General features: G+C 55.0%; 51 protein-coding genes and 5 pseudogenes (2 of these 56 running past the window's edge). 21 read left to right on the top strand and 35 right to left on the bottom strand.

Annotated features, from left to right (window positions below; translation table 11 throughout):
- On the bottom strand, positions 1-306 hold the start of the coding sequence (locus tag ECL_RS10470) for a response regulator (protein WP_013096743.1). It extends 372 nt beyond the left edge of the window; the window shows 306 of its 678 coding nt (coding positions 1-306); it begins with the start codon at positions 304-306; its stop codon lies beyond the left edge, outside the window.
- Between the two features lie 205 nt (positions 307-511).
- Here ECL_RS10470 and ECL_RS10475 point away from each other — a divergent pair, with 205 nt between their 5' ends.
- Positions 512-1,345 carry a MipA/OmpV family protein gene (locus ECL_RS10475; RefSeq protein WP_013096744.1) on the top strand — a complete coding sequence of 278 codons (834 nt, stop codon included), beginning with the start codon at positions 512-514 and terminating at the stop codon, positions 1,343-1,345.
- A gap of 270 nt (positions 1,346-1,615) precedes the next feature.
- Positions 1,616-1,894, top strand: a complete 279-nt coding sequence (locus tag ECL_RS10480; RefSeq protein ID WP_054442341.1) for an SDR family NAD(P)-dependent oxidoreductase — start codon at positions 1,616-1,618, stop codon at positions 1,892-1,894.
- Positions 1,895-1,903: 9 nt separating this feature from the next.
- Here ECL_RS10480 and ECL_RS10485 read toward each other — a convergent pair.
- Positions 1,904-3,024 (bottom strand): IS3-like element ISSen4 family transposase gene (locus ECL_RS10485; RefSeq protein WP_087451024.1). Its coding sequence is split into 2 segments (ribosomal slippage): positions 1,904-2,766 and positions 2,766-3,024, totalling 1,122 coding nucleotides; the frame shifts between segments, so codons are not numbered across the junction.
- A gap of 83 nt (positions 3,025-3,107) precedes the next feature.
- Between ECL_RS10485 and ECL_RS10490 the strand changes: the two genes are divergently transcribed.
- From ECL_RS10490 to ECL_RS10505, 4 genes and pseudogenes are all read left to right on the top strand, one after another.
- A complete protein-coding gene (locus ECL_RS10490; RefSeq protein ID WP_256125062.1) occupies positions 3,108-3,557 on the top strand; it encodes an SDR family oxidoreductase in 450 nt (149 codons plus the stop codon).
- A gap of 245 nt (positions 3,558-3,802) precedes the next feature.
- Positions 3,803-4,972, top strand: a pseudogene (locus ECL_RS10495) (IS3-like element ISEc52 family transposase).
- Positions 4,973-5,094: 122 nt separating this feature from the next.
- Positions 5,095-6,244 (top strand): annotated as a pseudogene (locus tag ECL_RS10500) (IS3 family transposase).
- A gap of 72 nt (positions 6,245-6,316) precedes the next feature.
- Positions 6,317-6,868: an alpha/beta fold hydrolase gene (locus tag ECL_RS10505; RefSeq protein WP_237707068.1), complete on the top strand. Its 552-nt coding sequence runs from the start codon at positions 6,317-6,319 to the stop codon at positions 6,866-6,868.
- Positions 6,869-6,938: 70 nt separating this feature from the next.
- Here ECL_RS10505 and ECL_RS10510 read toward each other — a convergent pair whose 3' ends face one another.
- From ECL_RS10510 to paaA, 15 genes are all read right to left on the bottom strand, one after another.
- Positions 6,939-7,421 (bottom strand): hypothetical protein, encoded by a 483-nt coding sequence (locus ECL_RS10510; RefSeq protein WP_013096748.1) that lies wholly within the window; start codon positions 7,419-7,421, stop codon positions 6,939-6,941.
- Positions 7,422-7,503: 82 nt separating this feature from the next.
- Positions 7,504-8,016: a GNAT family N-acetyltransferase gene (locus ECL_RS10515; RefSeq protein ID WP_013096749.1), complete on the bottom strand. Its 513-nt coding sequence runs from the start codon at positions 8,014-8,016 to the stop codon at positions 7,504-7,506.
- A gap of 38 nt (positions 8,017-8,054) precedes the next feature.
- Positions 8,055-8,651: a phenylacetic acid degradation protein PaaY gene (gene paaY, locus ECL_RS10520; protein WP_013096750.1), complete on the bottom strand. Its 597-nt coding sequence runs from the start codon at positions 8,649-8,651 to the stop codon at positions 8,055-8,057.
- Positions 8,652-8,660: 9 nt separating this feature from the next.
- Positions 8,661-9,593 (bottom strand): phenylacetic acid degradation operon negative regulatory protein PaaX, encoded by a 933-nt coding sequence (paaX, locus tag ECL_RS10525; RefSeq protein ID WP_029883661.1) that lies wholly within the window; start codon positions 9,591-9,593, stop codon positions 8,661-8,663.
- 135 nt (positions 9,594-9,728) lie between these two features.
- Positions 9,729-11,045, bottom strand: a complete 1,317-nt coding sequence (gene paaK / locus ECL_RS10530; RefSeq protein WP_013096752.1) for a phenylacetate--CoA ligase PaaK — start codon at positions 11,043-11,045, stop codon at positions 9,729-9,731.
- A 26-nt stretch (positions 11,046-11,071) separates the two neighbouring features.
- On the bottom strand, positions 11,072-12,277 hold the full coding sequence (gene pcaF / locus ECL_RS10535) for a 3-oxoadipyl-CoA thiolase (RefSeq protein ID WP_013096753.1): 1,206 nt from the start codon (positions 12,275-12,277) through the stop codon (positions 11,072-11,074).
- Positions 12,277-12,699: a hydroxyphenylacetyl-CoA thioesterase PaaI gene (gene paaI / locus ECL_RS10540; RefSeq protein ID WP_013096754.1), complete on the bottom strand. Its 423-nt coding sequence runs from the start codon at positions 12,697-12,699 to the stop codon at positions 12,277-12,279. The genes pcaF and paaI overlap by 1 nt, the downstream gene beginning before the upstream one ends.
- Complete coding sequence (paaH, locus tag ECL_RS10545; protein ID WP_013096755.1) at positions 12,689-14,113, bottom strand: 3-hydroxyacyl-CoA dehydrogenase PaaH; 1,425 nt, start codon at positions 14,111-14,113, stop codon at positions 12,689-12,691. The genes paaI and paaH overlap by 11 nt, the downstream gene beginning before the upstream one ends.
- 1 nt (position 14,114) lies before the next feature.
- Positions 14,115-14,903, bottom strand: coding sequence for a 2-(1,2-epoxy-1,2-dihydrophenyl)acetyl-CoA isomerase PaaG (gene paaG, locus ECL_RS10550; protein ID WP_095439401.1), 789 nt, complete (start codon positions 14,901-14,903; stop codon positions 14,115-14,117).
- Positions 14,903-15,670 carry a 2,3-dehydroadipyl-CoA hydratase PaaF gene (gene paaF, locus ECL_RS10555; RefSeq protein ID WP_013096757.1) on the bottom strand — a complete coding sequence of 256 codons (768 nt, stop codon included), beginning with the start codon at positions 15,668-15,670 and terminating at the stop codon, positions 14,903-14,905. Before paaF ends, paaG begins: the two co-directional genes overlap by 1 nt.
- Entirely contained in the window at positions 15,667-16,737 is a 1,071-nt protein-coding gene (paaE, locus tag ECL_RS10560) for a 1,2-phenylacetyl-CoA epoxidase subunit PaaE (RefSeq protein ID WP_013096758.1), read from the bottom strand. The genes paaF and paaE overlap by 4 nt, the downstream gene beginning before the upstream one ends.
- A 7-nt stretch (positions 16,738-16,744) precedes the next feature.
- Positions 16,745-17,242 (bottom strand): 1,2-phenylacetyl-CoA epoxidase subunit PaaD, encoded by a 498-nt coding sequence (gene paaD / locus ECL_RS10565; RefSeq protein ID WP_013096759.1) that lies wholly within the window; start codon positions 17,240-17,242, stop codon positions 16,745-16,747.
- Positions 17,243-17,253: 11 nt separating this feature from the next.
- Positions 17,254-18,000 carry a 1,2-phenylacetyl-CoA epoxidase subunit PaaC gene (gene paaC / locus ECL_RS10570; protein WP_013096760.1) on the bottom strand — a complete coding sequence of 249 codons (747 nt, stop codon included), beginning with the start codon at positions 17,998-18,000 and terminating at the stop codon, positions 17,254-17,256.
- An 8-nt stretch (positions 18,001-18,008) separates the two neighbouring features.
- Positions 18,009-18,296: a 1,2-phenylacetyl-CoA epoxidase subunit PaaB gene (paaB, locus tag ECL_RS10575; protein ID WP_003857353.1), complete on the bottom strand. Its 288-nt coding sequence runs from the start codon at positions 18,294-18,296 to the stop codon at positions 18,009-18,011.
- 12 nt (positions 18,297-18,308) lie between these two features.
- Positions 18,309-19,238, bottom strand: a complete 930-nt coding sequence (gene paaA, locus ECL_RS10580; RefSeq protein ID WP_013096761.1) for a 1,2-phenylacetyl-CoA epoxidase subunit PaaA — start codon at positions 19,236-19,238, stop codon at positions 18,309-18,311.
- Positions 19,239-19,522: 284 nt separating this feature from the next.
- Here paaA and paaZ point away from each other — a divergent pair, with 284 nt between their 5' ends.
- The 7 genes from paaZ to ECL_RS10615 all read left to right on the top strand — a co-directional run bounded on the left by paaZ (position 19,523) and on the right by ECL_RS10615 (position 28,778).
- Positions 19,523-21,562 (top strand): phenylacetic acid degradation bifunctional protein PaaZ, encoded by a 2,040-nt coding sequence (gene paaZ / locus ECL_RS10585; RefSeq protein WP_013096762.1) that lies wholly within the window; start codon positions 19,523-19,525, stop codon positions 21,560-21,562.
- A gap of 212 nt (positions 21,563-21,774) precedes the next feature.
- Positions 21,775-22,257 carry an Hcp family type VI secretion system effector gene (locus ECL_RS10590; RefSeq protein WP_013096763.1) on the top strand — a complete coding sequence of 161 codons (483 nt, stop codon included), beginning with the start codon at positions 21,775-21,777 and terminating at the stop codon, positions 22,255-22,257.
- Between the two features lie 2 nt (positions 22,258-22,259).
- Positions 22,260-22,664: a polymorphic toxin type 44 domain-containing protein gene (locus tag ECL_RS10595; RefSeq protein WP_072036484.1), complete on the top strand. Its 405-nt coding sequence runs from the start codon at positions 22,260-22,262 to the stop codon at positions 22,662-22,664.
- The gene (locus ECL_RS10600) at positions 22,642-23,037 is read left to right on the top strand and encodes a hypothetical protein (protein ID WP_013096764.1); all 396 of its coding nucleotides are present in this window, start codon (positions 22,642-22,644) and stop codon (positions 23,035-23,037) included. Before ECL_RS10595 ends, ECL_RS10600 begins: the two co-directional genes overlap by 23 nt.
- Positions 23,038-23,193: 156 nt before the next feature.
- The gene (tynA, locus tag ECL_RS10605) at positions 23,194-25,470 is read left to right on the top strand and encodes a primary-amine oxidase (protein WP_044158511.1); all 2,277 of its coding nucleotides are present in this window, start codon (positions 23,194-23,196) and stop codon (positions 25,468-25,470) included.
- Between the two features lie 166 nt (positions 25,471-25,636).
- Complete coding sequence (locus tag ECL_RS10610) at positions 25,637-27,610, top strand: alkyl/aryl-sulfatase (protein ID WP_013096766.1); 1,974 nt, start codon at positions 25,637-25,639, stop codon at positions 27,608-27,610.
- A gap of 73 nt (positions 27,611-27,683) precedes the next feature.
- On the top strand, positions 27,684-28,778 hold the full coding sequence (locus tag ECL_RS10615; RefSeq protein ID WP_013096767.1) for a GGDEF domain-containing protein: 1,095 nt from the start codon (positions 27,684-27,686) through the stop codon (positions 28,776-28,778).
- Between the two features lie 99 nt (positions 28,779-28,877).
- Here ECL_RS10615 and ECL_RS10620 read toward each other — a convergent pair whose 3' ends face one another.
- Positions 28,878-30,377, bottom strand: a complete 1,500-nt coding sequence (locus ECL_RS10620; RefSeq protein WP_013096768.1) for an aldehyde dehydrogenase family protein — start codon at positions 30,375-30,377, stop codon at positions 28,878-28,880.
- A gap of 241 nt (positions 30,378-30,618) precedes the next feature.
- Between ECL_RS10620 and feaR the strand changes: the two genes are divergently transcribed.
- Positions 30,619-31,527: a transcriptional regulator FeaR gene (gene feaR / locus ECL_RS10625; RefSeq protein ID WP_013096769.1), complete on the top strand. Its 909-nt coding sequence runs from the start codon at positions 30,619-30,621 to the stop codon at positions 31,525-31,527.
- Here feaR and ECL_RS10630 read toward each other — a convergent pair whose 3' ends face one another.
- From ECL_RS10630 to ECL_RS10640, 3 genes are read right to left on the bottom strand one after another with little or no spacing between them, the layout of a single operon-like run.
- Positions 31,528-31,845 carry a YdbL family probable chaperone protein gene (locus ECL_RS10630; RefSeq protein WP_028028066.1) on the bottom strand — a complete coding sequence of 106 codons (318 nt, stop codon included), beginning with the start codon at positions 31,843-31,845 and terminating at the stop codon, positions 31,528-31,530. It lies immediately after the preceding gene.
- A gap of 7 nt (positions 31,846-31,852) precedes the next feature.
- Positions 31,853-32,044, bottom strand: coding sequence for a YnbE family lipoprotein (locus ECL_RS10635; protein ID WP_020688201.1), 192 nt, complete (start codon positions 32,042-32,044; stop codon positions 31,853-31,855).
- Positions 32,041-34,680, bottom strand: a complete 2,640-nt coding sequence (locus ECL_RS10640) for a YdbH family protein (protein ID WP_013096772.1) — start codon at positions 34,678-34,680, stop codon at positions 32,041-32,043. The genes ECL_RS10635 and ECL_RS10640 overlap by 4 nt, the downstream gene beginning before the upstream one ends.
- Before the next feature lie 210 nt (positions 34,681-34,890).
- Here ECL_RS10640 and ECL_RS10645 point away from each other — a divergent pair, with 210 nt between their 5' ends.
- A complete protein-coding gene (locus tag ECL_RS10645; protein ID WP_013096773.1) occupies positions 34,891-35,880 on the top strand; it encodes a 2-hydroxyacid dehydrogenase in 990 nt (329 codons plus the stop codon).
- Between the two features lie 39 nt (positions 35,881-35,919).
- Here the strand turns inward: ECL_RS10645 and ECL_RS10650 are convergent, their stop codons facing one another.
- The 4 genes from ECL_RS10650 to dcp all read right to left on the bottom strand — a co-directional run bounded on the left by ECL_RS10650 (position 35,920) and on the right by dcp (position 43,540).
- The gene (locus ECL_RS10650; RefSeq protein ID WP_013096774.1) at positions 35,920-37,128 is read right to left on the bottom strand and encodes an MFS transporter; all 1,209 of its coding nucleotides are present in this window, start codon (positions 37,126-37,128) and stop codon (positions 35,920-35,922) included.
- 200 nt (positions 37,129-37,328) lie between these two features.
- Positions 37,329-39,911, bottom strand: a complete 2,583-nt coding sequence (locus ECL_RS10655) for a bifunctional diguanylate cyclase/phosphodiesterase (protein WP_013096775.1) — start codon at positions 39,909-39,911, stop codon at positions 37,329-37,331.
- 210 nt (positions 39,912-40,121) lie between these two features.
- Positions 40,122-41,240, bottom strand: a complete 1,119-nt coding sequence (gene asd / locus ECL_RS10660; RefSeq protein WP_013096776.1) for an aspartate-semialdehyde dehydrogenase — start codon at positions 41,238-41,240, stop codon at positions 40,122-40,124.
- 266 nt (positions 41,241-41,506) lie between these two features.
- A complete protein-coding gene (gene dcp / locus ECL_RS10665) occupies positions 41,507-43,540 on the bottom strand; it encodes a peptidyl-dipeptidase Dcp (RefSeq protein WP_013096778.1) in 2,034 nt (677 codons plus the stop codon).
- A gap of 143 nt (positions 43,541-43,683) precedes the next feature.
- Between dcp and ydfG the strand changes: the two genes are divergently transcribed.
- Both ydfG and ECL_RS10675 read left to right on the top strand, forming a co-directional pair.
- Positions 43,684-44,430, top strand: a complete 747-nt coding sequence (gene ydfG / locus ECL_RS10670) for a bifunctional NADP-dependent 3-hydroxy acid dehydrogenase/3-hydroxypropionate dehydrogenase YdfG (protein ID WP_013096779.1) — start codon at positions 43,684-43,686, stop codon at positions 44,428-44,430.
- A 91-nt stretch (positions 44,431-44,521) separates the two neighbouring features.
- On the top strand, positions 44,522-45,208 hold the full coding sequence (locus ECL_RS10675; RefSeq protein WP_013096780.1) for a GntR family transcriptional regulator: 687 nt from the start codon (positions 44,522-44,524) through the stop codon (positions 45,206-45,208).
- A gap of 32 nt (positions 45,209-45,240) precedes the next feature.
- Here ECL_RS10675 and ECL_RS10680 read toward each other — a convergent pair.
- Positions 45,241-45,564, bottom strand: a pseudogene (locus ECL_RS10680) (universal stress protein); the annotation flags it as partial.
- A 34-nt stretch (positions 45,565-45,598) separates the two neighbouring features.
- On the opposite strand from ECL_RS10680, the pseudogene ECL_RS10685 reads away from it, so the two are divergent.
- Positions 45,599-46,568 (top strand): annotated as a pseudogene (locus ECL_RS10685) (IS5-like element IS903B family transposase).
- Between the two features lie 51 nt (positions 46,569-46,619).
- Here the strand turns inward: ECL_RS10685 and ECL_RS10690 are convergent.
- Positions 46,620-46,739, bottom strand: a pseudogene (locus ECL_RS10690) (universal stress protein); the annotation flags it as partial.
- A 289-nt stretch (positions 46,740-47,028) separates the two neighbouring features.
- Between ECL_RS10690 and ydfZ the strand changes: the two are divergent.
- Positions 47,029-47,232 (top strand): putative selenium delivery protein YdfZ, encoded by a 204-nt coding sequence (gene ydfZ / locus ECL_RS10695; protein ID WP_013096785.1) that lies wholly within the window; start codon positions 47,029-47,031, stop codon positions 47,230-47,232.
- A gap of 42 nt (positions 47,233-47,274) precedes the next feature.
- Here ydfZ and ECL_RS10700 read toward each other — a convergent pair whose 3' ends face one another.
- The 7 genes from ECL_RS10700 to ECL_RS10730 form a co-directional block, all read right to left on the bottom strand.
- On the bottom strand, positions 47,275-48,738 hold the full coding sequence (locus ECL_RS10700) for a mannitol dehydrogenase family protein (RefSeq protein WP_013096786.1): 1,464 nt from the start codon (positions 48,736-48,738) through the stop codon (positions 47,275-47,277).
- Positions 48,739-48,963: 225 nt separating this feature from the next.
- A complete protein-coding gene (locus ECL_RS10705) occupies positions 48,964-50,502 on the bottom strand; it encodes an MFS transporter (protein ID WP_013096787.1) in 1,539 nt (512 codons plus the stop codon).
- Between the two features lie 27 nt (positions 50,503-50,529).
- Positions 50,530-51,936: a glucuronate isomerase gene (uxaC, locus tag ECL_RS10710; RefSeq protein ID WP_013096788.1), complete on the bottom strand. Its 1,407-nt coding sequence runs from the start codon at positions 51,934-51,936 to the stop codon at positions 50,530-50,532.
- Positions 51,933-53,318 (bottom strand): MFS transporter, encoded by a 1,386-nt coding sequence (locus tag ECL_RS10715; RefSeq protein WP_044158505.1) that lies wholly within the window; start codon positions 53,316-53,318, stop codon positions 51,933-51,935. Before ECL_RS10715 ends, uxaC begins: the two co-directional genes overlap by 4 nt.
- A 73-nt stretch (positions 53,319-53,391) precedes the next feature.
- A complete protein-coding gene (locus tag ECL_RS10720; protein WP_013096790.1) occupies positions 53,392-54,411 on the bottom strand; it encodes a Zn-dependent oxidoreductase in 1,020 nt (339 codons plus the stop codon).
- 14 nt (positions 54,412-54,425) lie between these two features.
- Entirely contained in the window at positions 54,426-55,640 is a 1,215-nt protein-coding gene (rspA, locus tag ECL_RS10725) for a starvation-sensing protein RspA (RefSeq protein ID WP_013096791.1), read from the bottom strand.
- 111 nt (positions 55,641-55,751) lie between these two features.
- The gene (locus tag ECL_RS10730; protein ID WP_013096792.1) at positions 55,752-56,078 is read right to left on the bottom strand and encodes a YnfA family protein; all 327 of its coding nucleotides are present in this window, start codon (positions 56,076-56,078) and stop codon (positions 55,752-55,754) included.
- A gap of 153 nt (positions 56,079-56,231) precedes the next feature.
- On the opposite strand from ECL_RS10730, the gene ECL_RS10735 reads away from it, so the two are divergent.
- Together ECL_RS10735 and speG are read left to right on the top strand one after the other, a co-directional pair.
- Positions 56,232-56,570 (top strand): DUF1283 family protein, encoded by a 339-nt coding sequence (locus tag ECL_RS10735; RefSeq protein WP_013096793.1) that lies wholly within the window; start codon positions 56,232-56,234, stop codon positions 56,568-56,570.
- Positions 56,570-57,127, top strand: coding sequence for a spermidine N1-acetyltransferase (speG, locus tag ECL_RS10740; RefSeq protein ID WP_013096794.1), 558 nt, complete (start codon positions 56,570-56,572; stop codon positions 57,125-57,127). The genes ECL_RS10735 and speG overlap by 1 nt, the downstream gene beginning before the upstream one ends.
- A 17-nt stretch (positions 57,128-57,144) precedes the next feature.
- Here the strand turns inward: speG and ECL_RS10745 are convergent, their stop codons facing one another.
- On the bottom strand, positions 57,145-57,394 hold the 3' end of the coding sequence (locus ECL_RS10745) for a YnfC family lipoprotein (RefSeq protein ID WP_077681884.1). The gene runs 461 nt beyond the window's last position; the window shows 250 of its 711 coding nt (coding positions 462-711); its start codon lies beyond the right edge, outside the window; the stop codon is at positions 57,145-57,147.

A 57,394-nucleotide genomic window follows, 5' to 3' on the forward strand; every position in this document is an offset into this window, starting at 1 on the left:
CGGTTTAACCAGATAGTCATCGGCACCGGCATCCAGCCCGCTCAGGCGATCCTGCAGCGTTTCTCGCGCCGTCAGGATAATAACGGGGATGCCTTTTAGCTGCTGACGCACGTACGCCATCAGGCTCATGCCATCGCCATCCGGCAGCCCCAGGTCGAGCAGAATAAGTTCAGGCGCGCAGACAGCAAGTTGATGCAGCGCATCCTCTTTGCGGCGGACCCATATGACATCTAATCCTTGATCTGCAAGGGCAATACGCACGCCATTGCCGAGATCAAGGTCGTCTTCAATAAGTAATATTTTCACAAGGGCAACTTTATCAACCGTGAATGAAGAACGTCTTAAGAAAGAGACGGTAACAGGTAATTTAACAGTTTTGCATCATCGGCATCTGCTTCAGTCTTTCTTCATTTTGAGCTCATAAGAACCTTAGGGTGGACATTCAAACTGGGCGCTCTGGCGATTAACACCGCTTGTAACGTAATCATTTGAATCCAAAAGGACTTCTTTAATGAGACATATCGAACTGCGTCACTCGGTCCCCCTTTCGCTCCCGGGGCTCAGTCTGAAGAACATCGTGCCAGGCGCGCTGCTGGCATTACTGGCCACCCCGGTACTGGCCTCAGAACAACAGGGCAACGTGCTGACTTTAGGCGGAGGCGTGGATGTTGCGCCCCGCTATTCGGGTTCGGATAAAAACCGTGCCACCACGGCGGTGGTGGTGGATTACGCGATGTATAACGGATTCTTCGTCAGCACCACGCGAGGGATCGGTTACGGCAACAACATCGGCAACCTGGATTACAGCGCGGCGCTGAGCTATCGCGCGGGCCGTAAGGATCGGGACGTGGACAGCGATTCGATCAGCGGCGGCAGCGATTATTTGCGCGGTATGGGCGACATCAAAGGTTCGGCTCTGGTGGTGCCAGGGCTGGGGTACAAAGTGACCGACTGGCTGAATCTGCAATTACAGGCAGAGGTGCCGGTTTCGGAGCGAGACAACGGCGAAGCGCTGCATTTCGGCATTTCCAGCCCGCTCTTTACCTCACCGAACAACGCGGTGACGCTGTCGCTGACCGGTAGCTGGGGCAGCAGCAAGTACATGCAGACTTACTATGGGGTGAATGCATCCCAGTCCGCCGCATCCGGATTTGCCCGATATGACGCTGGCGCGGGAATTTATGCCTGGTCAACGAATCTCGACTGGACGCACAAGCTCACCCAACGCTGGAGCGTGGTTGCTGGCGCAGGCGTTACGCAGCTGATGGGAGATGCAGCCGACAGCCCGATTGTTCAGCGAAAAACCTCGCCGACGGGAAGTTTGAAGGTTACGTACAGTTTCTGATTTATTTGGATGGAACGCCAATTCCCGCCCCGTGTTAGATGACGGGGCGGCACTTGATAGGGATAAGGAACGTATCGCGTCAGGTTGACAGGTCATGATTGCAGGCTGGCATGTGTACCAATACGCCATTCTGTTCCTGCGTGAGCGTCGGTTTTGAGCGAGGAGCAAACGTTGGCAATTATTCTGCTAGCCTAATAAAGGGTTAGTAAAAAATGGGATTTCAGTAAGCATTGGATTCTCATTCTGCCAAACGAAACTGAGGATTTTAATATGGGGCCTTATCGCACTTATCTAATCACTGGTGCAACAAAAGGGATAGGAAGAGCACTCAGTGACAAATTATCAGAACAGGGTCACCAGGTTGTGGGTATTGCCCGTAATGTTGATGCCAGCTTTCCGGGGGTTTTATATACGGCTGACCTGAGTAGCGCTGATGAGACTAACTTAATTTTATTAAAAATAGTCGAAAATCACGAAATTCACGGCATTGTAAATAATGTGGGTGTAGCCTTACCCCAACAACTTGGAGTGACCTGCCCCCACGATTAGATACAACACTCAGTTAGTAACGTCGGAATCTTCATTCTCAGAATGACCCTTTCTCCAGCCCGCTGCAAATTCAGACGGTGTCTGATAATTCAGCGTGGAGTGCGGGCGGCATTCGTTATAATCCTGCCGCCAGTCATTAATAATTTTCCTGGCATGAACGATATCGCTGAACCAGTGCTCATTCAAACATTCATCGCGAAATCGTCCGTTAAAGCTCTCAATAAATCCGTTCTGCGTTGGCTTGCCCGGCTGGATTAAGCGCAACTCAACACCATGCTCAAAGGCCCATTGATCCAGTGCACGGCAAGTGAACTCCGGCCCCTGGTCAGTTCTTATCGTCGCCGGATAGCCTCGAAACAGTGCAATGCTGTCCAGAATACGCGTGACCTGAACGCCTGAAATCCCAAAGGCAACAGTGACCGTCAGGCATTCCTTTGTGAAATCATCGACGCAGGTAAGACACTTGATCCTGCGACCGGTGGAAAGTGCGTCCATGACGAAATCCATCGACCAGGTCAGATTGGGCGCCGCCGGACGGAGCAGCGGCAGACGTTCTGTTGCCAGCCCTTTACGACGTCTTCTGCGTTTTACGCCCAGGCCACTGAGGTGATAAAGCCGGTACACGCGCTTATGATTAACATGAAGCCCTTCACGGCGCAGCAACTGCCAAATACGACGGTAGCCAAAACGCCTGCGCTCCAGTGCCAGCTCAGTGATGCGCCCTGATAAATGCGCATCAGCAGCCGGACGGTGAGCCTCATAGCGGCAGGTCGACAGGGATAAACCTGTAAGCCTGCAGGCACGACGTTGCGACAGACCGGTCGCATCACACATCAACATCACGGCTTCCCGCTTCTGGTCTGTCGTCAGTACTTTCGCCCAAGAGCCACCTGAAGCGCCTCTTTATCCAGCATGGCTTCGGCAAGCAGCTTCTTGAGTCTGGCGTTCTCTTCCTCAAGCGACTTCAGGCGCTTAACTTCAGGCACCTCCATACCGCCATACTTCTTACGCCAGGTGTAAAACGTGGCATCGGAAATGGCATGCTTGCGGCAGAGTTCACGGGCGGGTACCCCAGCTTCGGCTTCGCGGAGAATACTGATGATCTGTTCGTCGGAAAAACGCTTCTTCATGGGGATGTCCTCATGTGGCTTATGAAGACATTACTAACATCGGGGTGTACTAATCAACGGGGAGCAGGTCAGGAGGCATTGATATTCAAACGTTCCTGAAGGTCATGGATATAAACGTACGGGTGGCAGTTCAAATAACACAAGCACTCATCGGCAACATGAAGAGCAGAGGCTGGGGAAGAATAGTTAATGTATGTAGCCGTGCCATCTACGGTGCGATTGACAGAACAGCTTACTCAGCAGCAAAAAGTGCTCTGGTAGGTTGTACACGGACCTGGGCATTAGAGCTTGCTCAATTCGGGATCACCTCAAATGCGATTGCTCCTGGGCCAATAGAGACAGAGCTTTTTCATAAAACACGACCTGTTGGAAGTGAAGCAGAACAACGTATTTTATCGACAATCCCAATGGGCAGACTGGGTTCTCCTGCTGAAGTGGCTTCAGCAATAGCCTTTCTTTTATCACCAGAAGCGAGTTTTATTACTGGCGTAGTACTGCCTGTTGATGGTGGAGGAAGCCTGGGAGGACGTTAGAAACGTTCAGAAACTCTGTGGAAATAGACAACGCCTACCCATGGCTGAAATTTGATATTGTCGCAGTTAGTAAGATATTTTTAACCTGTCTAATCCAATAAATACACTGATGCATTTAAGCGAGACCTATGAGTTTAAAGCCGCGTAAAATCGTTTTAATTCCAGGGTTTATGTGAAGTGGTTTACTGAATTTGGCCACCTGAACAGAGGTGATATGCTCACCTCAGAACAACACAGGTGTCATAATGAAAAAAAGAAATTTCAGCGCAGAGTTTAAACGCGAATCCGCTCAACTGGTCGTTGACCAGAACTACACCGTGGCAGATGCAGCCAGCGCTATGGATGTCGGCCTTTCCACAATGACGCGATGGGTGAAACAATTACGTGATGAACGGCAGGGCAAAACACCAAAAGCCTCCCCCATTACCCCGGAACAAATTGAAATCCGTGAGCTCAGGAAAAAGCTACAACGTATTGAAATGGAAAATGAAATATTAAAAAAGGCTACCGCGCTCTTGATGTCAGACTCCCTGAACAGTTCTCGATAATCGGGAAACTCAGGGCGCGTTATCCTGTGGCCACTCTCTGCCATGTGTTCGGGGTTCATCGCAGCAGCTACAAATACTGGAAAAACCGTCCTGAAAAGCCAGACGGCAGACGGGCTGTATTACGCAGTCAGGTACTTGAACTGCATGGCATCAGCCACGGCTCTGCCGGAGCAAGAAGCATCGCCACAATGGCAACCCAGAGAGGTTACCAGATGGGGCGCTGGCTTGCTGGCAGACTCATGAAAGAGCTGGGGCTGGTCAGTTGCCAGCAGCCGACTCACCGGTATAAGCGTGGCGGTCATGAGCACGTTGCTATCCCGAATCATCTTGAGCGACAGTTCGCCGTAACGGAACCAAATCAGGTGTGGGGCGGTGATGTGACCTATATCTGGACGGGTAAGCGCTGGGCGTACCTTCGCCGTTGTTCTCGACCTGTTCGCAAGAAAACCAGTGGGCTGGGCCATGTCGTTCTCGCCGGACAGCAGGCTCACCATGAAAGCACTGGAAATGGCATGGGAAACCCGTGGTAAGCCCGTCGGGGTGATGTTCCACAGCGATCAAGGCAGCCATTATACGAGCAGGCAGTTCCGGCAGTTACTGTGGCGATACCGGATCAGGCAGAGTATGAGTCGGCGTGGAAACTGCTGGGATAACAGCCCAATGGAGCGCTTCTTCAGGAGTCTGAAGAACGAATGGGTGCCGGCGACGGGCTATGTAAGCTTCAGCGATGCAGCTCACGCAATAACGGACTATATCGTTGGATATTACAGCGCACTAAGACCGCACGAATATAATGGTGGGTTACCGCCAAACGAATCAGAAAACCGATACTGGAAAAACTCTAACGCGGTGGCCAGTTTTTGTTGACCACTTCAATGCTGAATGAAATGCTTTGGCATGAATTTGAAACATACCTCCCGTCAAACTGAATCGCCACGGGTTTAACAGACACCTCAGAGTCATTTAAGATGGCTTAAAGAGAGGTGCCCATGAGCGGTAAGCGTTATCCCGAAGAGTTTAAAACTGAAGCAGTCAAACAGGTTGTTGATCGCGGTTATTCTGTTGCCAGCGTTGCAACACGTCTCGATATCACCACCCACAGCCTTTACGCCTGGATAAAGAAGTACGGTCCGGATTCTTCCGCTAATAAAGAACAGTCAGATGCTCAGGCCGAGATCCGCCGTCTCCAGAAAGAGCTGAAGCGGGTTACCGACGAACGGGACATATTAAAAAAAGCCGCGGCGTACTTCGCAAAGCTGTCCGACTGAGGTACGCCTTTATCCGTGACAACACCTGTTGCTGGCCTGTTCGCCTGCTCTGTCGGGTGCTGGATGTTCATCCCAGTGGTTTTTACGCCTGGCTTCAGCAGCCGCATTCACAACGCCATCAGGCAGACCTGAGACTGACAGGACAGATTAAACAGTTCTGGCTGGAATCGGGATGCGTCTATGGTTATCGCAAAATCCATCTGGATCTGCGGGACAGCGGGCAACAGTGCGGAGTGAACAGAGTCTGGCGACTGATGAAACGTGTCGGGATAAAGGCTCAGGTCGGATACCGGAGCCCGCGGGCACGTAAAGGCGAGGCCAGTATCGTGTCGCCCAACAGGCTCCAGCGACAGTTCAATCCGGATGCTCCGGATAAGCGTTGGGTAACGGACATAACCTACATCAGGACCCACGAAGGCTGGCTGTATCTTGCCGTGGTTGTTGATCTGTTCTCACGCAAAATTATCGGCTGGTCCATGCAATCCCGGATGACAAAGGACATTGGTCCTGAACGCACTGCTGATGGCTGTATGGCGCCGTAATCCCCAAAAACAGGTGCTGGTTCATTCGGATCAGGGCAGTCAGTACACAAGCCATGAGTGGCAGTCGTTCCTGAAATCACACGGCCTGGAGGGCAGCATGAGCCGTCGCGGTAACTGCCATGATAATGCGGTTGCAGAAAGCTTTTTCCAGTTGTTGAAACGCGAACGGATAAAGAAAAGAGCTACGGAACGCGGGGAAGAAGCCCCGCAGCGATATTTTTGATTACATCGAAATGTTTTATAACAGTAAGCGTCGGCATGGTTCCAGCGATCAGATGTCACCGACAGAATATGAAAACCAGTATTATCAACGGCTAGGAAGTGTCTAGATTATCCGTGGCGATTCAAACTGTATTGTTCATCATGCAGCGGTAACTGAAGGACGAACCATTCATGATGTAGTGCAGCATTTGATTACTCTTCTGCCTGAGAAGTTTTCTTTGATAGGTTTTTCGATGGGAGGGTATATTGCCCGGCAACTGGCAGCAGAATTCCCTGAACGTGTAGAGTCCTTAGTGCTTATTGCCAGTTCCTTACGGGAAGATACGCCGTTAGAGGCTGAAGCAAAGCGGAAAAGCGTGCAGTCATTGTCCCCCACAACGTTTAAGGGGCTGAGCAGACATGCTATTGCCCGGTCACTCCACCCTCTAAACACATCAAATCAGGATATGATTTCAGCTATCCAGAAAATGGGATGCTCTCTGGGATTTGAAGCCTTCATCACGCAATCATCCTTGTCCAGGCAAGGTATACCTTCTGCAACGATACGTTGTCCAACACTGGTTATCGCCAGTGAAGATGATGCCATCCGTTCGATGAAGGAGGCAGAAGAATTGGTCGAAGCCATACCTTATGCGTCGTTAAGAATCATTCTGGATTGCGGCCATATGATTCCGCTCGAACAGCCCAGGGAGTTGGCAAGAACTATTGTTGAATGGATCCCGGCTACGTAAATTATTGGGGGTTTATCCGGCAAATATCCTGACTTACTTCATCAGGGTATGTAGCGCAACAGCCCATATTTCACTCCTCCCTCCAGGGAACAGGCTCACCAATAAAGGTGTGCGTACAGCAGCGGCAAGTCACCTTTACATCCTTTGCACTAATCGATGGGTTAACCTGTTGTAAAATGCCATTCTCGTCAACAAACAGGCCCGGATAAAAGCTGCTATCGCCAATACAAACTAAATCCCTTTGCTGAGGCTCATGCAACGCGACTAACCAGAACACAGGCTCGGTAGTATCAAGACGTCCACAAACTTCACTGAAAACGTCATCCCACCGCTTGCCAATCTGTTTGAGCAAAAAGTAAAACAATGGCGTGTAGTCACGTCCTCGCTTTTGTCCACTGTGCATGGTTTCACGTGTTACCAGCAGCTCATCCCCGGATTTTTTACGATTACGTTCCCAGCGATACTCAGCGCCAGGGTTGTTAGAATAGTGTCGTGTCGTCGTGTTGACGCTACGATACAATTTACGTGACTTGTGCTGTTGATGAGCCCGCATAGCCAGATCTCCCCCATCCCTCTTTCTGAACCAATAATCCCTGTCTGACGAAGACAAAACGCCCCCTATAAGCAAAGGAAAGCTATAACTCCATCCCCATGATCTTCAATACACTCCGCTGCGACGCTGTTTCGAAAACCGTATCCTTGATAAACCGCATCCCCTGCTTTTCATAAAATCGCCGGGCACGTTCATTCTGTTCAAGCACCTCGAGCCACAGAAACTTTTTGCCATGACTGCGGGTAAGTTCGATGACGCTGCTAAACATGCTCTGACCGTAGTGATTACTCGTCTTAGTCGGATCAAGATAGAGTTTGTTAAGAAGCACACCGCTGATGTCGGTATCAGAGATTGTGGCTTCCCATGTCAGTTTCATAAAACCAATCGGCTGATCAAGGTCCGCCACATACCAGCTTGTGCCGCTGTCTCTCAGACTCTGTTCTATCGCCGCAACAGAATATTCGGACTTCAGAAAATCGTTTAGCTCTAATTCCGACTTCCACAGATGCTTAAAGTGCGCGGGATAGATGCGATAGCCCAGTTCACTGAGTAATACTGAATCTGCTGATGTTGCTTGTCGTATGAGTAATGTCACAGGATGCTCCCTTGCCCGGTAATATACATTCCCCCCGCTCACACCGCCGATTTCGGCCGTAAATTCTCATCAAACGTCAGTCGTTTGCGTCCTGGCTCTTCTTCGCGCAGCGGCTCCACCTGATGCATCGTCAGCTTACAGCGCTCCACCAGCACCTGATACTCGCGCGTGCCCTGCTGCTTCCAGGCCAGTTCCTGTTCACTCAGCTCACGAATCGCTTTCGCCGGACTGCCGATAATCAAATGGTTAGCGGGCATCTCGGCTTTCGCCTTCACAAACGCCGCCGCGCCGACGATGCTGTTTTCGCCAATCACCGCACCATCCATCACCACCGCGTTCATCCCTACCAGGGCGTTGCGGCGGACAATACAGCCGTGCAGAATGGCGCTGTGGCCGATATGGCCGTCCTCTTCCACCACCGTATCCTGCTCCGGGAAGCCGTGCATCACGCAGTTATCCTGAATGTTCGCGCCATCTTTCACCACAATACGGCCAAAGTCGCCGCGCAGGCTGGCATTGGGGCCGACATACACGCCTTTGCCCAGGATCACATCGCCAATGAGCACCGCTGTCGGGTGGACATAGCTCTCGTCTGGCACCACCGGCGTCAGACCGTCAATTTGATAAACAGGCATCCTCACTCCTTATGCGGTCGCAAGACCACCAAAGCGTTGATAATAAAGCGTGCCGGGCACGGGCAATTCACCCACCGAGGTTTCGCCTTTCTCGCTGACAAACGCCAGCGCTCCCGGTGCCACACGCTGATAGATGTTGATGCAAAGCTGTCGCGCGCTTTGACCCGCCCAGTGTGCAGGCAGTAGCTCCTCTGGCAGCAGCGGATCTTTCAGCACCACGCGACGATAAAAGTGGATCAGTAACAGCTGGATGTGGAAGCAACGCTCCGGCGTAAGCTCTTCCGGCGTAGCCTCTTTCAGCAGCGGCAGCAGCGGACGGAACGACTGAATAAACGTCTCGTACATCGCGTTCTGTTCGGTCAGCTGCCAGCACTCCTCAACGCGGGAACGCAGCGCCGCGCGCGAAAGTGCCAGTGGTGAATGGGCTTCGAAGAAGATGACATTTTCCGCCACGCCCGCGTCATGAAGCAGCGACTGCACATCCGCCAGATGCTGCGAGGGCGAAGCCATCAGGCTGGGCGCCAGCGTGCCAAACCCTTGCCAGATAAGTTGTTTTTTCACATCGGCAAGCGTGGTTTTATCGAGACCTTCGGAGAGCAGCAGCAGCCATTTGCCATCCCAGGCGGGCAGCTCCGCGCGGTAGATCTTATTCTCCGCCCTGCGGGTTAAACGCAGCCCTTTGTCGCTCAGGCGGTAATAACTGCGACGCCCGATGCGGGAGACATCCAGCCAGCCCTCTTTGTTGAGGCGAAACAGCGCGGTTCGCACGAAGCGCTCGCCAAAGCCCATCCCTTCGAGCAACGCGGCCAGGCTGCCAAGCCAAATCTCGCCGCCGCGATGGGAAAGCGCGTCACCGTATAACGAGGAGATTAGCGACGTCCCGCTGATGGGAACCGAACTGACCGCATGCTGAATAAAGGCGTCGAGTTTCATGTGATTCATTCTGTTGGTGTTTTTGTCCTGGATGAATCATAGCATACGAATCCTGGATAGACCCTCACCCTAACCCCTCCCACAGGGAGAGGGAACTCAATACACCCTCTCCCTGTGGGAGAGGGAACGTAGAATGAGGATAATTCAACCGTTGGCCGCCACTTTACGCAGGTCAAACACCCGGCAGGCTTTCCCCTCCGAGCGCGGGATGCTGCCGCAGTTAACGATCATGACGTCCGTGGAAATCCCGACCATCGATTTTATGCGATGACGCAGCTGATGGCAGACCTGACAGCGCTGTTCGTGGGTCAGCGAAAGACTGCTCTCTTTCAGCTCCACTTTTACAGAAAGTGAATCAAGATGCCCCCGACGGTTCACCTCCAGCTGGTAATGCGGAGAGAGATGCTCAAACTTCACAATCTCCTCTTCCAGCTGCGACGGGAAGACGTTCACACCGCGGATAATGAGCATGTCATCGCTGCGACCGCTGATCCTGTCCATGCGGCGCATGGTGCGGGCGGTACCCGGCAGCAGACGGGTCAGGTCACGGGTGCGATAGCGGATCACCGGCAGCGCCTCTTTGGTCAGCGTGGTGAACAGCAGTTCGCCCTGCTCGCCGTCATTAAGCGGGGTGCCGTCGTTCGGGTTGACGATCTCCGGGTAGAAGTGATCTTCCCAGATGGTCGGGCCGTCGGCGGTTTCGAGACACTCCATCGCCACGCCCGGCCCCATCACTTCCGAAAGGCCGTAGATATCCAGCGCCGTAATGCCTAACCGTTTTTCGATCTCATGACGCATCGCCTGGGTCCACGGCTCGGCACCGAACACGCCCACGCGCAGGGAGCAGGCGCTGGCATCGCCGCCCATCTGGCGCTCCAGTTCTTCAATCAGGTTGAGGCAGTAGGAAGGCATCACCATGATCATATCCGGCTTAAAATCGCGGATCAGCTGCGCCTGCTTCTCGGTCTGGCCGCCGGACATCGGGATCACCGTGGCCCCTAAACGCTCGGCACCGTAGTGAGCGCCCAGCCCGCCGGTAAACAGACCATAACCATAGGCCACATGGATTTTGTCCTTCGCGCTGCCCCCGGCGGCACGCAGGGAGCGGGCCACCAGATTGGCCCAGTTGTCAATGTCGCTCTGGGTATAGCCCACGACGGTCGGTTTCCCGGTTGTGCCGGAGGAGGCATGAATACGCACCACCTGCTCCATCGGTACGGCGAAGGTATCGAACGGATAGTTATCGCGCAGATCCTGCTTGGTGGTACACGGGAACTTGCGAATATCGGCCAGTTCGCGGAAATCGTCAGGGTGAACGCCCGCGGCATCAAACTTACGTTTGTACATCGGCACGTTGTTATAGGCGTGGTTCAGCGTCCATTTCAGACGTTGGGTCTGCAACGCCTGTAATTCGTCAATGGACGCGGTTTCGATCGGATCAAGCTTTGTTGTATTTATCATCGCAGGGTACTCACATTATTGTTCGCTCAAACACGCTCAAGGATCATGGCAATGCCCTGACCCACACCGATGCACATCGTACACAGCGCGTAGCGCCCGTGGCGTCGATGCAATTCATTGCTCGCGGCCAGCACCAGCCTGGCACCGCTCATTCCCAGCGGATGGCCTAACGCAATGGCCCCTCCGTTCGGATTGACGTGTGCGGCATCGTCCGGCAAACCCAGCTGACGCAGCACGCCCAGCGCCTGCGAGGCGAAGGCTTCGTTCAGCTCAATCACATCCATCTCGTTAATACTGAGCCCCGCTCGCTCCAGCACTTTACGAGTGGCGGGCACCGGCCCTAGCCCCATCAGACGTGGCTCCACGCCTGCGGTGGCCATGGCCACAATCCGCGTGCGCGGCACAAGCCCCTGTGCGAGCGCCATCTGCTCGCTGGCGATAATCAGTGCAGCGGCGCCATCGTTCACCCCAGAGGCGTTACCTGCGGTAACGACGCCATTTTTGCGAAACGGCGCTTTCAGGGCGGCAAGTTGCGCCAGCGTGGTGTCGGCGCGCGGGTGCTCATCAACAGAGACCTCCGTGACGGTCCCTTTTTTCCCCGGCACCAGCACCGGCACGATCTCCTGCGCCAGAATGCCGTTTTGCTGCGCCCGGGCGGTACGCTGCTGGCTGCGCAGCGCGAACGCATCCTGATCGGCACGGCTGATATTTAACAATTCAGCTACATTCTCTGCCGTTTCCGGCATGCTGTCAGTTCCGAACGTCTGATGCATGAGCGGATTCACAAATCGCCAGCCAAGGGTGGTATCGAAGATCTCCGCCTGGCGCTGAAACGCCGCGGTGGCTTTCGCCATCACAAACGGCGCGCGGGACATCGACTCCACGCCACCGGCAATCAGCAGATCGCCATCACCGGATTTTATGGCGCGTGCAGCAAAGCCAACCGCATCCAGCCCCGAGCCGCACAGGCGGTTGATCGTCGTGCCGGAGACGGTCTGCGGCAGCCCGGCCAGCAGCGACGCCATACGCGCCACGTTGCGGTTGTCTTCCCCCGCCTGGTTAGCGCAGCCGAAGATCACATCATCAATCCGCTCCGGGTCGAGCTGCGGATAGCGCTCCAGCAAGGCACGCAGCGGTATAGCGCCCAGATCGTCCGCGCGTACGGCGGATAACGCCCCGCCGTACCGCCCCACCGGGGTTCGCACCCCATCACAAATAAATGCGTCACGCATCAGGCTTCTCCTGTCACATTGCCGCCGATGCGGTGGGATTTTCCGCGAAAGAGAGCGACGGTTTTCTGTTGTTGGTTCTGAATTTCGATGTCATACACGCCGGTCAGTTTGCCCTGATGCTTAACCCGCGCGGTGGCGGTCAGCTTGTCTCCGACAAAGCCCGGTCGAAGGAAATCGATTGTGCAGCCAGAGGCCACCGCCGCCAGCCCCTGGCTGTTGCAGGCGTAGGCAAACGCGGTGTCGGCCAGCGAGAAGAGCTGTCCGCCGTGGCAGGTTTTATGGCCGTTAAGCATCTGCGGGGTGATGGTCATGGTCACCACTGCGTAACCTTCGTCCATGTCGATAATGTCCATCCCCATTGCCTGCGCGCAGGCATCCTGTTCGTACATGGTGCGGGCGTTATGCCAGGCGTTATGACTCATAGCTACTCTCCAGAAGCGCACGCTGGCGCAGCAGTGAACAGGGGCGATAACGTTCTTCGCCGTAATGACGCTGCAGGTTTTCCAGCAGCGTTAACAGACGTTGCCAGCCCAGCCGCTCGCCCCAGGCAATCGGCCCGGACGGGTAGTTCACGCCCAGACGCATGGCGGTATCGATATCTTTTTCGCTGGCGACCCCTTTTTGCAGCGCATCCAGCGCTTCGTTGGCAATCATCGCCACCGTGCGCCAGACCAGCAGGCCAGGGTAATCGGCAATCTGCACCACCCGCTTTCCCTGCTGTTGCAGGTAGCGGATGACTTTTTGCGTCGCGGTATGCGGGTTGCTGGCCGCCGACGCAATCACCGCCACGTCGCGCTCAATGCGATCAACCACCACCACCGGGCAGTTGAGGCGCAGCGCCAGCGCCTGAGCGGTTTCGCCCTGCGTTTCAATCAGCAACACATCATCGATTTCCGTGACGCCGTCACGTTTTCGTTCAACCCGCATTGGGCTAAAGCTGTCGTTGACCGCGTCGAGCCATGGCACCTGTGGCGATTCGCCTCGCCAGTCGTAAACGCCCTTCCCACTTTTTTTGCCCAGTCGCCCCGCCAGCACCAGCTCCTGCTGCACCAGTGAAGGGAGAAAACGCCGCTCCTGCCAGAATGCGTTAAACACCGAACAGGTCACGGCGAAGTTAACGTCCTGACCAATCAGATCGGTCAGTTCCAGCGGCCCCATCGGGAAACCGCCGCCTTCGCGCAGGGCAGCATCAATGACTTCAGGAGCTGCAACCTGTTCCTCCAGCGCGCGCCAGGCTTCGGAATAGAAGGGACGCGCCACGCGATTTACGATGAAGCCCGGCGTCGACTGGCAGCGCACCGGCTGTTTCCCCCAGTTCAGCGCAAGCTCGCACAGCGCGTCGGCCACTTCCGGCGAGGTCGCCAGCCCGCTAACCACCTCCACCAGCTTCATCACCGGTGCCGGGTTAAAGAAATGCAGGCCTGCCACTCGCTCTGGATGACGGATATCCGCCGCAATCGCCGTGATCGAGATAGAAGATGTGTTGCTGGTAAGCAGGGTCTGCGGCGGGCAGATCTCCGCCAGTTCGGCAAACAGCGCTTTTTTCACCTCAAGGCGCTCGGAGGCGGCTTCTATCACCAGGTCCGCCGCGGTTAGCGCACTGATATCCGTGACCGGGGTCAGCCGGGCGAGGATCTGCCCACACGCCTCCTCAGTGAGTTTGCCCCGCGTCACCCGGGAGGCCAGGCGCTGGCGAATGCCGTCAATGGCGCGGGAAATGGCGTCTGAGGCGATGTCGTACATCATCACCTGATGCCCATGGCTTGCCGCGACTTCGGCTATTCCGGCGCCCATTGTCCCGCTTCCAATGACGGCGACAGTACGAATGTTCAGCATCTTACTTCCCCGTAAAATTCGGCACGCGCTTCGCCAGAAAGGCGCTCACGCCCTCACGGTAATCGTCGCTGCGTCCGGCCAGCCGTTGATAATCGCGCTCCAGGTCAAGCTGTGCGTCCAGGGTGTTGGTTTCCGCGGCATTGATCGCCTGCTTGATCAGCCCCAGCCCAAAGGTGGGCTGCGAGGCAAAGTGCAGCGCCAGCTGCTGCGCCGTGCTGGAGAGCTGGTCGTCATCCACCACCTGCCAGATCATTCCCCAGGCGTGCGCCTGTTCGGCGCTCAGTTTGTCGCCAAGCAGCGCCAGCCCCATGGCACGGGCACGTCCGGCCACGCGCGGCAGGAACCAGGTTCCGCCGCAGTCCGGGACTAACCCCAGCTTGCTGAAGGCCATCACAAAGGTGGCGGAACGCGCGGCAATCACCATGTCGCACCCCAGCGCCAGCGTGGCCCCTGCTCCTGCCGCCACGCCGTTGACCGCGCAAATCACCGGTTTTGGCAGCGCAGCCAGACGACGCACCAGCGGGTTATAAAAGGTCTCGACGGACATCCCCAGATCCGGCGCAGGACCGTTCGGGTCGACGTTACGGTCGTTCAGATCCTGCCCGGCACAGAAGCCGCGCCCTGCGCCGGTGATCAGCAGACAGCGGATCGTCTCATCGCGCTCGGCCTGCTTCAGGCATTCTGCAAGCTGCTGGTGCATCACATCGTTAAAGCTGTTCAGACGCTCCGGACGGTTCAGCGTCAGGGTCATTACGCCTTGCTCTACATGACTGAGAATAAATTCCACAATTAGCGTCCTTTAAAGTCGGGAGTACGTTTCTGTAAGAAGGCGTCGATGCCTTCTCGCCTGTCTTCCGTGGCCGAGAGCAGCGTGAACAGTTGGCGCTCCTGGGCCAGCCCCGCCTGCAGTGGCACCTCCTGTGACTGGCGCAGCGCCTGTTTAGCCGCCTGTAGCGCCAGCGGCGAGTGGCGCGCCATCAGCGCTGCCTGTTTCAGGGCGTATTCCAGCGTCAGCGAGGCCGGGAAAACGTCGCTGACCAGACCGGCACGCTGGGCCTGCTGCGCCGTAATGCTTTCCCCGGTCAGTACCATTTTGCTGGCGAGCGATTTACCCACGCAGCGGATCAGGCGCTGCGTGCCGCCCGCACCGGGCATGATCCCAAGCGTAATTTCCGGCAGTCCGAAGCGGGCGTTGTCACCGGCAATCACTACGTCGCACAGCAGGGCCAGCTCGCAGCCAGCCCCGAGTGCAAAACCGTTCACGGCGGCAATCAGCGGTTTATTAAAGGCATCTATCCGCTTCCACAGCTGAGGACGACTATCGTTCAGGGTGGCAGGCAGATCTTTTTCTGCCATTTCGTTGAGATCGGCTCCGGCCGCAAAGCAGCGCTCGCTGCCGTAAATCACACAGGCAGAGAGGGTGTTATCGCTTGCCGCCGCCTCCAGCTGTTCTGCAAGCTGTGTCAGCAGCGCATTGTTAAGGGCGTTGCGTGCCGCCGGCCGGTTGAGCGTGAGTTGCAGCACGCGGTCATAACGGGTGACCAGAAGTTCGCTCATGCCATCCCCTTAGCGTCAAAGTCGACGACCACGTCGGCGGTTAGCGGCAGCGCCTGACAGCTCAGTACATACCCGGCGGCCAGTTCGTCCGGCTCCAGGCTGTAGTTGGTCGCCATGTCCACCTTGCCGCGCAGCACTTTGCACTTACAGGTGGCGCAGACGCCTCCCTTGCAGGCATACGGCAGATCCGCCCCCTGGCGCAGGGCGGCATCAAGAATGCTCTCGTCGTCCGCCGTGAGGACGATCTCGCGGTCACGTCCGTCCTGGCGCACGATCACCTTCTGGCCTTCCGCCTGCACGCTCACCGCGCGCTTAACGGCCGTGCCCGGCGTATTGAACCGCTCAAGGTGAATGGATTTTTCGGCCATTCCCAGCGCTTTTAAGGTCGCTTCAGCCTCGTCCATCATCGCGGCCGGGCCGCAGATAAAGGCCTCGTCGTACTGGCGGAAGTTGAGCAGCGTTTTTGCCAGCGCCTGCAGCTTTTCACCGTCGATACGGCCGTAAAGCAGGTCGCTGTCCAGCCGCTCCTGGCTGAAGATGGCAACCAGCTGCAACCGCTGCGGGTATTTATCCTTCAGGTCCGCCAGCGCCTGACGGAACATCATGCTCTGGCTGCTGCGGTTGCCGTAGATCAGGGTGAAGTGGCTGTTCGGTTCGGCGGCCAGCGTGGCGGATAAAATCGCCAGCATCGGGGTGATGCCGGAGCCTGCGGCAATCGCCAGATAGTGACCTTCCCGTTCAGGCTGCGGCTGATAGCCAAAATGCCCCTGGGGAACCATCACCTCCAGCGTCATGCCCGGTTTGATCTCATCCCGGGCGTAACGAGAGAAACGTCCACCTTCAATGGCTTTAACCGCGACGCTGATCTCCCCCGGCGCGCTACTCCGGCAGATGGAGTAACAGCGGCGCAATTCGTCTGCACCCAGTCTGGTTTTCAGGGTCAGGTGTTGGCCGGGACGAAAGCGGTAAGCCTCCTGCAACGCCTGCGGAACCGCGAAGGTGATGGTCACCGCATCGCGGGTTTCGGGTTCTACTTTTGCCACTGTTAATGAATGAAACGTTGTCATGACAACCTCAAATACATTTGAAATAGTCGAAGGGTTCGCGGCAGGTATTACAGCGATACAGCGCCTTACAGGCCGTAGAACCAAACTCACTGATAAGCGAGGTGTCGGTGCTGGCGCAGCGCGGGCAACTCACCTCAGCGGGAACGTGGGCATGACAGCTGTGCCCCACGGGTGGGCTGATGCCATACGCGCGCAGACGTTCACGCGCATCGGCGGTCATCCAGTCGGTCGTCCAGGCGGGTTCCAGCTGCAGCACAATGTGCACCGGCGTATAACCGTGCGCCGTCAGGGTGTCGCGGATGGCGCCAAGCAGGTGTTCCGTCGCCGGGCAGCCTGAATAGGTTGGCGTAAAGCCAATCACCCAGCCTTCGCCCTGCGCGGTGACGCTGCGCACCATGCCTAAATCGGTGATGGTGAGCACCGGCACTTCCGGGTCTGGGATCTGGCTTAACAGGGACCAGATGTGCGGAACCTGTGGGGGGGCGATGTCGACAAGACGTTGCATGGCGTTCTCCTTTACCACTGCTGACCGGGATACGCGCGCTGGAGATACTGCATCTCTGCCAGCATCGGGCCCAGATGCTCGGTATGCAGCCCGCGTTTTCCGCCGGTACGATAGGCCGTCTCATAGGGCACGCGCAGGGTGGCTTCCCGCAGTCCGGCAAACACTTCGTGTTCCCACGGCTGGCGCAGGGTGCGCGGATCAACCGCAACGCCGGACTCAATAAGCTCAAGCTCAACGTCATCCACCTCGAACAACTCGGCCGTAAAGCGCCACAGGTTGTCGATGGCCTGCTGCATTTTTTGCGACGAGATTTCGGTGCCGTCTCCCAGGCGCACCAGCCAGCCGCGGCTAAAGCGCAGGTGATAACGCGCCTCTTTAATCGCCTTGGCGGCGATAGCGGAAAGCTGACTGTCGCTGCTGTGGATCAACCGCTCGTAGAGGGCAACATTCCACGCGTCCATCAGATACTGGCGGGCGATCGTGTCGGCGAAGTTGCCGTTCGGCTGTTCTGCCAACAGTAAATTGTGAAACTGACGCTCATCGCGGCCGAAGGCCAGGGTGTCTTCATCGCCCTGACCTTCCCGCTCTGCCGCGCAGGCGAGGAAGTTGCGCGCCTGCCCCAGCAGATCGAGACCGATGTTGGCGAGCGCAAGGTCGATTTCCAGCTCCGGCGCGTGTCCGCACCAGGCTCCGAGGCGCTGCGAGAGCACCAGACCGTTGTCGCCCAGACGCAGGGCGTATGCAGATACTGTTTTCATCCCTGACCTCACATATGCTCGATGCCATCAGGGATGGTGTAAAACGTCGGGTGGCGGTAGACCTTGCTTTCCGCCGGGTCGAAGAACTCGCCGCTCTCTTCCGGCTGAGAGGCAACGATCTCGCTCGCCTTCACCACCCAGATCGAGCAACCTTCGCTGCGGCGAGTATAGGCGTCCCGCGCGTTTTCCAGCGCCATGCGATCGTCAGCGGCATGCAGACTGCCAACATGGCGGTGGGATAACCCTTGTTTGCTGCGTACGAACACTTCGTACAGCGGCCAGTAGACATTGCTCATCGTGATTTCCTCTTATGCGGCCTGACGGGCGCGTTGTTTTTCTGCGTGCGCCAGTGCGGCTTCACGCACCCACGCCCCCTCTTCCCAGGCTTTGCGCTTGGCGGCCAGGCGTTCGTGGTTGCAAATCCCGCGTCCGTTGATCACCTCGTCAAACTCCTGCCAGTCAATCTCACCGAAGCGGTAGTGGCCGGTTTCCTCGTCAAAGCGCAGGTCGGGATCGGGTACCGTCATCCCCAGCATCTCCACCTGCGGGATGGTGTTGTCGACGAAGCGCTGACGCAGTTCGTCATTGCCAAAGCGTTTAATTTTCCAGGCGAGACTGCGGGCGCTGTTCGGCGAGTTGTCGTCGTTTGGTCCGAACATCATCAGGGCGGGCCACCAGAAACGGTTGATGGCGTCCTGCAGCATCTGCCGCTGGGCGTCGCTCCCCTGCGCCAGCGCCATGCAGGCTTCAAACCCCTGACGCTGGTGGAAGCTCTCTTCTTTACAGATTTTCACCATCGCGCGGGCGTACGGCCCGTAAGAGGTCCGGCACAGCGCCACCTGATTGACGATAGCGGCACCGTCCACCAGCCAGCCGATTACACCGATATCGGCCCAACTCAGCGTCGGATAGTTAAAGATGGAGGAGTATTTCATCTTGCCGTCGAGCATTTTCTGGTAGATGTCTTCCCGCGCGCAGCCCAGCGTTTCAGCCGCGCTGTAGAGATAGAGCCCGTGCCCGGCTTCGTCCTGCACTTTCGCCAGCAGGATCGCTTTGCGGCGTAGCGTCGGGGCGCGGGTGATCCAGTTCCCTTCCGGCAGCATGCCGACAATTTCAGAGTGGGCGTGCTGACCAATCTGGCGGATCAACGTCTTGCGATAGGCTTCCGGCATCCAGTCCTGAGGCTCAATCGCCGTCTCCTGCGCTATGCGCTGCTCAAAGCGTTGTTCTTGCGTCACGTCATCACCTTTATGATTCGTTAGTTTGCAACTTAAAGCGTAATTGTGAATCACTTTGTCTTTTAAAAGTTACACAAAGGTTAAATATACCCCCAAGAAATGTTTCCTGATTTTGTGATGTCGCTCGCAGGGCTTTTGCGCAAAGGCCGCCACATCAGGGCTACAACCGCCGCGCACCTTCCCTTGAGATCACATTGTTAACAATTCATTAAAGCTCAGCTTGATTTTTATGATTCATGATCAAACTATTGATAGTGAAATAACGAAACATGTGGAGATAAGAGATGCAGCAGTTAGCCAGTTTCTTGTCCGGTGTCTGGCAGTCTGGCCGGGGCCGCGAACGTACTATTCATCACGCCATCAGCGGTGAAGCGCTCTGGAGCGTGACCAGCGAAGGGCTGGACATGGCGGCGGCACGTCGCTATGCCATTACGCATGGCGGTGAAGCGCTCCACGCCATGACCTTTATCGAACGCGCGGCGATGCTGAAAGCGGTGGCGAAGCACCTGCTCAGCCTGAAAGAGACGTTTTATGCTCTTTCAGCCCAGACCGGCGCGACAAAGGCCGACAGCTGGGTAGATATTGAAGGTGGGATTGGCACGCTGTTCACCTATGCCAGTCTGGGGAGCCGTGAATTACCGGACGACACGCTGTGGCCCGAGGACGAACTGATCCCGCTGTCGAAAGAAGGCGGCTTTGCGGCGCGCCATGTGCTGACGTCAAAATCGGGCGTGGCGGTGCATATTAACGCCTTCAACTTCCCCTGCTGGGGAATGCTGGAAAAACTCGCCCCCACGTGGCTTGCCGGGATGCCGGCGATCATCAAACCCGCTACCGCCACCGCGCAGGTGACGCAGGCGATGGTGAAAGCGATCGTGGAGAGCGGTCTGGTGCCGGACGGCGCCATCAGCCTGATCTGCGGCGGCGCGGGCGATCTGCTGGACCATCTCGACAGCCAGGATGTGGTGACGTTTACCGGCTCCGCCAGCACCGGCCAGACCCTGCGTGTTCACCCGAATATTGTGGCAAACGCGATCCCGTTCACCATGGAAGCCGACTCCCTGAACTGCTGCGTGCTGGGAGAAGACGTGACGCCGGAACAGCCCGAGTTCGCCCTGTTCATTCGCGAGGTTGTACGTGAGATGACCGCCAAGGCCGGACAGAAATGTACCGCCATCCGCCGCATTATCGTGCCGCAACACCAGATTGACGCGGTAAGTCAGGCGCTGATCGCCCGGCTGGAAAAGGTGGTGGTGGGCGACCCGGCGCAGGAAGGCGTAAAAATGGGTTCCCTGGTCAACAGCGAACAGCGTGCGGACGTGCAGGAGAAAGTGGATCAGCTTGTGGCCGCAGGCTGCCAGGTTCGCCTGGGCGGAAAAGCCGATCTGCAGGCCGCCGGAGCGTTTTACCCGCCAACCCTGCTCTTTTGCCCGCAGCCGGATGAGACCCCGGCGGTGCACGCCACCGAAGCGTTCGGCCCGGTGGCGACTCTCATGCCATATCGCCACGCAGACCATGCGATGCAGCTTGCCCGCGCGGGCGGCGGTAGCCTGGCCGGGACGCTGGTCACGGCGGATCCCGCGCTCGCCCGCCAGTTTATTTCTGGTGCAGCGCGGGCACACGGTCGCATTCAGATCCTTAATGAAGAGTCAGCAAAAGAGTCTACCGGCCACGGTTCTCCGCTTCCGCAGCTCGTGCATGGCGGTCCCGGACGTGCAGGCGGCGGCGAGGAGCTGGGTGGCCTGCGTGCGGTCAAACACTATATGCAGCGCACCGCCATTCAGGGCAGCCCGACCATGCTGGCCGCCATCGGCAAACAGTGGGTACGCGGCGCGACGGTGCAGGAAGATCGCGTCCATCCGTTCCGCAAATACTTCGAGGAATTGCAGCCGGGCGACAGCCTGCTGACGCCGCGCCGAACCCTGACGGAAGCCGATATCGTTAACTTTGCCTGCCTGAGCGGAGATCATTTCTATGCTCACATGGACAAAATTGGCGCAGCGGAGTCAATCTTTGGCGAGCGGGTGGTACACGGTTACTTCCTGATTTCCGCTGCCGCCGGGCTGTTTGTTGATGCAGGTGTGGGGCCGGTGATCGCCAACTACGGCATGGAAAACCTGCGCTTTATCGAGCCGGTGAAACCGGGCGATACCATCCAGGTGCGCCTGACCTGCAAACGTAAAACCCTGAAGAAACAGCGTACGGCGGATGAAAAACCCACCGGCGTGGTCGAATGGGCGGTTGAGATTTTCAATCAGCACCAGCAGGCTGTAGCGCTGTACTCCATTCTGACGCTGGTGGCTCGCCAGCAGGGTGATTTTTAAGGCTGTTACCTGTGCGGGTTTAATCAGTTAATCACACTAAAAAAAGAGGGGAAAACACGGACTGGATGGCTTTGGGTAACACATCATCCAGTCCGCATAGCCTGGCTAATTTACATCCAGAAACATTAAGAAAATTGACCACATACTTAGCATGGTTATTATCCCTTGCGGGAATTTTCCCCCAACTAAATTACATGGATGATGAGTAGACTATGGCAATTCCTGTATATCTTTTCTTAACTGACGACGGCGGTGCAAAAATCACCGGCTCGGTAGATGTTCATGATCGTGAAGGGAGCATAGAAGTTACTGGCTTTACGCATAACCTCCGGCTGCCAACAGATGCTTTAACGGGAAAAATCACTGGTAAACGTAACCATGCCCCCATCGTTTTTCAAAAGGAGATTGATTCCTCTTCCCCTTATCTGATGAAAGCTGTTGCGACTGGGCAAACACTAAAAACGGCGGAATTCAAATGGTATCGCATAAACGATGCCGGACAGGAAGTGGAATATTACAATATGCATCTCGATAATATTCGCGTCGTTTCCGTTACGCCCTTAATGCATGACACGAAGGATCAAACGAAAGAAAAACACAATCATCTTGAAGTTGTGGAGCTGCGCTACGACAAGATTACCTGGACGTATTGCGACGGTAATTTGCGTTTCGCAGATAGCTGGGCAGAGCGTTAATTATGCGTACTCCTTTATATTCCACGCCGTACGATATCTCTTCTTTTTCACCACCAGGGGTTGATGTTGTAAGCCATATGGTAATAGCCCGATTTCATGGCGGTGCCTCATTGATGACTTACGTATGGTTTTATCAAATGGTGAGAAACCATGGTCCATGGGATTTTAAGCAAGGCCGTGCCCAGTATGCCAACTTTGGAAATTTCCATTTCGGTGCCGTGGGCGCGGCAGCGGGCATACCTGATGGTGTGTTACTTAGGGGTGCAGGTGCTGCGCAGATCCTTGCTGGAACAAGCGATCCGGTAGAATTTGCCAAATACCAGGATGCCTTTGCATATGGTGATGACCCGGTTGACCAATTATGGATAAGAGCAGGAATAGATTATGCGCGACGGTCGGGTTTTTAACTGGCGAGTCGGGGTGATGGTTGTCATTCTCCTGGGCTTCATCTTGTACCCTTTTCGCGATCTTATCACCGTGTATGAAAACCTGCAGGGAAAAATGAGGGTTAATGAGCAATTAAATTTGTATATCACGCGGGTAGAGGCAAGTTCATTATCCAAAGATACGTTTCACTTTTATCTCTATGATGCGAGAAAAAGCCCCGAAGCGTTTATGTCTCATATTAAGGACATTAAGCCTGTTATGGTCACCAATGATGATAAAGCCACCGCGACCGTAAAAGACGGTGAAATTTATCTCCACGTTCGTGGCAATGTTTACTCGTTCAACACGGTTGGGTACGACGTACATATACATCTCGATAGATCACCTTACTGATCATCAACGCTATTTACCGGGGATGTGATTTATCGCCGCACTTTTCTAACCTGGCAAGACTGACAAATAACCTGGCAGATGCAGGCAAACGCTTTTTTCACGCGCCTGTCAGGATAAGACTCACAACACAATAAACACAACAAGATGAGGTCTACGATGAGAAGCAATTCTTCATTTTCTGCCCGTAGAACGGCACTGGCTCTGGCCGTTGCGCTCTGCTGTGCCTGGCAATCTCCCGTTTTCGCTCACGGCAGTGAGGCGCATATGGTCCCAATGGACAAAACGCTGGCTGATTTTGGCGCAGAGGTACAATGGGATGATTACGCACAGATGTTCACCATTGCGAAAGACGGTGCGTTCGTAAAGGTTAAGCCAGGCGCTAACACCGCCATCGTTAATGGCAAACCCCTTGCGCTGTCGGTGCCGGTGGTGATGAAAGACAATAAAGCCTTTATCTCTGACACCTTTATCAATGATGTCTTCCAGTCCGGCCTCGACCAGACGTTCCAGGTTGAGAAACGCCCCCATCCGCTAAATGCGTTAACGGCGGATGAGATTAAGCAAGCCGTGGCCATCGTCAAAGCCTCAAAGGATTTTAAACCGAACACCCGCTTCACCCAGATTGCCCTGGCCGAGCCCGAGAAAGCCAAAGTGTGGGACTTTGTGCTGAACGGCACGGCGGTGGATGCCCCGCGTCAGGCGAATATCACCATGCTGGACGGCAAACACGTCATCGAAAGTCGTGTGGATCTGAAGAATAAGAAAATCCTGCGCTGGGAGGCCGTAAAGGATGCGCACGGCATGGTGCTGCTGGATGATTTCGCCACCGTGCAGCAAATCATCAACGAGAGCCCGGAATTTGCTGAGGTGCTGAAAAAACGCGGCATCAGCGATACGAAGAACGTGATCACGACCCCGCTGACCGTCGGCTATTTTGACGGCAAAGACGGCCTGAAGCAGGAAGACCGTCTGCTGAAAGTGGTGAGCTATCTGGATGTGGGCGACGGTAACTACTGGGCACACCCGATTGAGAATCTGGTGGCGGTGGTTGATCTCGAACAGAAGAAGATCCAGAAAATTGAAGAAGGCGCGGTTGTTCCGGTGCCCATGACTCCGCGTCCGTATGATGGCCGTGACCGCATCGAAACGCCGAAAAAACCGCTTGAGATCATCGAACCGGAAGGCAAGAACTACACCATTACCGGCGACATGGTGCACTGGCAGAACTGGGATTTCCACCTGAGCCTGGACTCCCGCGTTGGGCCGATGATCTCGACCGTCACGTACAACGACAACGGTAAGAAACGCCAGGTCATGTATCAGGGCTCCCTGGGCGGGATGATCGTCCCTTACGGCGATCCGGATGTGGGCTGGTACTTTAAAGCCTATCTCGATTCGGGCGACTATGGCATGGGCACCCTGACCTCCCCGCTGGTGCGCGGCAAAGATGTGCCGTCCAACGCCGTGATGCTTAATGAAACCATCCCGGATTACACCGGTACGCCGATGGAGATCCCACGTGCCATCGCCATTTTCGAGCGCTACGCCGGGCCTGAATATAAGCATCAGGAGATGGGCAAGCCAAACGTCAGCACCGAACGCCGTGAGCTGGTGGTGCGCTGGGTAAGCACCGTTGGCAACTACGATTACATCTTCGACTGGGTATTCCACGAAAACGGCACCATCGGCATTGATGCCGGAGCCACCGGGATTAAAGCCGTGAAAGGCGTGCAGGCCAAAACGATGCATGACGCCAGCGCCAAAGACGACACCCGATACGGCACCTTAATCGATCACAACATCGTCGGTACCACCCACCAGCACATCTATAACTTCCGTCTCGATATGGATGTGGATGGCATCGACAATAAACTGGTGGCGATGGATCCGCAGGTGAAACCGAACACGGCCGGCGGCCCGCGTACCAGTACCATGCAGGTCAATCAGTACGATATCGATAGCGAACAGCAGGCGGCGCAGAAATTCGATCCGGGTACCATTCGCCTGCTGAGCAACACCCGCAAAGAGAACCGTATGGGGAACCCGGTCTCGTACCAGATCATCCCATACGCGGGCGGCACGCACCCGGTAGCCACGGGCGCGAAGTTTGCACCGGACGAGTGGATCTACCATCGCCTGAGCTTTATGGATAAACAGCTGTGGGTGACGCGTTACCATCCTGACGAAATGTACCCGGAAGGGAAATTCCCGAACCGCTCCACGCACGATACGGGGCTGGGTCAGTACAGCAAAGACAATGAGTCACTCACTAATCAGGACGATGTGGTCTGGATGACCACCGGAACCACGCATGTTGCCCGCGCGGAAGAGTGGCCCATCATGCCAACGGAATGGGTGCATACATTGCTTAAGCCGTGGAACTTCTTTGACGAAACGCCAACGCTTGGCAGAAAAAAAGACGAACAGAAATAATCACCGACCGGGCGTAATGCCCGGTTTTTTATTCATTTATTTGCCGAATCTCTCAGCCTGATTATAGTTATTTAACCACTCATTCTAATGACATCTTTTCAAACATTTTCAGCCAGGACACGACGTTTAATCACCGTAACGTAGTACTTTCTCTGAGAGGTTTTAGATGAAATTGAATTTGATTGTCAGAAGTCTTGCTCTGGCTGGGCTTCTCGTTTCCGTCAGTCCCTCTTATGCCGCCGAAGCTCCAAAGGACGCGACCGCGGCGACGCAACAGGCGAATAATGCCCTTTTCAACCAACTCCCTTTCTCCGATAACACCGACTTCACCAATGCACATAAAGGGTTTATTGCCCCACTGCCGCAGGAGATTATCAAAGGGGAGCAAGGGAATGTTATCTGGGATCCGCAACAGTACGCCTTTATTAAAGAGGGTGATAAAGCACCGGATTCCGTTAATCCCAGTTTATGGCGTCAATCTCAGCTGATTAATATCAGTGGTCTGTTCGAAGTGACCGACGGGGTATATCAGATCCGCAACCTCGATCTGTCGAATATGACGATTATCGAAGGTAAAGAAGGAATTACCGTGGTCGATCCGCTGGTATCAGCAGAGACCGCAAAAGTCGGCATGGATCTGTATTACAAAAACCGGGGTAAAAAGCCGGTGGTCGCCATCATCTATACCCACAGCCATGTGGATCATTACGGCGGCGTTCGCGGCGTGGTGGATGAAGCTGACGTGAAATCCGGGAAAGTGAAAGTCTATGCCCCGTCCGGGTTTATGGAAGCCGCTGTGGCTGAAAATATCATGGCGGGCAACGTCATGAGCCGTCGCGCCAGTTACATGTACGGCAACCTGCTGAAACCCGATGCCAAAGGACAGGTTGGTGCGGGGCTGGGTACCACGACCTCTGCCGGTACCGTTACCCTGATCGCACCGACCAACATCATTGAGAAAGATGGTCAGAAAGAGGTCATCGACGGGCTGACCTATGATTTTATGCTGGCACCGGGCTCAGAAGCGCCTTCAGAGATGCTCTGGTATATCGAAGAGAAAAAGGTCATTGAATCTGCCGAGGATGTCACTCACACGCTGCATAATACCTATTCGCTGCGCGGCGCAAAAATCCGTGAACCACTGCCCTGGTCGAAGTATATCAACCAGGCAATTGTCCGCTGGGGTGACAAAGCAGAGATCATCATGGCGCAGCACCACTGGCCAACCTGGGGCAACGACAATGTGGTCAAGCTGCTGAAGAGTCAGCGCGATCTTTACCGTTACATTAACGATCAGACGCTGCGCATGGCGAACGAAGGTCTGACGCGCGATGAAATTGCCGCGAATTTCACCCTCCCTGACTCGCTGGCCCATACCTGGGCTAACCGGGGCTACTATGGTTCAGTCAGTCACGACGTAAAAGCCACCTATGTCCTCTATCTGGGCTGGTTTGACGGCAACCCGGCAACGCTTGATGAGCTTCCTCCTGTTGATGCCGCGAAGAAATTCGTGGAGTACATGGGAGGCGCTGACGCCATTCTGAGTAAAGCCAAAACCGACTACGACCAGGGCAACTACCGCTGGGTGGCACAGGTGGTCAGTAAAGTGGTCTTTGCCGATCCGAACAACCAGGCCGCGCGTAACCTGGAAGCGGATGCGCTGGAGCAGCTCGGCTATCAGGCTGAATCCGGGCCGTGGCGTAACTTCTACCTCACCGGTGCGCAGGAGCTGCGTAACGGCGTCGTGAAAGGCCCAACGCCAAACACGGCAAGCCCTGATACCGTTCGGGCGATGACGCCGGAAATGTTCTTCGACTATCTGGCTGTGCATATTAATGGTCAAAAAGCCGGGGACGCAAAATCGGTATTTAATATCGATCTGGGCAGCGATGGCGGTAAATATAAACTTGAGCTGGAAAACGGCGTGTTGAATCACACGGCCAATGCCGAAGCGAAAGACGCCGATGCGACGCTCACGCTGAACAGAGACACGCTTAACAAGATCATCCTCAAGGAGATCACGCTGAAACAGGCGCAGGACAGTGGCGATGTCAAAATCAGCGGTGACAGTGCCAAACTTGATGCCATGCTTGGCTACATGGATAAGTTTGATTTCTGGTTTAATATTGTGACGCCGTAACGTCGCGGATTTACGGGCGGTTTATCCGCCCGCTTTTATTTCTCTTTCTCCCTGGACGGGGTAAACATCATAAATGGAAAAAAGAAAAAACCTCCCCCCCGAACGAGCCACCTGGCCTACACGTCAGGCCATGGTGCATCACGGGCTGGCGATGAACCTGCCCTGGCTGGCCAGCTTTGCCCTGATGATCCTGCTGCGCCACATCCTGCTGGAAAACAGCGCGGTGCTGTACCCCGGTTCACAACACCTGACCCGGATTGTCGATGCCTCAATGCTGGGCATTATTATACTGTCCGCTGCATTAATTCTGATGGCCTGGCGCCGTATCGCCGGGATAAGCGTAGTGCTGTTTGTCTGCAGTGCCTTCTGGTCGATGTGCAGTTACTGGTTCATTACCGCCCTGCACCTTCCCCACGTCTGGCCGCTGTGCGTGATTTTATTGCTCTCCGGTTTGACGGCACTCTATTTTTACCCGGAGGGATTACTCTCGTTTGTGCTCCCGCTCTGGCTCACCTTGCCGGTCGCCAGCTGGGTGCTGAATGATGGCCTTAATATTCGCTTTGTCACCATCTGGAGCGTATTCACGCTGATTATGCTTTGCGGGCGGTTTATCCTGTTAAGCTGGTTTGACGAGGCCTGGCGGCGGAATCAGCAAAACCAGCTGTTAATCTCCAGGCTAGATGCGCTGGCACACCAGGATCCCCTCACCAAAACCGCCAATCGCCGGATGATGGAAGTGGTGCTGGAGAATGCCGTTGAGCAGAATAAAGCCTTCTCGCTGATCATGCTGGATATCGATTATTTCAAGCTTTACAACGATACCTACGGACATCAGGCCGGTGACGACTGTCTGACACGCGTGGCGCAGGTGCTGAAGCAGGCCGTGCGCACCCCGGACGATGTGGTGTCACGCTACGGCGGAGAAGAATTTGTGGTGATCCTGTTTAATTGTCCGGAGAACGTTGCACAGCAGGTTGCCCGCCGAATTCAGGACGGCCTGCGCGCGGCGGCGATACCGCACGGTGCGTCCAAAGTCAGTGAGCATGTGACCGTCAGCATGGGGATTGCAGGAATTGCGCCGGGCCTGGCGGGCCCGGAACTGATCGCCCGCGCCGATGCGGCGCTGTACCGCGCGAAAGAGGCCGGGCGGGATCGGTGGTCGTTGTAAAACTCGCCCGGTGCGGCCTGATGCCCTCACCCTGACCCTCTCCCGTGGGAGAGGGAACAAACACTAAAAAGGCAACCTCCCGGTTGCCTTTTGCTTTTATTAATAGCGCACGCACACCGATTTGGTTTCACACCAGCCGTCCAGCCAGTCCGGGCCGAAGTCGCGTCCGGTGCCGGACTGCTTCATGCCGCCGAACGGCAGGTTGGCGTCAATCAGCGTATGGCTGTTCACCCAGACGGTGCCCGCCTGCAATCTGTCGGTATACTCCAGCGCCTTACTGATATTCTGCGTCCAGACGCTGGCGGTCAGGCCATATTCGGTATCGTTGGCAAGGGTTAGCGCCTCTTCGCCATCGGCTACGCGTACCAGGTTGACCACCGGGCCGAACACCTCTTCGCGGGTCAGCCGGAGTCCCGGATCCGGGTTGACCACCAGCGTCGGCGAGATGTAATACCCTTTGCCGTCCGGGCCACGGTTACCGGTGATCAGCTCTGCATTGCGCGATTTTGCTTCATCCAGGAAGGTCTGCACCTTGTCGCAGTGAGCGCGGGACACCAGCGGGTTGATAAACGCCTCCGGCGACATGCCCGGCCCCACGCTCAGGGATTTCACCGCCTGCTCAAACCCGCTGACCAGCGTGTCAAAAAGCGGCGCTTCTATATAGATACGCGAGCTCGCGGCGCAGACCTGGCCCTGATTAAGGAAGCTGCCGGTCATCAACCCCTCAATCACCCACGCCGGATCGGCGTCTTTCAGCACGATGGCCGGGTTTTTGCCGCCCAGCTCCAGCGTCACGCCGGTCAGCGTGTCCGCCGCCGCGCGGGCAATCTGTTTCCCCGTCGCCGTGGAGCCGGTGAAGCTCACTTTGGCAATATGCGGATGCGAGGTCAGCGCGGCACCGCACACCGCGCCGCTTCCGGTCACCACGTTAAACACACCGTCAGGGATACCGGCTTCGCTCGCCAGTTCCGCCACCCGCAGCATGGTCAACGGCGTGGTTTCTGACGGCTTAATGACGATAGAGCAACCCGCTGCCAGCGCAGGCATCACTTTCCACATGCCGATCATCAGCGGGAAGTTCCACGGCACAATCCCGGCCACCACGCCCACCGGCTCTTTACGCGTCCACGCCTGATAGCGTGCGCCTTGCGGCAAGGGAATGGAGAGATCGAGGGTTTTGCCGGTTATTTTGGTGGTCAGCCCGGCGGTATAGCGCATCCAGTTCAGGGTGCAACCCACTTCAAAGAGACGGGAAATATTAATGGATTTGCCCTGCTCCAGCGTTTCAAGCTGGGCCAGCTCCTCGCTGTGCTGCTCCACCAGGTCGGCAAAGCGCAGCAGGATGCGCTCGCGCTCTGCCGGTAATTTCCCGGCCCAGTTGCGGGCGACAAAGGCTCGCCAGCCGGACATCACCGCGCGGTCGACATCATCGACGCTGGCATCTGCCGTAGAGGCGATAACCTCCCCGGTGGCAGGGTTATAAATATTCAACCGTTTTTCACTCTCCGACGCGGCCTGCCGCCCCTCAATCCACAGCCCGTGATGTCGGTCCAGAAACTGCTGTACGCCTGGCTGGATGGCGACCTGTGATTCAGACATAGGGTACTCCTTCGTTATTATTCGCAGGGTGTTACTGCAGTCTAAGAGGCCTTTCGCATTCCCGCTTTTGTCTGTGTGACATTCGCTTTGCCACCTGTGACAGGTGCCGCAATTCGTGATAATTCCGCCTTATAACGCTGTTACCGGTGAGTGTTCTTTCCTATAGTCAGCCTCATGATTCTGACAAAACGCAACACAAATGCAACAATGCGAAAACATTGATGGCGCAGCGAGATAAACGATGGCATGTGTAAGCGAACAGGAACGGTATCAGCAGTGGCTGGCGCAAATTAACCATGTCTGCGGGCGCTTTAACGCGCGTCCTTTAGAGGGGGAATTCTTCGGCGAGCTGGAAACCAGCTACGCCCGAAGCCTGAAGTTAAGTACCGTCACCGCAGGCGGGGTTAATTTGTTCCGCTCCCGTCAGGAGATCGCCCAGAGCAATGATGCCTGGTTTTATACCGTGTTCCAGCTTGAAGGCAGCGCGCAGATTGAGCAGGACGATCGCCGCGCGGTGCTGAACGCCGGCGACATTACGCTTCTTGATGCCGCTCGTCCCTGCTCCATCAACTGGCAGCAAAAATCCCGTCAGATTTCCCTGCTGGTTCCCCGTCAGATTATTGAGCAGCAGTGTCGTTTTCAGGAGGTAAGCTGCGCCCTCGCGCTCTCCCGCTCGCTGCCAACCGTACAGCTAAGCCATCGCCTGCTGCTGGAGAGCATGGGAAATGCCAACCTGAGTGACCGGGAGAGCGAAGCCGCGCTGGAAGCGATGATCTGCCTGCTCCGCCCGGCGTTTCAGCAGCGCGACGCGGTGCAGCCGCGTAAGGAGCGCCAGTTCATGAACGTTCTGTCACTGATTGATGACCATATTCAGTCGGAATCCCTGCGTCCGGAATGGATTGCCGCAGAGAGCGGCATGTCGGTGCGCAGCCTGTACCGCATGTTTGCCGATAAGGGGCTGGTGGTAGCGCAGTACATCAAAAATCGTCGGCTGGATCTGTGCGCGCAGGTGTTGCGCTCCGCCAGCGACGAGGAAAAGCTGGCGGGAATTGGCTACAGCTGGGGATTTGCCGACCATAGCCATTTTTCAACGGCGTTTAAGCAGCGTTTTGGCGTCTCACCGGGCGAGTACCGCAAGCGCTTTCGCTGATTACTTCTTCAGCCATTTTCCGTTAATGCCCTTCACGTATTCTCCCGGCTGCGCGCGGGCCACCAGCTTTTGCCCGGCCATCTTCGCCACTTCATCAACCGGCAGGTTATTGCTGTCCGCCAGCTTCTGGTAGCTTTCCGTACGCGCCGCGTTGATGCGGCTCACCAGCGCCAGCGTTTCGGGGTCTTGTTTCACCGGGGCAAGATACCCGCTCAGGGTTTCCCCGACACGCCCCTGCGCCCGGGCCTCGTTTAAGGTCAGGGTTGCCGCCTGCACGTTCATGCCCAGCGCCAGTAACATCAGAGCTAATCGTTTCATGGCGTCCTCAGAACAGATCGCTGCGCGATTTCAGCAGGGTTTCAACGTCTTTATCAACTTTAATGTGGATCTCATGTTCGATTTTGACGTTCATATTGATGGTGATCGGCTCCTTCGGCGCAGCGACTTCAATGCGCGGCGTACAGCCGGTCAAGAGCGCGGCAACGGCGACGGTGAGTACACCAGCCCTCATTTTCATTGTTGTTCCTCACTTTCCTTGCCAGTCGAACTGCGGATACCAGGTAGCGCCGCGTGTTGCTCAAACCAGGTTTGTAGATTGTCTCCAAAGCGCAGGCTACGCCAGAGAGTAAAGACGTTCTCGTCATGGGTGTAGTTAAGATTCACGGAGCTGCTTTTGCCATCAACCCGACTGGTGCCTTTGAGGGTCGCCTGCATGGTTAATTCACCCAGATTATCTAAATTGAGTCTTGTCCACGACTGTGAAATTTCCATATAGCGGAGCCAGTTAATCGCTGCTCCTGCAACCATATTATCGTTGACGATGGCATCAGCGGTGTCTTTATCAATACGCAGCGTCATCGGCCCCGGGTTGGTTAGCCAGCCATCTTTAATGATCCATTTTTCATTGTCCAGCCAGAACGGTAGTGCCCCGCTTACCGGGCCAGACAGGGCAAACTGCTTCGGATTAATGGCGCTGATCAGCTCGCTGGAGGAGATATTGTCCACGCGCAGCAGCGCCGGGTCATGCTGCGGCATTCTGAGCTGCTGCATGGTGATTTTCCCGCCGAGGGTCTCCACCTTGACGTTGGTCAGCAGCAGCGGGTTTTCCTCGCTCCACGGGTAGTCACCCTGCAGGTCTGCGGTGATGTTGCGCGCGGTCACCAGGTTTTCCACTTCACCAATGCGCAGCGTAACGGGGCCGCGCGTGCCCAACGACCAGGTACCCTCGCTAAAACGGAACGGCAGCACAAAATCCACACCGTTGATCTGGTTGTCTGGCATCCAGGCACTACCGGATTTCAGCACGCCGTGGCCGCCAGCCTCAAAGCCCTGATCGGCAGCGGCAGAGAACGCCACCTGCGCATAGAGCTCACCGTCGCGCAGCGTCATTTTCCAGTCTGGCGGGATCAGTGGCTGGAACACGGTAAGGGATTGTTTTGGCCACCAGGCCTGACCGCGAAGGCGTTCCCCGTCCCAGCGACCGTTGACCTGCACCGGGCCGATGGCCTCGGCATGCAGATCGCCTTTGAACTGGAATATCGTCGGGTCTGTTCCGTCAACGCTGAAGGTCAGCACCGACGGGGGCAACACGCTGCCGCCCGCAAAACGGGTCTCTCCGGCATTGAGCGACAGCGCACCGCTAAATGTCGGCGTGACAGGGTCACGAACCCAGCGTACCGGTTTATCCAGCACCAGACGCGGTTTACTGACTTCCATGGTGCCGTACTGCAGCTTGTCAAAGCCGGTTGAGAGCGCGGTCAGCTCGATGAGTTTGTCGCGCCATTCGCCTTTTCCGGCCACATCCCAGCGCGCGTTCATTGGCGTAAAGCCACCTTTGCCCCAGTAACGCCACTGCCAGAGGCCGTTATCGGGTAAAAAGTCGTTGGCCTGGCCGTCCAGGTGGAGTTCAAAATCCCCCATCTCGTTCTCATGGGCGCGCAGAATCGCCTGCAGACGACCATCCACGCCCTTTTGCGTGAGCTTCACGCCCGCCAGCGGCCAGCGAATTTCGTCGATATCCAGTGAATCAATAATGCGCCCGCGCGAACGCAGCAGCGCGCCCGGCTCAAAGGCAAGCTGCGGATCGTTCAGGCTGCCGGTCAGTCTGGCCGGGAGTCTGGCGTAAAGCACCAGATCGTCCTGTTTGGCCTCGCCGCTCAGGTGAAGCGGCATGTCGCTGTTTTCCAGGCTGAGCCTGCCCGGCCCGAGATTCAGCACAGCGTTACCCTTCCCGGCATCGCCCTGAGTCAGAACATTGAGGCGTCCGGTGAAGGTGGCTTTTTCCAGCCCCTGCTGCCAGTTATCCACCCGGAGACCCACGCGGCCGCTCATCGGCATGCCGGACAGGTTCCAGTTCCAGCGTCCGTCGCTGATATTCAGCTGTTGTGCCGTGATCTGCCACGGTAAATCGAGCAGCGGATCGGGGTTGTCCCGCGCCATCACCAGCAGTTGCCCCTGATTCTCCTGCCAGTCCAGATCGGCATCGACCAGCGAGGTGAGCTGTGGCACGTTAAAAGTTGCGACCGCATGGCCTTTCACCGGCACGCCATCCGGCACCAGCGGCAGGGTAAACTCACCCACCAGCTTTACGGGCGGCACCTGGCCGGGGAGTTGTACATCAAGCTGACTGACCGAGAGAGTCTGGCCGCGTAGCTGCCCTTGGAAACTGACCTGCTCACCGTTGTAGGTCACCGCCTGTACCGCAGGCGTCAGTGAGGCATGCAGTTTCCCTTCCCACTGTTGCCAGGGAGACAGGGTAAGACGGCGGATAGTGAGCCAGGTATTAGGCAGCACCGACTGCCACTGTGCCAGGGTTTTTGGCGCAACGGTTGAGGGGGCTGACTGGGGAATTTTACTGAGGCACACCGTGTTAAGTTCAAGCGCACCAATGTCCAGATTCCAGCGGCTGGGGTGCGACAGCGTGGCGTTTTCAACCCTGGCAATCTCACAATCCTCAACCAGATAGCGCAGATTGGGGATCACCAGCGCGTGACGGGTCAGTTTGGGGCTTTCCTCAAAGGCGATACGTGTACCGACAGGCAACCAGATACCGGCGAGGGTCGGTACCCACTGGGCGAGCGTCATCAGCAGCGTCAGCGGCAATAAAATCAACAGCAATAAGAGCGCAATCGCGGCTTTGTATTTACCCTTCATGGGCAGTTAATATCCTGATTTAGCGAGAGAATTAAGCCGACAGTGCCGATCATTGTCGCATGTTTAGTCAATTAGTTGAAGTAAATGCCAGTTTTAAGAATAGATGCTCTAAAATAATTGATAGAACTTATTGATTTAAATAATATTTTATAAATTGTAAGATTATTTTAATCATGCTAACGTGGATGTAAAATCACTGGAGAAAGTCTTATGAAACTCGCGGTATATAGCACAAAGCAGTACGACAAAAAGTATCTGCAACATGTTAACGAGGCTTACGGGTTCGATCTTGAATTTTTCGACTTTCTGCTGACCGAAAAAACCGCTAAAACGGCGCACGGCTGTGAAGGCGTCTGCATCTTCGTGAACGATGACGGTAGTCGTCCGGTACTGGAAGAGCTGAAAAAGCACGGCGTAAAGTATATCGCCCTGCGCTGCGCGGGCTTCAATAACGTCGATCTTGATGCGGCGAAAGAGCTGGGTCTGAAGGTGGTTCGCGTTCCGGCCTACTCCCCGGAAGCGGTCGCGGAACATGCTGTGGGTATGATGATGTCCCTGAACCGTCGTATTCACCGCGCTTATCAGCGTACCCGAGATGCGAACTTCTCGCTGGAAGGACTGACCGGCTTTACCATGTACGGTAAAACCGCAGGCGTGATCGGTACCGGTAAAATCGGCGTGGCCGCCCTGCGCATTCTGAAAGGCTTTGGTATGCGCCTGCTGGCGTTTGACCCGTACCCAAGCGCCGCCGCGCTGGAGCTGGGCGTGGAATATGTCGATCTCCCGACCCTGTTCTCCCAGTCTGACGTGATCTCCCTGCACTGCCCGCTCACACCGGAAAACTACCACCTGTTAAATCAGACCGCGTTTGAGCAGATGAAAGACGGCGTGATGATCATCAACACCAGCCGCGGCGGGTTAATTGACTCTCAGGCGGCAATTGAAGCACTGAAAACCCAGAAAATTGGCGCGCTGGGGATGGACGTGTATGAGAACGAACGCGATCTGTTCTTTGAAGACAAGTCTAACGACGTCATTCAGGACGACGTGTTCCGTCGCCTGTCAGCCTGCCATAACGTGCTGTTTACCGGGCACCAGGCGTTCCTGACCGCAGAGGCGCTGATCAGCATTTCCGAAACCACGCTGGGGAATTTACAGCAGCTGGAAAACGGCGAAGCGTGTCCTAACGAGATAGTCTAAGCCTGACATGCCGGGTGGCGGTTGCGCCCGGCACATACGCTACGCCCCGTCCGGGGCGTTATCGGTCTGCCAGGTCCGGTTCGGGAAGCGCCACCAGAGCAGGACCGCCGCCAGGGCAATGGCGCTCAGCACACTGAAGGCCGTCGCAAAAGAGTAGTGTCCGGCGATCGTCCCGGTTAACGCGGGGCTCATCGATGCGCCTACCCCCTGCATCAGCATGACCACGCTCTGCCCGGCATTAACGTGCCCGCTCCCACGCAAAAGCACCACGATAAATGACGGCACCACCACGCCCAGGATCCCGGCGGCAAGACCATCAAGAATTTGTACCGGGATCATCATAAACGGTGCATCGGTAGACGCAGCCAGCGCCGCGCGTACCGGCATGATTAACAGCGCCAGCATGATTAAACGCCAGTAGCCATAGCGTTCGATTCGCCTGGAGGCCGAGATAGCCACCGGGATCATCACCGCCTGCGAAATAATCACCGTCGCCGCAGCAAACACGCCGGGATTAACGCTGGCCGGTGCGGCAGCGACCCGCATGCTGAGCATCGGCAACAGGGCCGCATTCGCCAGATGGAACAACAGCAGCGTCAGCCCGGTCACGAACAGGGCTCTGTTTTTCATCAGTACCGCAAAACCCGGCACCGGCTGATGTTCTGACGCGTTCAGGCCACGCGCCGCCTCGTTGTCGATATCCTTGTTGCGTATCGCCAGCAGCGAACAGAGCGTTAACAGCGTTGTACAGGTCATCAGCAGGAAGATGCCCCCAATGCCCCAGTACCACGCAATGCCCCCGGCGATCAGTGCCGTGAGGAAATTCCCACCGTGATTGAACGCCTCATTTTTGCCCATCTGCGCGCTAAACCCGCTCTGCCCCGTCAGCCCCAGAGTGATCCCGGTGATAAGTGGCCCCACGAACGCCGCGCAGATCCCGGTGACAATTTGCGAGAGCGCGACAACGCCACTCTGCTGGCTAAACCAGAGCAGCAGCGTACTCAGGGTGATCAGTAAACAGAGCAGCGCCAGAACGGAACGTTTGTTTTTGGTGGTGTCGGTGATGAACCCCGCCGGCAGCGTGGCCAGAAGTCCTGCCAGACCTCCGGCGGTCATCAGCAAGCCGATGTCATCCGGCGTCCAGTGCCGCTGCGTCAGGAAGATACCGAGAAAAGGACCGAGACCGTCACGGACGTCAGCGATAAAAAAACTCGTCAGGCACAACGCCCGCAGTGAACGAAGAGACATACTTTCTGCCTTTGGTCGGGATGGCTGGCTCGGTTAGCGGCGGCCTGAATCTCAAGTTCGCCCGGAAATCAAAACGTTGAGCCGAGTTTATCAGCCAGACGTCAGAGCGAAAACTACGCGATTTGATTACAGGCACGCCGGGTAACGCTGCGCTTACCCGTCCTACCGGATCAGCAGGCCCAGGCAAGCAGCAAGTACCCTTAATAAATTACGTGGTTGTTTTTTAGATTTAAATCTGCAATCGCCGCCGGTTTGCCGAGTAAATATCCCTGGACTTCGTCACACTTATTTTTCTTCAGGAACGACAATTGTTCTACGGTTTCGACACCTTCTGCGGTGACCTCCATGGAATAGGCTTTACCCAGATCGATAATCTTCTCGACCACCGACTGGTTCTGTGTCGAATCCCCTAAAGAAAAAATAAAGCTTTTATCGAGCTTTAAGCCATCAAACTGGAACTTCCGCAGATAGCTCAGAGAGGCATAGCCGGTACCGAAATCATCAATCAGAATACGCACCCCCATTTTTTTCAGGGCCATCATGGTCTGCAACGTTTTCTCTGGATTAGAGAGCGTGACATTTTCAGTCACCTCTATTTCCAGCCGGGTAGGCTCAAGCCCGGTTTCATCAAGAATAGCTTTTATTCTTTCGGCGAGATCGCTTGCCTGGAATTCAATGGCTGAAATATTGACTGAAACCGAAAGCCCCGGCAGTTTTTCATGCGTCTCTGTACAGGCCTTACGAATGACCCAGTTGCTGAGGTTGATGATGAGCCCCGTTTCTTCAGCGAGTGGAATAAACTGATCGGGCATCATGTTTCCGCGTTCAGGATGCTGCCAGCGAACCAGGGCTTCTACGGCGTCGATGCGAGAATGTCTGAGGTTATAACGCGGCTGATAAACCAGATAGAGCTGGTCTTCCCGAATTGCGGTCTTCAGCGCTAATTCCAGCTTTCTGCGCTCGGTCAGCTTTTCCGACATATCCTGACGATAATAGACCCATCGGTTTCGACCGGATTGTTTAGCCTGATAAAGCGCAATATCAGCATAGCGTAAAAGGTCGTTTGCACTGGTACTGTCCTGGGGAGCCAGAGCAATGCCCATGCTGACGCCGATGGTCACATCATTGCCATCAATGGTGAACGGGCGGTTGAGTTCTTGCACGATGCGATGACACACTTCTTCTATGTGGTCCAGGTGCCGGGTGTTGTCGAGAAGCAGCATAAATTCGTCCCCGCCCTGTCGTGCGACAAAATCACCGCGACGAACACATTGTTTAAGCCGTAAGGCAACCTCGCCAAGCAGGGCATCGCCCGTTGAGTGGCCGAAAATATCATTCACGGGTTTAAACTTGTCCAAATCAAGGCAAATCATGGCAAAGGGGGAATTGTGGATATCCTCTTTAGCCAACTGTCCTGTGAGGAACTCCTTAATATGATACCGGTTGGGAAGGCCCGTTAATTCGTCATGGCGTGACAGAAACTCAACACGTTTGGTGGCTTCCACTTCCAGAGAAACATCCGATGCCGCCCCCCGTAAAACCACCGTGCCATCAGGCTGAGCAGAGAATTTTGCCAGAAGTGTGCAGTACGAGGTTGACCGTTGAGCGTTAGTGTACGGGCAGTTCTTAAATTCAAAGCGCCCCGATAACTCACGCCGCCTGACGCACGTATTTAATAAACCGTTTGTCGAAGGAAAAAGCGCATCCAGCTTGCGTCCCAGCCACTGACTCTCGTCATAGCCCGTGACAGTCGTAAAACGCCCTGATAGCCAGGTGATCGTTAACGATAAATCCGTTTCCCAGAACCAGTCACTGGTGGTTTCACTGACATCCCTGAAGCGTTTTTCACTGGTAATCAGATTTAACCGAGCCTGCTCAAGGAGAAAAATATTTTCGTCATGAATTTTTGCCTTATGCAAAATATGACGCATCAGGATCGCCGTCAGCACGAGGGTCAGAAGGACAGACAGAATGAGCAAGGGTAAAAAATAAATGATCAATGCCTGGCCGGGGTTCTCTGTGTCCCAGATAATGTGGACTGGGCCATTCTGGGTACGTAACGTTAATGCTGTCAGACTGTCTGTCTCAGCAAGGGCGTAAGAAGAGACCGCGCGGACGTTTTCGATCCCTGCATCGTGCCCAATCGCAAGCAGTTTCTTAGCCGTTAAGGTGTCGATAAACAACATGGTTGATGGCTTACCGGGCAACGACTGCACGCTGGTATCATCTCCCGTCGTTATCCATGCCGCAGAAACTATGGCGGGGACGGAATGGATAAGCGTGAGCATGGAGACCGGCAGTCCATTTTTACTGCCCGTCTCACTGAGTAAATGGTCTATGGTGGATTGATCTAACCAGCGTTCCAGCTCTTCGTGCTTCAGTTTCCCGTCAAGCACGCTGTAACGGGTGGTTCCCTCCGGGGACAACACAAACACGCCTTCGTAGCCAAAGTTATCATACAGAGACTTGCCCAGATTCTGCTTATCCCATGCCCAGTTCAGGTCAGTTTTTTGATGAAGATGTTTGTAAGCATCTCCCCACTCAGCATTATCTTTCAAATGGCTGCGCATGTTTTCCTGGCGGGCGTCTAATGCTTGCCTTAACAAAAACTCGTCATGTTTATCGCTGATTTTATTAACATTGTTTTTAATGATCAGCAATGACACTATCGCTGCGATAAAAATACCTATCAACAAGGTAACAATATAGGTAAACGTTTTATTTATCAGTCCTTTAGAATGCTCGCTATCCGTAAAGCCAGGGGTCTTCTGAGGTATGGTCATTCTTCGCCTTCTTAACTGCTATTACGTCATTTTTGTGCTATCCACAGTTATCGGCAAAAAAACACAAATTTTTATAGCGAAGCCTCCTTAAGCAAAACATTGTTTATTTTTTTAACTCAGATCAAATTATTCCGCATAAACGCGCATAAAAAACCAGACTGTCCGCCCGGTTCTGTTTTCAGCTAATAATGAATAACAGGTCTAAACCCATTATATTCTGTTAAGCAAAATATTAAGCATGCGGCGTAATGGTTCCGCTGCCCCCCATAATAGTTGATCCCCAACGGTCAATACCGAATAAACAGGTTCATTATTTAGCGCCATTTGTTTATAACGCCCTACGCCAACCTTAAGCGTGCCGCTAATATGTGCGGGAGTAAGCTGGCTGACGCTGGCCTCTTTATTATTAGGGACGTATTTTACCCAGGGGTGAGCGTCGCTTACCCTTTTAGCAAATTCAGCTTCATCCACTTCGCGTTTGAGTTTCATTGTAATGGCCGCACTATGGCACCTGATTACACCAACACGAATGCACAGACCATTAACCGGGATGGTGCCTTTTTTCAGGCCAAGGATTTTATTTGTTTCTGCTTCACCCTTCCACTCTTCGCGGCTATTGCCATCTCCCAGGTCGCTATCAATCCAGGGAATGATGCTCCCCATCAGCGGCGCGCCAAAATTCTCAACAGGCAAGTCACTGCTGTTAATCAGTTCGCTGACTTTATTGACCAGAGGAAGCACCGAGCCTGCGTTTTCCAGCTCATCGGGGGTTAAGTTTCGGGTGACAAATGCACTTTGGGCGATCAACTCGCGGACATGCTTTGCACCCGCCCCCGAAGCTGACTGATAGGTCATCACGCTCATCCATTCAATGAGATCGGCCTTGATCAAACCGGCGAGCCCCATCAGGCTTAAGGTGATTGAACAGTTTCCGCCTACAAAAAGTTTACCGCCCTTTTTGATGGAATCATCGATATTTTCACGGTTCACAGGATCCAGGATGATACAGGCTCTTTCGTCCATTCGCAGCGCTGATGCGGCATCGATCCAGTAACCTTCCCAACCATGATCAATTAATGATTGATACATCGATTTTGTATATTCACCGCCCTGGCAGGTAATGATGATATCCATTTCCGCCAGCGCATCCAGGGAATACGCATCTTTAAGTACCGAACGGACACCATTAATGACAGGCCCAGGTGCCCCAACAGAAGACGTACTAAAAAAACTGGCTGCAATATCATTAAAATCATTTTCTTCGAGCATGCGTTGCAGCAATACTGACCCAACCATACCGCGCCAACCAACAATGCCAACCTGCTTCACGGGTTTACCTCAATGACGTTATAAAAGTGTTAAGAGAGGTAAAGTTTATAACCCGTTAAATCCCGCGCGTCATTCTTTATTTTACTCGTTTTTGCAATAATAAGAATGTTTAATAAGGGGTTAGCGAAACTGATGAATATTGTGTTTGTGTTCACGTCTACAGAATATAAGGATTCATATGAGGAAAAAATGAGAGGTATTCTGAAGAGTAAAACTGGACAAAAAAACCGGGCTTCCGCCCGGTCCTGTTTAAGCCAAAATTGACGCTACTCGCTCAGCCCGCGATTCTCCAGCATAGGCTCAATCTTCGGATCGTGCCCGCGCCAGTTTCGGAACAGTTCTGCTAAATCCGTGCTGTTCCCGCGCGACAGAATCGCCTCACGGAATTTTTGCCCATTCTCGCGGGTTAAACCGCCCTGCTCGACAAACCACTGATAGCCATCGTCCGCCAGCATCTGCGTCCACAGGTAGGCGTAATAACCTGCCGCATAGCCGCCGCCGAAAATATGCGCGAAGTAGCTGCTGCGATAACGTGGCGGTACGGCGGGCAGATCCAGCCCCTCTTTTTCCAACGCTGCTTTTTCAAATTCCTCTACGCTCGAAACGGCCTCACGAATGCCGTGCCAGTTCATGTCCAGCAGCGCGGCGCTGAGCGTTTCCGTCATGTCATAGCCTTTGTTGAAATGCGTTGCGTTGAGCATGCTTTCGCGCAGCGCGTCCGGCATCGGTTCGCCGGTCTCGTAATGGCGGGCATAGTGGGTAAATACCTGCGGGTGGCTGGCCCAGTGCTCATTGATTTGCGACGGGAACTCAACAAAATCACGCGGGGTATTGGTCCCGGACAGCGTGGCGTAGCGCTGACTGGCAAACAGGCCGTGCAGCGTATGACCAAATTCGTGGAACAGGGTTATTACATCATCCCAGGAGAGCAGCGCGGCGCCTCCGTGGCTGGGTTTTTGATAGTTACACACGTTGTAGATAACCGGACGGGAGGCAAATTCATATGATTGCTCGACGAAATTCCCCATCCACGCTCCGCCCTGTTTGGAATCGCGGGCGAAGAAATCGCCGTAGAACAGCGCCATGCCTTCTCCGGTGTGGTCGAAAATTTCCCACACCCGGACGTCCGGGTGATACACCGGAATATCGAAGCGCTCGACGAAGCGGATGCCAAACAGCTGGCTGGCCGTCCAGAATACGCCATCATGCAGTACGTTATTGAGCGCAAAATACGGCTTAATTTGCGACTCATCCAGGGCATATTTCGCCTGACGCACACGCTCGGCATAAAAGGCCCAGTCCCAGGCCTGCACGGTGAAGCCGCCCTGCTCATCATCAATGACTTTCTGGATATCGGCCTGTTCCTGCACCGCACGGGTGCGCGCCGCAGGGACAATTCCACGCATAAAGGTCAGTGCGGCCTCCGGCGTTTTTGCCATCTGGTCGGCGATGCTCCAGCTCGCAAAGTCGTCAAAGCCCAAAAGCTGCGCCTGGCGTGCACGCAATGCCGTGAGACGAAGGATCAACTCGCGGGTATCATTTTCATCGCCTTTCTGCGTACGCAGCCAGCCTGCGTTGAACAGGTTTTCACGGGTCTGTCGATTGCGAAGCAGTGAAAGCGCAGGTTGTTGGGTGGTGTTCAGGAGGGGGATTAGCCAGCGATCCTTCAGCCCTTTATCGGCGGCGGCCTGAGCAGCCGTGGCGATCTCCTCTGCGCTTAACCCCTCAAGCTGGTGAACATAATCCACCACCAGCCCGCCCGCCTTATCTGCGGCCAGCAGTCGCTGGTTGAACTGGCTGATCAGTGAGGCGACTTGCGTGTTCAGGTCTTTCAGTTCAGCTTTTTCAGCGTCGTTCAGTCGCGCCCCGGCCAGCACGAAGCGCTGGTGCGTCACCTCGACCAGTCGGCGGGACTCAGCATCCAGCGCCTCACGATCCTGCCAGACGCTCTCCACGCGGGAAAATAACGTGTCGTTGAGCCAGATATCATTGGCCAACGCGGCCAGCTCGGTTGAGAGCTGTTCTTCCAGCTCCTGTAAGCGGGCATTGGTGTGCGCCGACGTCATGGCAAAGAAAATACTGCTGACGCGCGCGAGCATGGCACCGCTTTTCTCCAGCGCCAGTACCGTATTATCGAAATCGGGTGCTGCCGTTTGCGCGACGATGGCGTCAATATCTGCCCGCTTCTGGCGTATGGCCTCATCAAATGCCGGGCGATAGTGGCTGTCGTTGATTTCATCAAAACGCGGGGCCTGATAAGGCAGCAGGCTAATGTCAAAAAAAGGGTTACGGGTTGACATCTTTTACTCCTGATAACGGTTAACTTTCCCAGAGTAGGCCAGGCCGCCATTGACCGCAATGCGGTCATACAAATGATGCCTTAACGCACCCTCTCAGGGCGTGCTATGTTAGTACAACACAAAAAGCGTTGAGGAACAGTGAGATGATTATTTTAGTTACCGGGGCAACGGCAGGTTTTGGTGAATGCATCACGCGTCGCTTCGTCGCCAACGGCCACAAGGTGATTGCCACCGGCCGCCGTCAGGAGCGTCTGCAGGAGCTGAAAGAAGAGTTGGGTGACAATATCCTGACCGCGCAGCTTGATGTGCGCAACCGCGCCGCCATTGAAGAGATGATTGCCAACCTCCCCGCGCAGTGGCGTGCCATTGACGTGCTGGTCAACAACGCCGGTCTGGCGCTGGGTATGGAGCCTGCGCACAAAGCCAGCGTGGAAGACTGGGAAAACATGATCGACACCAACAACAAAGGGCTGGTGTATATGACCCGTGCCGTGCTGCCAGGCATGGTGGAGCGCAATCGCGGCCACATTATCAATATCGGCTCGACCGCCGGAAGCTGGCCGTATGCGGGCGGCAACGTCTATGGTGCGACAAAAGCGTTCGTGCGTCAGTTCAGCCTGAACCTGCGTACCGATCTGCACGGCACCGCCATTCGCGTCACGGATATCGAGCCGGGCCTGGTGGGCGGTACCGAGTTCTCCAACGTGCGTTTCAAAGGCGATGACGCGAAAGCAGATAAAACCTACGAAAATGCCAACGCGCTGACGCCGGGAGATGTCACTGAAGCGGTCTGGTGGGTCGCGACGTTGCCAAACCACGTCAATATTAACACCGTAGAGATGATGCCTGTCAGCCAGAGCTTTGCCGGACTTAACGTCCATCGAGGCTGACTCTGCCCTTCCCGGCCTGCGGGCCGGGTCTGTATCAGGGTATAAAAGAATGGTAGTATGTTCAGGCTAACTCTCTGAGAAATGACAACTCATGGCCGCTGAATCGCAACTCAATCCCACCCAGCCCGTTAACCAGCAAATCTATCGCATATTACGACGTGATATTGTGCATTGCCTGATCCCGCCTGGTACCCCGCTTTCAGAAAAAGAGGTATCCGTGCGTTTTGACGTTTCCCGTCAGCCCGTACGTGAGGCGTTTATCAAGCTTGCTGAAAACGGCCTGATTCAGATCCGCCCGCAGCGCGGCAGCTATGTGAATAAAATATCGCTTTCTCAGGTCCGTAACGGCTGTTTTGTCCGTCAGGCCATTGAGTGCGCGGTGGCCCGGCGTGCGGCCACGCTGATGAATGACAACCAGTGTTACTGGCTGGAGCAAAACCTGCATCAGCAGCGTATTGCCATCGACCGCAAACAGCTTAACGACTTCTTTCAGCTCGATGATGAGTTTCACCAGAAGCTGGCGCAAATTGCCGATTGTCAGCTGGCCTGGGATACCATTGAAAACATTAAAGCCACGATCGACCGTGTGCGGTATATGAGCCTCGACCACGTCTCGCCACCGGAAATGTTGCTTCGACAGCATTATGATATTTTCAGCGCGCTGGAAAAACGCGACCCTGACGGTGTGGAAAAAGCGATGACCGTCCATCTGCAGGAGATCAGCGAATCCGTGCAGCTTATTCGGCAGGAAAACAGCGAGTGGTTTAGCGAAGATTAAATTCACCGCACCCTTTCGGCGCGGCGGAGAGATTAGCGTACAACCAGGACCGGAATAGTGGCGTAGCGCAGGATAGATTCCGCATTTGAACCCAGCAGATGCGTGGTGATAGTCGGGTTTTTTGAACCGATAACAATCACGTCATATTCCCCTTCTTTGCTCATCCTGATAATTTCATCGCGCACGTTGCCGAAACGCACCTCACAATGAATGTCCTCCGGGGAGAGATCGAAGAGACGCGTTAACTCCTTCATCTTTTTGCTGGATTCCGCGGTCATATACTCTTCAAACTTCCTGATATCTGCATTGAATCCGCGCAGTAACGAGCGGCTGCTGTTGGGCAGAATGTTGACCAGGGGGCTTTGTTGAATAAATCGAACTTTTGCTGAGTTGAAGGATCAGATCACGTATCTTCCCGACAACGCAGACCGTTCCGTGGCAAAGCAAAAGTTCAAAATCACCAACTGGCCCACCTACAATAAAGCCCTCATCAACCGTGGCTCCATAACTTTCTGGCTGGATGATGAAGCTATTCAGGCCTGGTATGAGTCAGCAACACCTTCTTCACGAGGCAGACCTCAGCGCTATTCTGACCTTGCCATCACTACTGTGCTGGTCATTAAACGCGTATTCAGGCTGACCCTGCGGGCTGCGCAGGGCTTTATTGATTCCATTTTTTCTCTGATGAACGTTCCGCTACGCTGCCCGGATTTACAGCTGTGTCAGCAGGCGGGCAAAGTCGGTTAATGTCAGTTTCAAAACGCCCACCCGGGGTGAAATCGCACACCTGGTAATTGATTCCACCGGGCTGAAGGTCTTCGGTGAAGGCGAGTGGAAAGTCAAAAAGCATGGCCAGGAACGCCGCCGTATCTGGCGTAAGCTGCATCTCGCCGTTGACAGTAAAACACATGAAATCATCTGCGCTGACCTGTCGCTGAACAACGTTACGGACTCAGAGGCCTTCCCCGGGTTAATCCGGCAAACCCACCGGAAAATCAGGTCAGCCGCCGCCGATGGCGCTTACGATACCCGGCTATGTCACGATGAACTGCGGCGTAAGAAAATCAGCGCGCTTATCCCTCCCCGAAAAGGTGCGGGTTACTGGCCCGGTGAATATGCAGACCGTAACCGTGCAGTGGCTAATCAGCGAATGACCGGGAGTAATGCGCGGTGGAAATGGACAACAGATTACAACCGTCGCTCGATAGCGGAAACGGCGATGTACCGGGTAAAACAGCTGTTCGGGGGTTCACTGACGCTGCGTGACTACGATGGTCAGGTTGCGGAGGCTATGGCCCTGGTACGAGCGCTGAACAAAATGACGAAAGCAGGTATACCTGAAAGCGTGCGTATTGCCTGAAAACACAACCCGCTACGGGGGAGACTTACCCGAAATCTGATTTATTCAACAAAGCCTGACCAGGGTTATCGATGCACCTTCAGCCTTCGCCAGGTTAGCCGCGTGCCGCACCGCTTTATCGCTTAAATTCATTTCAAACACATCAACAGGCATCAAGATTTTCTTATACATAAGCCTGACTCCTTATTTCCAGGAAACGTTATTTACTGCATCCAGAGTGCCATCAGGAATATAAACCAGACTTAAACGCTCACCCGTTGAAATTATCAATTAAAGAAAATAACTGTCCGCTTTGTAAATTACCGTCGTGAACCGTCATCGCCCTGCCGAAATGAAGAAAAAAGTGTGAGTTTGATCAAAAACAAAAAAATGATGTCCAGAGAGGCGTATTTATAGTGCCTCGTGGACGGCACAACCTGAAATAGCGCCGTAACGGATGTGTTAGCGAGGAGAAAATACCATGATGACTTACGACCGTAACCGTAATGCAATTACCACCGGCAGCCGCGTAATGATTAACGGCACCGGGCATACCGGGGTAATTAAAGCGATCCACAGCGAGGGACTGGATGCCGCGCAGGTACGTCGCAGCAAAACGGTGGAAGTGGAAGGATGTGAAGGTAAGTTCGAACCGATTGAACTGATTCGCCTGGGTATGCACTAACAGGTGCGACATCATGCCGCCGCGAACGGCGGCATGACTGAATTACAGCTGTGCCGCGTACTGCGCAACTGTGGCTTTCGCGCCCTTTTGCAGAAGGGTCTGATACGCCGTCATGACCGCCTCCACAAAGCACGTGTCGTGCGGCAGTTCCTTACCGAAGATGGCTTCAATGCCCAGCAGGGCTTTCACCCGACTTTCCCCTTCCGCGCTCCCGTTGACCGCTGCCTGAATCACCGCCAGCTGAGGATCGCTCACGTCGATGGCGTTCCCCTGTTCATCCACCCCGCCGACATAGCGCATCCAGCCCGCCACACCCAGCGCCAGCAGTGGGAAAGGTTTCTGATGCACCAGATGCCAGCGCACGGAATCGAGCATACGCTGCGGAAGTTTCTGGCTGCCGTCCATCGCGATTTGCCAGGTCCGGTGGCGCAGGGCCGGGTTGCTGTAGCGCGCTATCAGCAGATCGGCATAGTGGCCTAAATCAACCCCTTTTACTTTCAGCGTCGGCGCCTGCTCTTTCAGCATCAGCGCGTGGGCGGAACGACGGTAGTGTTCATCTTCCATACAGTCGTTAATGTGCTGATAACCCGCCAGATAGCCAAGGTACGCCAGGAAAGAATGGCTGCCGTTGAGCATCCGCAGCTTCATCTCTTCAAACGGAATAACGTCGGCCACCAGCTCCGCCCCCGCCTTTTCCCACTGCGGACGTCCGGCGACAAAGTTATCTTCAATCACCCACTGACGGAACGGCTCGCAGGCCACGCCCGCCGGATCGCGTACGCCAGTAAGCTGTTCGATTTTATCCAGCGTTTCCGGCGTCACCGCAGGCACAATACGATCCACCATGGTTGACGGGAAGGTGACGTTGGCCTCAATCCACGCGGCCAGCTCCGCGTCGACCGCGCGGGCATAGGCGCAGGTGACATTGCGCATAACGTGGCCGTTCTCCGGCATGTTGTCACAGGACATAACGCTAAAGGCAGGCAGCCCCGCCGCTTTGCGTCGCGCCAGCGCTTCAACCACTACACCCGGTGCAGATTTGGGCTGATGCGGGTTTTGCAGGTCGGCCGCAATCAATGGGTGATCGAGCATCAGTTTGCCCGTGGCCGGTGAGTGGCAGTAGCCTTTTTCGGTAATGGTGAGCGACACAATCGCTACCTGCGGCTCACACATCGCCGCCAGTACGGCCTCCAGCCCGTCAACCTGCGCGTGCAGCGCATTTTTGACCACACCGACGACCCGTGATGTCCACGCGTCCGCCGACATTTCGGCCACGGTATAGAGGTTATCCTGCGCGTTCAGATCGGCAATCTGCTGTTCGCCACCAATCAGGTTCACTTCTGTGTAACCCCAATCGCTGCCGTGTTCAGCGGCCAGAATATCGGCGTACACCGCCTGGTGTGCACGGTGGAACGCGCCAAACCCTAAATGAACAATGCGTGCCTGGAGGCTGCCGCGATCGTACTGAGGCAGCGTCGCTTTCGCCTGTAATAATCGGTTTTCCATGGTTGAGACTCGTTTAATTAAGGAAGCTGAGTTCTGCGACCGCACGTTGGCGCGCGGTCACGCATGTTGACTACACCAGCCAGAATGGCAGTAACCCCCCTGGTGCCTTGCCCACCACCATACGGGTTATGTTCAGCGGAACATTGATTTACATTAACTTTGCGCCAACTGGTGTGATATCAAAATTAAGTTGTGTGACATCTTTCAAAAAGATATATACCAATGTCATACAGGATTACGCGCCGGTTCTGCACCTGAACGGCCAGCGGGCTCACGGCACAGCCTGTCGTAGGAATACCCCGTCAAATCTTCCACCACACGGCGTGCTTCGGCGGAAACCAGCTGGGGAGAACCGTTTGCTTTCAGGCGGTCCAGTTCATCCACGAAGATCTTATGCGTACGCTTGTTCAGATGGAACGTTAATGCCTGCCACAACGCCAGGATGAGTAAGCCCGCAGTACCGATGAACATCAACATTGCGATGGTATGAATGGCCTCCTCCGGCTGTGTCTGGCTGCCCTTCACAAAGCCGCCATTCTGTAACAGCAGCCCCACAATAAAGGTGGCGATAGCCACGGTCGTTTTGCGGGAGAAGGTCATCACCGCCGCGAACAACCCCTCGCGACGCTGGCGGCTAACCATCTCGTCAATATCGGGGATGAACGGGAACACGTTCCATGGCGTAAACTCCAGCACACAGCGACCGACCTGATATAACCCGGCCAGAACAACCAGCGTCGCGACGGTATTAAGTGCCGGAATTTGATACACAGCGAAAAAGCCGCCCAGGCAGAGCATCATCAGCGAGTAGGCAAACACATACAGCTTCGACGGCCCGAATTTAATGATCCCCACTCCCGCAATCAGCGTGACAGGCAGGCCGACGATACTCATCGACAGCAGTGTGCCGGCAAGCGACGAAGAGACATTCAGGCAGTAAACACAGAAGAAGACAAATACGGTGTTGTAGACATCTTTCCCGGTAAACGACAGCAGGTAGATGGCAAGGTGTTTTCTGAAGGCCCGGATTTTCAGCGTTGAACCATATTCTTTAAAGAGGCGACCAAAGGCAGCCAGCTTTTGCGTCAGCGTTCGGGGCGCCGTGCTTGTTTCAAGCTCGGCCAGCATCTCCGGGGTTAACTCGCGTTCCCAGGTCACCTTCCACGAGATAAAGACGCACACCATAAACAGGACGGCAAAAATAACGCCGTTAATCAGATAAGCATGGGCGCTGTTTTCCCCAAAATAGCCAATCAGCAGCCCCGGAATGAACGTCGCCAGGAAGGTACCGGACGCAGAAAGGAACATGCGACAGGTAGAAAGCTTGGTGCGCTGGTTAAAGTCTTTTGTCATTTCCGATGGCAGCGTTTCCCAGGGGATCAATACCATCGCGGCGATAATTTCAAACGCCAGATAGACCGCGAGATAAAAACCGTAGGTCATGCCATCAAGCCACAGTAACGCATAGACCAGCATTAACGGCGCGCCGATCAGCAAAAAGAAGCGTCGACGACCAAATTTTTTACCAAAATAATTTTTGTAAAAATGATCGGTGAAACTTCCCATAAACAGACTGACAATGGCATCGACAATACGCGCGATGGCGACAATGGAGGCTGCCTCAACCGGCGATAGCCCAACGAATGTGGTATAGAAAAATAACAACCAGGCGCCGATCACGGTAAATGCACCGCCACCCATAATATCCGTTAGTCCGTAGCCGATACTAACCGGAATGGTAATTTTTTTAGCCGCACGAGACATATTTCATCCCCACTTGATGAAGCGAATTTAAAATTTGAAATAATTCTTAGCGTTGTCGTGGCAAATATTTTTAATCATCCGCGTGAGAATATCGTTATTATCCGGAACTTCTCCCCGCTCCACCCAACCGCCGATCATATTGCACAGAATGCGGCGAAAATAATCGTGGCGGGTATAGGAGACCAGGCTGCGGGAGTCGGTCAGCATGCCGACAAAATTCATTAACAGCCCCTGATCTGCCAGGCTGTTGAGCTGGTTTTCCATCCCGCGACGGGTGTCGTTAAACCACCAGCCGGAGCCGAATTGCATCGGTGATTTCACTCCCAGCTCTGCACTCTGAAAATTGGCGATCGTCGTCGCGACAATATCGTTGTAGCTGGGGTTGAGGTTATACAGGATGGTTTTCGGCAGCGCGTCTGCAAGGGCCATGGCATCCAGCAGCTGATTAATATTCGCAGCAAGATTGACCTGATCCGTCAGTGAATCAAACCCGGTATTTATGCCCAGGGCACGGTACATGCGGGTATTATTATTGCGTATCGCACCGAAGTGTATCTGCATGGCCCAGTCATGCTGTCGGTAATAACGCGCCAGCATGATAAAAATAGCACTGTCAAGAATCGCGCTATCCCGCGCGTTGAGATGTTCCCCCTGCCGTTTACGGACAAATATCGATTCCACGATACGGTCATCCGCAGCCTGATAATGGATCTCCACAGGGCCATGATCCGAAATACGGCACCCCATGTCGTGAAACCAGGCAATACGCTCGCCGAGCGCAGCAGCGAAATCGCTAAAGGCGTGAATGGACCGCCCCGTCAGCTCCGCTAGTCGATCGGTAAAGTCGGCGAACTGATGCGCATCCGGCGTAAAAACGTCATCCGGGCGGAATGTCGGTAATACCTTGACGTTGAATGTTGCGTCATCGCGCAATAACTGATGGTAACGCAGGTCATCCAGCGGGGCGTCTGTGGTACAAATGACCTCCACTTTTGAGCGTTTAATCAGTTCGCGGGGCGTAAAATCAGGCTGTTGTAATAAACGATTACAGCGCTCCATTATTTCACGCCAGTTATGGCTGCCCAGCGGTTCATCACAGGAAAAATAGTGATGCAGTTCTAAATGCGTCCAGTGATAGAGCGGATTGCCATAACTGGCGTCGACAGTCTCAGCCCACGCCGCAAATTTTTCTTCCGCGGTGGCGCTGCCCGTAATGTATTTTTCATCTATACCGTTGGCGCGCATAGCGCGCCATTTGTAGTGATCGCCTGCAAGCCAAAGCTCGGTAATGTTCTCCAGCGGTTTATTTTCGAAAATATCCTTCGCAACCAGATGACAGTGATAGTCAATTATCGGCAATTCTTTCGCGACGTCGCGATATAACGCAACGCCCCTGGCGTTGCTAATCATAAAGTTATCATTAATGAAACTCATAGCAGCGCTCCATATTTGCGTGACTCACCAGCCTTATTGTCCAGTACCTGTGGTTCAGCCGCGTCTTGTGCCGCGCTCAAATCACGGTCGCGCACTTCCGGCATGAAAATGGCTGAAACCAGACCAATTACGGAATAGGCAATCAGCATCGCGACAATCGGCCACCAGGAGCCGGTCATGTTGCAGAAGATCCCCGCCAGCACCGGACCAAAGCCCACCGCCACCAGACCGCCCGCCTCTTTGGAGATGGCCATGCGGGTAAAGCGATTACGCGAGCCAAACATCTCCGCCATGGTGATGTTTTCCAGCGCGAACAACCCCAGCACCGCGAAGTTATGAATGACAATAATCGAGAGCATAATGACGCCCGGCGCATAGCTTTTATCGACGATAATCGACAGCATCGGGTACGCCAGAATGATGGCGGAAATGTTGAGGAGGATATACGGCAGACGGCGACCGACTTTGTCCGACAGCCAGCCCAGCAGCGGGATAGAGATAAACCCGAGGATTGAACTTATCATCAGCGCATCGGTGGGGATCGCTTTATCAAACAGCAGCGTCTGTACCAGATACCCGGCAAGGAACGTCTGGATCAGACCGGAGTTACCCGCCTGACCAAAACGCAGCCCGGTGGCGAGCCAGAAGGATTTGCTTTTCACCATCGCCCCAAGGGAGGTATCCGGCTTCGCCACCGGTACGGCAGCTTCAGCGTCGTTCACTTTTTCGAAGACCGGGCTCTCTTTCAGGTTCATACGCAGCCAGATGGCAAAGATCATCACGACGACGCTGGCCAGGAACGGCACGCGCCAGCCCCATGCCACCAGTTCTTCACGATCGAGAGCAAAGAACATCACCGCCCAGATCGCCGTGGCACTCAGGGTTCCGCAGTTGGTCCCCATCGCAACCAGCGAGGAGATGATCCCGCGTTTGCCCTTTGGCGCATACTCGGCCAGCATAGTTCCCGCACCGGAGATTTCTGCCCCGGCACCCAGCCCCTGAATAATGCGCAGCGTCACCAGCAGGACCGGCGCAAAAATGCCAATCTGGCCGTAGGTCGGCAATACGCCAATCAGGGTGGTACAGATCCCCATCATGGTGATGGTAATAAACAGCACCTTTTTACGACCGATCCGGTCGCCCATTCTGCCGAAGATAAAGGCGCCGACGATGCGCGCAATATAGCCTGCGCCGTAGGTCCCCATCGCCAGGATCAGCGCCATGGCCGCGGACTGTTCCGGGAAAAAGATCTCATGGAAGACCAGCGCGGCCCCCAGCGAGTAGAGCTGAAAATCCATAAACTCCAGCGCGGTACCCAGCCAGCCGGATACGGCAGCTTTCACCAGATCTGAAGTCGTTCTTTGAGGTTGTGCTTGAGTCATAATGGCTATCTCTGCAAGGTAAGATGCGTACCACTCAGAGCCTGTCTGCGCAGGCTCTTAACCGCGTAAATTATTATTGGTCGAAGGTGAGCAAGACTTTGCAGCACTGCCGCTGGTCTTTCTCAAACAGTTCGATGGCGTCTGTCACGTGGTGGTAGTCAAAGGTGTGGGTAATCAGTTTTTCAGGATCGATCAGCCCCTTTTCCAGCCAGTCGATCACGACCGGGAATTTGTTGGCATTCAGGCGCGAGGAGAATATCGACAGCTCTTTGCCGGTGATCCCCTGCTGAACAATCTGGCTCGGATCGCTGGAAAAGCCCATCAGCACGATACGTGCCGCCGGGGAAGCCAGGGTTATCGCTTCCTGCAGAATCGACGGATGACAGGCGGCATCAATGATTAACGTCGGTTTGATGCCTTTTTCTTCCAGCGCCTTATGCAAATCAAGATTACCGTTGTTCAGGACCCAGTCCGCGCCGCTGCGTTGCGCCATCGCCAGCCGTTCATCAATGCGGTCGACGACAATCACCTGCCTGACGTTGTAGACACCTTTCAGCGCCTGCACGGTAACCAGCCCCATCGGGCCCGCGCCATACACCAGGGCGATATCCTGTTCCGTCGGTTTTGCCTGCCCGGTGACGTTGGCAGCAATGGTAAAGGGCTCGACCATCACGGCGTGTTTATCGGGAATGGCATCCGGGATGGGCCACGCATTTTTCGCCGGTACCACGGCGTATTCCGCAAAACCGCCGTCGCGATGCACGCCGAGCACGACCAGGGAGGTACACACGTTCGGTTTACCCACCGAGCACGGATAGCAGTGCCCGCAGCTGATCACCGGATCAACGGAAACCCGCTGCCCCAGGCGTCCGGGGTCAACGCCCTCGCCCGTGGCGTCAATCACACCAAAAAATTCGTGGCCGATAACGCGCGGATATTTCGCGAAGGGGTTATGTCCGCGGTAGATATGGCTGTCGGAGCCGCAGATCCCGGCAAGTTTAATGCTGACGCGCACTTCCCCTGCCCCCGGTTGCGGGAGTGGACGCTCTTCAATTACCAGCTGGTTGGGCTGTTGGATCACTACGCTTTTCATCGTTCGCTCCTCGTTTACCAGTTCCACAGCGTGCCGTCTTCAAGACGAGCCACAGGCAGGTAGGCCGGATCGTACGGGTATTTCGCGGCCAGCTTTTCGTCGAACTCAATACCCAGACCCGGCTTGTCGCCCGGGTGCATATAGCCGTTGTCGAAGCGCCAGTTGTGTGGGAAGACTTCAAGCATCTGTTCGGAATAGCCCATATATTCCTGCACGCCGAAGTTCGGCACCCACAGGTCGAAGTGCAGCGCGGCAGCATGGCAAATCGGCGACAGATCGGACGGGCCGTGTGACCCGGTCCGCACCTGGTAGAGCGAGGCAAAGTCTGCAATACGACGCATGCCGGTGATCCCGCCTGCATGGGTAATGGTGGCGCGAATGTAGTCGATAAGCTGCTCTTCAATCAGCTGTTTGCAATCCCAGATGCTGTTAAAGACTTCACCCACAGCAATCGGCGTGACGGTGTGCTGGCGGATCAGGCGGAAGCACGCCTGGTTTTCAGCAGGCGTAGGATCTTCCATCCAGAACATGCGGAATTCTTCGATGCTCTTACCGAAACGCGCTGCTTCAATCGGCGTCAGGCGGTGGTGCATGTCATGCAGCAGATGTTCGTTGAAGCCAAATTTACTGCGCACCGCGTCGAACAGCTTCGGTGTGAAGTCGAGGTATTTCTCGGTGGACCACAGCTGCTCTTCCGGCCAGTCCCCTTTGGTGGCAGGCTCATACGCCAGCCCTTTTCCTTTGGACATGCCGTAGGTGGTTTTCATTCCCGGCACGCCGCACTGGACGCGGATCGCCTTAAAGCCCATCTCTTTATGACGGGCGTAATCTTCCAGCACGTCGTCAATGGTATGCCCGGTGGTGTGGCAATAGACCATTACGCCTTCACGGGAAGCGCCCCCCAGCAGCTGGTAAAGCGGCATATTGGCGGCTTTGGCTTTGATATCCCATAGCGCCATATCCACGGCGGAGATTGCCGACATGGTGACCGGACCGCGACGCCAGTACGCGCCTTTATAGAAAAACTGCCAGATATCTTCGATGCGGTGCGCATCGCGGCCAATCAGTTGCGGGCAGAGGTGGTCTTTCAGGTAAGAGGCGACGGAGAGTTCGCGTCCGTTTAGTGTGGCATCGCCAAGACCGACGATGCCTTCATCGGTCGTAATTTTAAGGGTGACAAAGTTACGCCCCGGGCAGGTGACAAATACTTCAGCCCCGACAATCTTCATAATTCCTTTCCTTACATCGCATGTTGTGATGCAGGAAATTTACGCAACTGAGCTACTACCATACAAGTATAATGATCAAAATATCCGCGAGCGATCACAAAATCAGGGCGCTCAGGCGCGCCCCCAGCCCGCCACGATGATCAGCATGCCGCACAGGGCAATCAGGGCCCCGGCCCAATCGTAGGCGCTGAGTTTTACCCCATCGACCACGCGTAACCATAGCAGCGCGGTGCAGACATAAACCCCGCCGTAGGCGGCATAGACGCGGCCACTGGCCGCCGGATGGAGCGTTAACAGCCAGACAAACAGCGCCAGCGCGATGCCCGCCGGGATCAGCAGTAACACGGTTGCCCCTCTCTTCAGCCAGAGCCAGGGAAGGAAGCAGCCGATAATTTCACAGAGCGCGGTGGCAAAAAATAACAGCGTTGTTTTGATCATATTTCATTTCAGGTGAGGATTTATTTAACCATCATACCTGATGATACGGTTTACTTTTCCATACCCGCGCCGCGGGTATGCCGTCATTTCTGTTTGGTGTAGAATCTGAACAGGGTAACGTGATTATCTGCACCGATTCAAAAAGGAAACGCTATGAGTACATTAAGCAAACGCCTTTGTCTGACCGCCGCACTGGCGCTGTCAACGCTCGCCTTCGCTGCAACGGCTACCGCCGAAACCAGCAAACTCATTATTGAGTCTGGCGATAGCGCGCAGAGCCGCCAGAATGCCGCAATGGACAAAGAACAATGGAATGACACCCGCAGCCTTCGTCAGAAGGTGAACAAGCGTGCTGAGAAAGAGTGGGACAAAGAAGATGTCGCCTTTGACGCACGTGATAAGTGTCAGCAAAGCGCGAACGTTAATGCCTACTGGGAGCCAAACACCCTGCGCTGCCTGGATCGTCGAACGGGTCGTACGGTAGCACCGTAATGCCGGGTCTTGAGGTTAAACTGCGTCCGCTGGAACGCGAAGATTTGCGCTTCGTCCACCAGCTCGACAACAACGCCAGCGTGATGCGCTACTGGTTTGAAGAGCCGTACGAGGCGTTTGTCGAGCTGTCCGATCTGTACGATAAACACATTCACGATCAAAGCGAACGCCGCTTTGTGGTGGAGTGTGAAGGCGAAAAAGCCGGGCTGGTTGAACTGGTGGAGATCAACCACGTGCATCGCCGGGCGGAATTCCAGATCATTATCTCCCCGGAGCATCAGGGTAAAGGCCTGGCCTCACGGGCGGCGAAGCTGGCGATGGACTACGGATTCAACGTTCTGAATCTGTATAAGCTCTATCTCATCGTCGATAAAGAGAACGAAAAAGCGATCCATATCTACCGTAAGCTGGGCTTTATGGTGGAAGGCGAGCTAATCCACGAGTTCTTTATCAACGGGGAATACCGCAACACCATTCGCATGTGCATTTTCCAGCACCAGCATCTGGCCGGACACAAACCGTCTGGTGCCAGCCTGCTGAAACCTACCGCGCAGTAACCTGCGCGGCTTTACTCTCAGTAGTATTCAATGGTGTTTTTTATGCTGTACTTGCGCTCAACCGCGGGTTTCACGCTGTCGTCGGTGATGGTCAGGTCGCAGCTCACCGGGTTATTGTGCCGGTCGTAATCGCAGCTCTGCTTCACATTCCCCAGCGGTTTGTCATTCAGTAAACTCACGGCCGAGTAATCCATTCTTTTGCGCAGATCCTTCGAGGGTGTCGACTGTACGGATAAGTGCTGATCCCCGGAAACGGTGGTTTTACCG

The organism is Enterobacter cloacae subsp. cloacae ATCC 13047 (genome assembly GCF_000025565.1).
Classification (GTDB): Bacteria; Pseudomonadota; Gammaproteobacteria; order Enterobacterales; family Enterobacteriaceae; genus Enterobacter; species Enterobacter cloacae.

What these genes read in the sequence shown, in the direction of transcription:
- ECL_RS10475 (WP_013096744.1), top strand. Translation starts at nt 512, where the DNA reads ATGAGACATATCGAACTGCGTCACTCGGTCCCCCTTTCGCTCCCGGGG.
- ECL_RS10480 (WP_054442341.1), top strand. Translation starts at nt 1,616, where the DNA reads ATGGGGCCTTATCGCACTTATCTAATCACTGGTGCAACAAAAGGGATA.
- ECL_RS10510 (WP_013096748.1), bottom strand. Translation starts at nt 7,421, where the DNA reads ATGCGGGCTCATCAACAGCACAAGTCACGTAAATTGTATCGTAGCGTC.
- paaY (WP_013096750.1), bottom strand. Translation starts at nt 8,651, where the DNA reads ATGCCTGTTTATCAAATTGACGGTCTGACGCCGGTGGTGCCAGACGAG.
- paaX (WP_029883661.1), bottom strand. Translation starts at nt 9,593, where the DNA reads ATGAATCACATGAAACTCGACGCCTTTATTCAGCATGCGGTCAGTTCG.
- paaK (WP_013096752.1), bottom strand. Translation starts at nt 11,045, where the DNA reads ATGATAAATACAACAAAGCTTGATCCGATCGAAACCGCGTCCATTGAC.
- pcaF (WP_013096753.1), bottom strand. Translation starts at nt 12,277, where the DNA reads ATGCGTGACGCATTTATTTGTGATGGGGTGCGAACCCCGGTGGGGCGG.
- paaI (WP_013096754.1), bottom strand. Translation starts at nt 12,699, where the DNA reads ATGAGTCATAACGCCTGGCATAACGCCCGCACCATGTACGAACAGGAT.
- paaH (WP_013096755.1), bottom strand. Translation starts at nt 14,113, where the DNA reads ATGCTGAACATTCGTACTGTCGCCGTCATTGGAAGCGGGACAATGGGC.
- paaF (WP_013096757.1), bottom strand. Translation starts at nt 15,670, where the DNA reads ATGAGCGAACTTCTGGTCACCCGTTATGACCGCGTGCTGCAACTCACG.
- paaE (WP_013096758.1), bottom strand. Translation starts at nt 16,737, where the DNA reads ATGACAACGTTTCATTCATTAACAGTGGCAAAAGTAGAACCCGAAACC.
- paaD (WP_013096759.1), bottom strand. Translation starts at nt 17,242, where the DNA reads ATGCAACGTCTTGTCGACATCGCCCCCCCACAGGTTCCGCACATCTGG.
- paaC (WP_013096760.1), bottom strand. Translation starts at nt 18,000, where the DNA reads ATGAAAACAGTATCTGCATACGCCCTGCGTCTGGGCGACAACGGTCTG.
- paaB (WP_003857353.1), bottom strand. Translation starts at nt 18,296, where the DNA reads ATGAGCAATGTCTACTGGCCGCTGTACGAAGTGTTCGTACGCAGCAAA.
- paaZ (WP_013096762.1), top strand. Translation starts at nt 19,523, where the DNA reads ATGCAGCAGTTAGCCAGTTTCTTGTCCGGTGTCTGGCAGTCTGGCCGG.
- ECL_RS10590 (WP_013096763.1), top strand. Translation starts at nt 21,775, where the DNA reads ATGGCAATTCCTGTATATCTTTTCTTAACTGACGACGGCGGTGCAAAA.
- ECL_RS10595 (WP_072036484.1), top strand. Translation starts at nt 22,260, where the DNA reads ATGCGTACTCCTTTATATTCCACGCCGTACGATATCTCTTCTTTTTCA.
- ECL_RS10600 (WP_013096764.1), top strand. Translation starts at nt 22,642, where the DNA reads ATGCGCGACGGTCGGGTTTTTAACTGGCGAGTCGGGGTGATGGTTGTC.
- tynA (WP_044158511.1), top strand. Translation starts at nt 23,194, where the DNA reads ATGAGAAGCAATTCTTCATTTTCTGCCCGTAGAACGGCACTGGCTCTG.
- ECL_RS10610 (WP_013096766.1), top strand. Translation starts at nt 25,637, where the DNA reads ATGAAATTGAATTTGATTGTCAGAAGTCTTGCTCTGGCTGGGCTTCTC.
- ECL_RS10615 (WP_013096767.1), top strand. Translation starts at nt 27,684, where the DNA reads ATGGAAAAAAGAAAAAACCTCCCCCCCGAACGAGCCACCTGGCCTACA.
- ECL_RS10620 (WP_013096768.1), bottom strand. Translation starts at nt 30,377, where the DNA reads ATGTCTGAATCACAGGTCGCCATCCAGCCAGGCGTACAGCAGTTTCTG.
- feaR (WP_013096769.1), top strand. Translation starts at nt 30,619, where the DNA reads ATGGCATGTGTAAGCGAACAGGAACGGTATCAGCAGTGGCTGGCGCAA.
- ECL_RS10630 (WP_028028066.1), bottom strand. Translation starts at nt 31,845, where the DNA reads ATGAAACGATTAGCTCTGATGTTACTGGCGCTGGGCATGAACGTGCAG.
- ECL_RS10635 (WP_020688201.1), bottom strand. Translation starts at nt 32,044, where the DNA reads ATGAAAATGAGGGCTGGTGTACTCACCGTCGCCGTTGCCGCGCTCTTG.
- ECL_RS10640 (WP_013096772.1), bottom strand. Translation starts at nt 34,680, where the DNA reads ATGAAGGGTAAATACAAAGCCGCGATTGCGCTCTTATTGCTGTTGATT.
- ECL_RS10645 (WP_013096773.1), top strand. Translation starts at nt 34,891, where the DNA reads ATGAAACTCGCGGTATATAGCACAAAGCAGTACGACAAAAAGTATCTG.
- ECL_RS10650 (WP_013096774.1), bottom strand. Translation starts at nt 37,128, where the DNA reads ATGTCTCTTCGTTCACTGCGGGCGTTGTGCCTGACGAGTTTTTTTATC.
- ECL_RS10655 (WP_013096775.1), bottom strand. Translation starts at nt 39,911, where the DNA reads ATGACCATACCTCAGAAGACCCCTGGCTTTACGGATAGCGAGCATTCT.
- dcp (WP_013096778.1), bottom strand. Translation starts at nt 43,540, where the DNA reads ATGTCAACCCGTAACCCTTTTTTTGACATTAGCCTGCTGCCTTATCAG.
- ydfG (WP_013096779.1), top strand. Translation starts at nt 43,684, where the DNA reads ATGATTATTTTAGTTACCGGGGCAACGGCAGGTTTTGGTGAATGCATC.
- ECL_RS10675 (WP_013096780.1), top strand. Translation starts at nt 44,522, where the DNA reads ATGGCCGCTGAATCGCAACTCAATCCCACCCAGCCCGTTAACCAGCAA.
- ydfZ (WP_013096785.1), top strand. Translation starts at nt 47,029, where the DNA reads ATGATGACTTACGACCGTAACCGTAATGCAATTACCACCGGCAGCCGC.
- ECL_RS10700 (WP_013096786.1), bottom strand. Translation starts at nt 48,738, where the DNA reads ATGGAAAACCGATTATTACAGGCGAAAGCGACGCTGCCTCAGTACGAT.
- ECL_RS10705 (WP_013096787.1), bottom strand. Translation starts at nt 50,502, where the DNA reads ATGTCTCGTGCGGCTAAAAAAATTACCATTCCGGTTAGTATCGGCTAC.
- uxaC (WP_013096788.1), bottom strand. Translation starts at nt 51,936, where the DNA reads ATGAGTTTCATTAATGATAACTTTATGATTAGCAACGCCAGGGGCGTT.
- ECL_RS10715 (WP_044158505.1), bottom strand. Translation starts at nt 53,318, where the DNA reads ATGACTCAAGCACAACCTCAAAGAACGACTTCAGATCTGGTGAAAGCT.
- ECL_RS10720 (WP_013096790.1), bottom strand. Translation starts at nt 54,411, where the DNA reads ATGAAAAGCGTAGTGATCCAACAGCCCAACCAGCTGGTAATTGAAGAG.
- rspA (WP_013096791.1), bottom strand. Translation starts at nt 55,640, where the DNA reads ATGAAGATTGTCGGGGCTGAAGTATTTGTCACCTGCCCGGGGCGTAAC.
- ECL_RS10730 (WP_013096792.1), bottom strand. Translation starts at nt 56,078, where the DNA reads ATGATCAAAACAACGCTGTTATTTTTTGCCACCGCGCTCTGTGAAATT.
- ECL_RS10735 (WP_013096793.1), top strand. Translation starts at nt 56,232, where the DNA reads ATGAGTACATTAAGCAAACGCCTTTGTCTGACCGCCGCACTGGCGCTG.
- speG (WP_013096794.1), top strand. Translation starts at nt 56,570, where the DNA reads ATGCCGGGTCTTGAGGTTAAACTGCGTCCGCTGGAACGCGAAGATTTG.